Annotated in this window: 50 protein-coding genes (1 of these 50 cut by a window edge); 22 read left to right on the top strand and 28 right to left on the bottom strand. The window is 71.9% G+C overall.

Annotated elements, in window-relative coordinates; all coding sequences use genetic code 11:
* From E4T13_RS18520 to E4T13_RS18545, 6 genes are all read right to left on the bottom strand, one after another.
* Positions 1–1,274: the 5' portion of a HAMP domain-containing sensor histidine kinase gene (locus E4T13_RS18520; protein ID WP_240791188.1), read on the bottom strand. The gene continues 10 nt to the left of window position 1, outside the view; 1,274 of the gene's 1,284 nt are visible here — the first part of the coding sequence; the start codon lies at positions 1,272–1,274; the stop codon falls past the left edge of the window.
* 201 nt (positions 1,275–1,475) lie between these two features.
* Positions 1,476–2,111, bottom strand: a complete 636-nt coding sequence (locus E4T13_RS18525) for a hypothetical protein (RefSeq protein ID WP_137179753.1) — start codon at positions 2,109–2,111, stop codon at positions 1,476–1,478.
* Entirely contained in the window at positions 2,083–3,108 is a 1,026-nt protein-coding gene (locus E4T13_RS18530; protein WP_137179754.1) for a hypothetical protein, read from the bottom strand. The genes E4T13_RS18525 and E4T13_RS18530 overlap by 29 nt, the downstream gene beginning before the upstream one ends.
* Positions 3,101–3,637 carry a hypothetical protein gene (locus E4T13_RS18535; RefSeq protein ID WP_137179755.1) on the bottom strand — a complete coding sequence of 179 codons (537 nt, stop codon included), beginning with the start codon at positions 3,635–3,637 and terminating at the stop codon, positions 3,101–3,103. Before E4T13_RS18535 ends, E4T13_RS18530 begins: the two co-directional genes overlap by 8 nt.
* A gap of 70 nt (positions 3,638–3,707) precedes the next feature.
* Positions 3,708–4,385 carry a response regulator transcription factor gene (locus E4T13_RS18540; protein ID WP_137179756.1) on the bottom strand — a complete coding sequence of 226 codons (678 nt, stop codon included), beginning with the start codon at positions 4,383–4,385 and terminating at the stop codon, positions 3,708–3,710.
* Positions 4,386–4,452: 67 nt separating this feature from the next.
* Positions 4,453–5,532, bottom strand: coding sequence for a trypsin-like peptidase domain-containing protein (locus E4T13_RS18545; RefSeq protein ID WP_137179757.1), 1,080 nt, complete (start codon positions 5,530–5,532; stop codon positions 4,453–4,455).
* Between the two features lie 54 nt (positions 5,533–5,586).
* On the opposite strand from E4T13_RS18545, the gene E4T13_RS18550 reads away from it, so the two are divergent.
* The 7 genes from E4T13_RS18550 (at position 5,587) to E4T13_RS18580 (ending at position 13,256) form a co-directional block, all read left to right on the top strand.
* Complete coding sequence (locus E4T13_RS18550; RefSeq protein WP_137179758.1) at positions 5,587–6,741, top strand: YbfB/YjiJ family MFS transporter; 1,155 nt, start codon at positions 5,587–5,589, stop codon at positions 6,739–6,741.
* A gap of 249 nt (positions 6,742–6,990) precedes the next feature.
* Positions 6,991–8,172 carry a CaiB/BaiF CoA-transferase family protein gene (locus E4T13_RS18555; protein ID WP_137179759.1) on the top strand — a complete coding sequence of 394 codons (1,182 nt, stop codon included), beginning with the start codon at positions 6,991–6,993 and terminating at the stop codon, positions 8,170–8,172.
* Positions 8,172–9,086 (top strand): hydroxymethylglutaryl-CoA lyase, encoded by a 915-nt coding sequence (locus E4T13_RS18560; RefSeq protein WP_206030218.1) that lies wholly within the window; start codon positions 8,172–8,174, stop codon positions 9,084–9,086. The genes E4T13_RS18555 and E4T13_RS18560 overlap by 1 nt, the downstream gene beginning before the upstream one ends.
* A gap of 66 nt (positions 9,087–9,152) precedes the next feature.
* Complete coding sequence (locus E4T13_RS18565; protein ID WP_170985070.1) at positions 9,153–10,082, top strand: PHB depolymerase family esterase; 930 nt, start codon at positions 9,153–9,155, stop codon at positions 10,080–10,082.
* Complete coding sequence (locus tag E4T13_RS18570) at positions 10,079–11,671, top strand: hypothetical protein (protein ID WP_137179762.1); 1,593 nt, start codon at positions 10,079–10,081, stop codon at positions 11,669–11,671. The genes E4T13_RS18565 and E4T13_RS18570 overlap by 4 nt, the downstream gene beginning before the upstream one ends.
* A gap of 51 nt (positions 11,672–11,722) precedes the next feature.
* Positions 11,723–12,220: a CHAP domain-containing protein gene (locus E4T13_RS18575; RefSeq protein ID WP_137179763.1), complete on the top strand. Its 498-nt coding sequence runs from the start codon at positions 11,723–11,725 to the stop codon at positions 12,218–12,220.
* A 61-nt stretch (positions 12,221–12,281) separates the two neighbouring features.
* Complete coding sequence (locus E4T13_RS18580) at positions 12,282–13,256, top strand: tripartite tricarboxylate transporter substrate binding protein (protein ID WP_240791189.1); 975 nt, start codon at positions 12,282–12,284, stop codon at positions 13,254–13,256.
* Positions 13,257–13,298: 42 nt separating this feature from the next.
* Here the strand turns inward: E4T13_RS18580 and E4T13_RS18585 are convergent, their stop codons facing one another.
* The 4 genes from E4T13_RS18585 to E4T13_RS18600 all read right to left on the bottom strand — a co-directional run bounded on the left by E4T13_RS18585 (position 13,299) and on the right by E4T13_RS18600 (position 17,519).
* The gene (locus E4T13_RS18585) at positions 13,299–14,291 is read right to left on the bottom strand and encodes a tripartite tricarboxylate transporter substrate binding protein (protein WP_137179764.1); all 993 of its coding nucleotides are present in this window, start codon (positions 14,289–14,291) and stop codon (positions 13,299–13,301) included.
* Positions 14,288–15,883, bottom strand: a complete 1,596-nt coding sequence (locus E4T13_RS18590) for an AMP-binding protein (RefSeq protein ID WP_137179765.1) — start codon at positions 15,881–15,883, stop codon at positions 14,288–14,290. The genes E4T13_RS18585 and E4T13_RS18590 overlap by 4 nt, the downstream gene beginning before the upstream one ends.
* A 93-nt stretch (positions 15,884–15,976) precedes the next feature.
* Positions 15,977–16,741: an IclR family transcriptional regulator gene (locus E4T13_RS18595; RefSeq protein ID WP_170985071.1), complete on the bottom strand. Its 765-nt coding sequence runs from the start codon at positions 16,739–16,741 to the stop codon at positions 15,977–15,979.
* Between the two features lies 1 nt (position 16,742).
* Entirely contained in the window at positions 16,743–17,519 is a 777-nt protein-coding gene (locus tag E4T13_RS18600) for an enoyl-CoA hydratase/isomerase family protein (protein WP_137179767.1), read from the bottom strand.
* A gap of 104 nt (positions 17,520–17,623) precedes the next feature.
* On the opposite strand from E4T13_RS18600, the gene putA reads away from it, so the two are divergent.
* From putA to E4T13_RS18615, 3 genes are all read left to right on the top strand, one after another.
* Positions 17,624–21,235: a trifunctional transcriptional regulator/proline dehydrogenase/L-glutamate gamma-semialdehyde dehydrogenase gene (gene putA / locus E4T13_RS18605; protein ID WP_137179768.1), complete on the top strand. Its 3,612-nt coding sequence runs from the start codon at positions 17,624–17,626 to the stop codon at positions 21,233–21,235.
* A gap of 61 nt (positions 21,236–21,296) precedes the next feature.
* The gene (locus E4T13_RS18610) at positions 21,297–22,838 is read left to right on the top strand and encodes an ABC transporter substrate-binding protein (protein ID WP_137179769.1); all 1,542 of its coding nucleotides are present in this window, start codon (positions 21,297–21,299) and stop codon (positions 22,836–22,838) included.
* A complete protein-coding gene (locus E4T13_RS18615; RefSeq protein ID WP_137179770.1) occupies positions 22,835–23,776 on the top strand; it encodes a nucleoside hydrolase in 942 nt (313 codons plus the stop codon). The genes E4T13_RS18610 and E4T13_RS18615 overlap by 4 nt, the downstream gene beginning before the upstream one ends.
* Positions 23,777–23,783: 7 nt before the next feature.
* Here the strand turns inward: E4T13_RS18615 and E4T13_RS18620 are convergent, their stop codons facing one another.
* From E4T13_RS18620 to modA, 6 genes are read right to left on the bottom strand one after another with little or no spacing between them, the layout of a single operon-like run.
* Entirely contained in the window at positions 23,784–25,787 is a 2,004-nt protein-coding gene (locus E4T13_RS18620; protein WP_137179771.1) for a molybdopterin biosynthesis protein, read from the bottom strand.
* Entirely contained in the window at positions 25,787–26,854 is a 1,068-nt protein-coding gene (locus tag E4T13_RS18625) for a molybdopterin-binding protein (protein ID WP_137179772.1), read from the bottom strand. Before E4T13_RS18625 ends, E4T13_RS18620 begins: the two co-directional genes overlap by 1 nt.
* Before the next feature lie 10 nt (positions 26,855–26,864).
* Positions 26,865–27,200, bottom strand: a complete 336-nt coding sequence (locus tag E4T13_RS18630) for a winged helix-turn-helix domain-containing protein (protein WP_240791190.1) — start codon at positions 27,198–27,200, stop codon at positions 26,865–26,867.
* Between the two features lie 35 nt (positions 27,201–27,235).
* Positions 27,236–28,366, bottom strand: a complete 1,131-nt coding sequence (gene modC / locus E4T13_RS18635) for a molybdenum ABC transporter ATP-binding protein (protein WP_137179774.1) — start codon at positions 28,364–28,366, stop codon at positions 27,236–27,238.
* On the bottom strand, positions 28,366–29,055 hold the full coding sequence (modB, locus tag E4T13_RS18640) for a molybdate ABC transporter permease subunit (protein ID WP_137179775.1): 690 nt from the start codon (positions 29,053–29,055) through the stop codon (positions 28,366–28,368). The genes modC and modB overlap by 1 nt, the downstream gene beginning before the upstream one ends.
* Positions 29,055–29,831 (bottom strand): molybdate ABC transporter substrate-binding protein, encoded by a 777-nt coding sequence (gene modA, locus E4T13_RS18645; protein WP_137179776.1) that lies wholly within the window; start codon positions 29,829–29,831, stop codon positions 29,055–29,057. The genes modB and modA overlap by 1 nt, the downstream gene beginning before the upstream one ends.
* A gap of 146 nt (positions 29,832–29,977) precedes the next feature.
* Between modA and E4T13_RS18650 the strand changes: the two genes are divergently transcribed.
* Positions 29,978–31,048, top strand: coding sequence for a mandelate racemase/muconate lactonizing enzyme family protein (locus tag E4T13_RS18650; protein WP_137179777.1), 1,071 nt, complete (start codon positions 29,978–29,980; stop codon positions 31,046–31,048).
* Here the strand turns inward: E4T13_RS18650 and E4T13_RS18655 are convergent, their stop codons facing one another.
* From E4T13_RS18655 to E4T13_RS30810, 4 genes are all read right to left on the bottom strand, one after another.
* Complete coding sequence (locus E4T13_RS18655) at positions 31,049–31,831, bottom strand: SDR family NAD(P)-dependent oxidoreductase (protein ID WP_137179778.1); 783 nt, start codon at positions 31,829–31,831, stop codon at positions 31,049–31,051. It lies immediately after the preceding gene.
* Entirely contained in the window at positions 31,828–32,502 is a 675-nt protein-coding gene (locus E4T13_RS18660; protein WP_137179779.1) for a cyclase family protein, read from the bottom strand. Before E4T13_RS18660 ends, E4T13_RS18655 begins: the two co-directional genes overlap by 4 nt.
* Positions 32,503–32,512: 10 nt before the next feature.
* Positions 32,513–33,505 carry a tripartite tricarboxylate transporter substrate binding protein gene (locus E4T13_RS18665; RefSeq protein WP_137179780.1) on the bottom strand — a complete coding sequence of 331 codons (993 nt, stop codon included), beginning with the start codon at positions 33,503–33,505 and terminating at the stop codon, positions 32,513–32,515.
* A 93-nt stretch (positions 33,506–33,598) separates the two neighbouring features.
* Positions 33,599–34,507: a GntR family transcriptional regulator gene (locus E4T13_RS30810; RefSeq protein WP_256370462.1), complete on the bottom strand. Its 909-nt coding sequence runs from the start codon at positions 34,505–34,507 to the stop codon at positions 33,599–33,601.
* Between E4T13_RS30810 and E4T13_RS18675 the strand changes: the two genes are divergently transcribed.
* The 3 genes from E4T13_RS18675 to E4T13_RS18685 are packed head-to-tail and all read left to right on the top strand — an operon-like array spanning position 34,406 to position 36,789.
* A complete protein-coding gene (locus E4T13_RS18675) occupies positions 34,406–35,185 on the top strand; it encodes a creatininase family protein (RefSeq protein WP_137179782.1) in 780 nt (259 codons plus the stop codon). The genes E4T13_RS30810 and E4T13_RS18675 overlap by 102 nt on opposite strands.
* A gap of 4 nt (positions 35,186–35,189) precedes the next feature.
* Positions 35,190–35,978 carry an HpcH/HpaI aldolase/citrate lyase family protein gene (locus E4T13_RS18680; protein ID WP_137179783.1) on the top strand — a complete coding sequence of 263 codons (789 nt, stop codon included), beginning with the start codon at positions 35,190–35,192 and terminating at the stop codon, positions 35,976–35,978.
* A gap of 13 nt (positions 35,979–35,991) precedes the next feature.
* On the top strand, positions 35,992–36,789 hold the full coding sequence (locus tag E4T13_RS18685; RefSeq protein WP_137179784.1) for an aspartate/glutamate racemase family protein: 798 nt from the start codon (positions 35,992–35,994) through the stop codon (positions 36,787–36,789).
* On the opposite strand, the gene E4T13_RS18690 is transcribed toward E4T13_RS18685, so the two are convergent.
* Positions 36,790–37,563, bottom strand: a complete 774-nt coding sequence (locus E4T13_RS18690; RefSeq protein ID WP_137179785.1) for an HpcH/HpaI aldolase/citrate lyase family protein — start codon at positions 37,561–37,563, stop codon at positions 36,790–36,792.
* Positions 37,564–37,578: 15 nt separating this feature from the next.
* Here E4T13_RS18690 and E4T13_RS18695 point away from each other — a divergent pair, with 15 nt between their 5' ends.
* Positions 37,579–38,553, top strand: coding sequence for a hydroxyacid dehydrogenase (locus tag E4T13_RS18695; RefSeq protein WP_137179786.1), 975 nt, complete (start codon positions 37,579–37,581; stop codon positions 38,551–38,553).
* Positions 38,554–38,560: 7 nt separating this feature from the next.
* On the opposite strand, the gene E4T13_RS18700 is transcribed toward E4T13_RS18695, so the two are convergent.
* The 6 genes from E4T13_RS18700 to E4T13_RS18725 form a co-directional block, all read right to left on the bottom strand.
* A complete protein-coding gene (locus E4T13_RS18700) occupies positions 38,561–39,523 on the bottom strand; it encodes a tripartite tricarboxylate transporter substrate binding protein (protein ID WP_137179787.1) in 963 nt (320 codons plus the stop codon).
* Between the two features lie 134 nt (positions 39,524–39,657).
* Positions 39,658–40,863: a pyridoxal phosphate-dependent aminotransferase gene (locus tag E4T13_RS18705; protein WP_137179788.1), complete on the bottom strand. Its 1,206-nt coding sequence runs from the start codon at positions 40,861–40,863 to the stop codon at positions 39,658–39,660.
* 1 nt (position 40,864) lies between these two features.
* Complete coding sequence (locus tag E4T13_RS18710; protein ID WP_137179789.1) at positions 40,865–41,854, bottom strand: tripartite tricarboxylate transporter substrate binding protein; 990 nt, start codon at positions 41,852–41,854, stop codon at positions 40,865–40,867.
* A 22-nt stretch (positions 41,855–41,876) separates the two neighbouring features.
* Positions 41,877–42,857 carry a tripartite tricarboxylate transporter substrate binding protein gene (locus tag E4T13_RS18715; protein ID WP_137179790.1) on the bottom strand — a complete coding sequence of 327 codons (981 nt, stop codon included), beginning with the start codon at positions 42,855–42,857 and terminating at the stop codon, positions 41,877–41,879.
* A gap of 96 nt (positions 42,858–42,953) precedes the next feature.
* The gene (locus tag E4T13_RS18720) at positions 42,954–45,062 is read right to left on the bottom strand and encodes a hydantoinase/oxoprolinase family protein (protein ID WP_137179791.1); all 2,109 of its coding nucleotides are present in this window, start codon (positions 45,060–45,062) and stop codon (positions 42,954–42,956) included.
* Between the two features lie 3 nt (positions 45,063–45,065).
* Positions 45,066–46,706: a hydantoinase B/oxoprolinase family protein gene (locus E4T13_RS18725; RefSeq protein WP_206030219.1), complete on the bottom strand. Its 1,641-nt coding sequence runs from the start codon at positions 46,704–46,706 to the stop codon at positions 45,066–45,068.
* A 112-nt stretch (positions 46,707–46,818) separates the two neighbouring features.
* Between E4T13_RS18725 and E4T13_RS18730 the strand changes: the two genes are divergently transcribed.
* The 7 genes from E4T13_RS18730 to E4T13_RS18760 all read left to right on the top strand — a co-directional run bounded on the left by E4T13_RS18730 (position 46,819) and on the right by E4T13_RS18760 (position 54,446).
* Positions 46,819–47,715, top strand: coding sequence for a LysR substrate-binding domain-containing protein (locus tag E4T13_RS18730; RefSeq protein ID WP_137179793.1), 897 nt, complete (start codon positions 46,819–46,821; stop codon positions 47,713–47,715).
* On the top strand, positions 47,712–48,947 hold the full coding sequence (locus E4T13_RS18735) for an FAD-binding oxidoreductase (protein ID WP_137179794.1): 1,236 nt from the start codon (positions 47,712–47,714) through the stop codon (positions 48,945–48,947). Before E4T13_RS18730 ends, E4T13_RS18735 begins: the two co-directional genes overlap by 4 nt.
* A gap of 27 nt (positions 48,948–48,974) precedes the next feature.
* Positions 48,975–49,652: a response regulator transcription factor gene (locus tag E4T13_RS18740; RefSeq protein WP_137179795.1), complete on the top strand. Its 678-nt coding sequence runs from the start codon at positions 48,975–48,977 to the stop codon at positions 49,650–49,652.
* Positions 49,649–51,004 carry a HAMP domain-containing sensor histidine kinase gene (locus E4T13_RS18745; RefSeq protein WP_137179796.1) on the top strand — a complete coding sequence of 452 codons (1,356 nt, stop codon included), beginning with the start codon at positions 49,649–49,651 and terminating at the stop codon, positions 51,002–51,004. Before E4T13_RS18740 ends, E4T13_RS18745 begins: the two co-directional genes overlap by 4 nt.
* Positions 51,005–51,106: 102 nt before the next feature.
* Positions 51,107–52,567 (top strand): trypsin-like peptidase domain-containing protein, encoded by a 1,461-nt coding sequence (locus E4T13_RS18750; protein WP_137179797.1) that lies wholly within the window; start codon positions 51,107–51,109, stop codon positions 52,565–52,567.
* A 127-nt stretch (positions 52,568–52,694) separates the two neighbouring features.
* Positions 52,695–53,558 carry a sugar phosphate isomerase/epimerase gene (locus tag E4T13_RS18755; protein ID WP_137179798.1) on the top strand — a complete coding sequence of 288 codons (864 nt, stop codon included), beginning with the start codon at positions 52,695–52,697 and terminating at the stop codon, positions 53,556–53,558.
* Positions 53,559–53,645: 87 nt separating this feature from the next.
* Complete coding sequence (locus tag E4T13_RS18760; protein WP_137179799.1) at positions 53,646–54,446, top strand: shikimate dehydrogenase; 801 nt, start codon at positions 53,646–53,648, stop codon at positions 54,444–54,446.
* A gap of 1 nt (position 54,447) precedes the next feature.
* On the opposite strand, the gene E4T13_RS18765 is transcribed toward E4T13_RS18760, so the two are convergent.
* Positions 54,448–56,184, bottom strand: a complete 1,737-nt coding sequence (locus tag E4T13_RS18765) for an FAD-dependent oxidoreductase (protein WP_240791191.1) — start codon at positions 56,182–56,184, stop codon at positions 54,448–54,450.

The raw sequence follows: 56,184 nt of genomic DNA on the forward strand, positions 1-56,184 counted from the left end.
GGAAGGCGCAGCGCGACCGTCAGGCCCGGCGCCGCCGCGCCCGGATGGGTGTCGCGCAGAAGGACCTCGCCGCGGTGCAGTGCCGCGACCGCGCGCACCAGCGACAGGCCGAGGCCGGAGCCCGGCGTGGTCCGCGCGGCATCCGCGCGGAAGAAGCGCTCGCCGGCACGGAGCCGGTCCGCTTCCGGCATCCCAGGTCCGTCATCGGCCACCTCGATCTCGGCGAAATCATCGCCCAGGCGGGCGGAGAGTGTCACGGTGCCGCCCTCGGGCGTGAATTTCAGCGCATTGTCCAGCAGGTTGACCACGGCCTGGGCCAGCAGGTCGCGATCGCCGACGAGCGGCAGGGCGTCGGGCAGGTCCACCGCCAGATGCTGCTCCCGCGCTTCGGCCGAGGCACCGTAGAGTTCGGCGATGTCTGCCAGAACCGGCGCCAGGTCGGTCTCGGCGAAGGCGGCGCGGCGGGCGCCGGCCTCGACCTCTGCGATACGCAGCACGGCCTGGAACACGCGCGCGATGGCGTCGAGATCGGCGATGCCCTGCTCCACTGCGGCCCGAAGCGAGTCCTCGTCATGCGCGGCGTGCAGCGATTCCTCGAGCTTGGCCCGCGCCCGGGCGATGGGCGTGCGCAGATCGTGCGCGATCGCGTCGGAGACGCCGCGAACGCCTTCCATGAGTTGCGCGATACGGTCCAGCATCGCGTTCATCGTCGCGCCGAGCTTGTCGAACTCGTCGTCGCGCTCGGAGAGCGGCACGCGGGGCGTCAGGTCGCCGCTGCTGATGGCCCGCGCCGTGCGGTAGATCGGGCTGAGGCGGCGCTCCAGCGACCGTCGGAGCAGCCAAGCGCCGAGCACCGCGAAGCCCGCGGAGGCCGAGGCCGCCCAGGCGATGCCTTCCGACAGCAGGCCGCGCAGGCGCAGCTTCTCCGCCACGTCGCGCCCGACCAGCATGCGCGTGCCGCCGCCGACGTCGACGCGGAAAAGCCGCGCTTCGCTCACGGCGCCGTCGCGCTGGAGGGGGATGCGGATCCAGGAGAACTCGCCATTCGCCTCGGGTGGCCAGGTGCTGAGGTTGCCGGCCAGCCGTCGGTCTTCCGGGCCGAGCAGCAGGTACAGCGTCTCGTTCTGCACATCCACCGCCATCCGGTCCTCGATGGCAGCGACGACGGCCGGCATGCCGCCCGCCTCCAGCCGCTCCATCAGCGCCGTGGCGTCGGCGCGGATCGCGGCATCCACCTGCCGGTCGAGTGCGCCGGCCGTGTTCCACCACAGCACCACGGCGGCCGCCGTGGCGGCGGCCGCGAAGACGGCGGTGAAGAACAGTGCGAAGCGCCCGGATGCGCTGCGCAGCAGCCCCAGCAGCGGCGGTTCGAAGGCGGTCGAGGCGATGGCGGGCGGGGGAGAGATGGGACCGATCCCTCGGTTGCGGCCCTGCTTCTTGCCGGGGCCGGCAGGGGCTGGGCAAGGCCCCCGCGGTCAGCCCTCGGCGCGCGACGCGACCTCGAAGGCGGCGACGAAGGCATCCGCCGAGGCGAAGTCAGCGACCCTGCGACGCCACAGTGCCTCCGCTTCCCGCAGGCAGGCCCGGCGCAGCACCGGCGATTCCTTCGACATCAGCAGCGCGGGCCGCAGCGCGCGCATCGCCCTGAGCCGCACCTCCGGCGGCATGGTCTCCGGCGGGAGATTGACGACGAAGACCTCCTCCAGCGGCTTCGCGTCGTCGCCGAAGGTGCCGGCGAAGGCGACGGCGTCTGAATGGAGCGTCTGGTGCATCCGCAGGAAGTCATGGGTGGTCACCTGTTGCCCGGCCGGCGCCGCCGCCAGGATCAGGGCGCCGGTGACATCGCGCAGGTGGTAGCTGGGCGGGTCGCCATGCAGGAAGTAGCCGAGTCCGGCAAAGCCCGCCCGCACGCGGGCGAGGAAGGTGCGCGCGCGCACGTCCAGGGCCGGGTTGCCGACGCCGTGCTTCTCGAACGAGATCACCACCCCGGAGCGCAGCTCCCGCGCCTTCCGAGGGTGCTCCGCAAGGCCGCTGAGCAGCGCGGCCAGGCGATCGGCGGTCGCGTCGGAAAACCCGTCTGCCTCAAGGACGAGGCTCTGCTGGCTGAACATGCCGCGTCTCCTTCCCCTTGCCGAGATGCCGCGACAGCCGCGCGATGATGTAGCGCACCTCGGACGCCGCGCGCTGCTCCGCGTCCCTGCCCGGCGCAAGCCACATCACGTCGTTCAGCAGAAATTCGGCGTGCAGCAGAACCTCTTCCACGATGCCGGGGCGATTGTCCCAGACCGCATCGCGGACGGCGCGCTGCCAGTCCGGCGCCGCGTGGAAGATCCAGCGCTCCTCCAGCAGCGGATGGCGCGTGCGGCCGGCATCCGCCAGGTCACGGGCGGAGCCGAGCCGGCCGAAGCCGTGGCCGAGCAGCTCCCTGGTCAAGGCGGCATGGGCCACATGCAGGTCGGCGGCGCCGCACGCGCCCTTTCCTTCCGTCCGAAGCGCCAGCAGCAGGAGAGCAGCCGGAACGGGATCGGCATATTCCAGCGCGGTGCTGCCGAGGAACAGCGTCTCCTGCAGCGCGCGGGCGCCGAGCTGCGCGCTCACCTGCCCGTAGAAGCGGCCGTAGAGCTCGGGCTCTGGCGCGTGCGTCAGCTCCAGCAGCCAGGCGCCATGCAGCAGGCCCGGCCGCTCGCGGCGGGCCTGGAACAGCCGCGCGCAGCCTTCCAGGATCTGCTCGACCGTGAGATCGCCCGCGCCGGGCCGCCGCAGATGCGCGTCGATCTCCGCGAACGGCGCGGGGACCGGTTGCGGGGTGCCGAGGAAGGCGTCGAGGCGCGCCTGGTCGAGAGGGAAGGGAACGGCGCGGCGGACCGCATCGAACTGCTCGGCGCACAGAGCGGTGTAGTGGCCGCAAGCGAAGAACTGCAGGTAGTGATGGATCTCATGCGCCAGCCGGCCGAAGAAGGCCTGGCCGCCCGGTGGCGAGGTGCCCTGGGTCCATCCCTGCACGCAGGCCTCCCACTTCCTGCGGTCCTCATTCACGTAGATCACGCCGGAGGCGCGCTCGAACAGCGCGGCGCTGTGCGAAAACGCGCCATCCGGCGCTTCAGGCATGCGCGATCCAGCGCCCGTCCGGCAGCCGCTCCACGAGCTTGATGGGGCCGGCGCGGGCCGGCGCGGCGGTCAGCGCCTCCAGCCGCGCGACCACGACCGGCTGCGGCTGTTCCAGCGCGGCGGCTAGCCCGGCCTCGTCCCGCGGCCCCTTCACGCGGCGAAGTTCGGCCAGCAGCACGGCCTGGTCCGCGGTCAGCGGCACGCCCTTGCGCCAGAGGACCAGAAGCTGCCGCGCCACCGAGATGGCAAGGCCGACCCACGGCCCGCCGGCGGACTTGCCGGCGAGATAGGCCAGCACGCCGTCCTTGATGATCGTCAGCAGATCGAGCTCGTCGTCGCGTATGGCCCAGCGGCCGATCCGGACTTCCTGCGCATGCGCCGCGCCGGTCGGCGGCGCCTGCGCCATGTCGTCGAGCAGGGCGTGCGCCACTTCCTCCGCGGCCCGGCCGCGGGGGCCCGGCGCCTCCGCGCCGAGCGCCTCGCGCAGGCCATCCAGGCACTCCTCCTCCGAGAAGAAGGTCCTCGCCATGCGCCATCCTCCTGCACCGGGCAGGCTATCGAACTGGCACCGGCCGGCGCAACGAGGAAGCGCCGGGTGGTCAGTCCGCGCGGATCATGTATCCCGCATTGCGCACGGTGTGGATCAGCGGCCTGTCGAAGCCCTTGTCCAGCTTGTGGCGCAGCCGCGAGACATGCACGTCGATCACGTTGGTCTGCGGGTCGAAATGGTAGTCCCAGACCTTCTCCAGCAGCATGGTGCGGGTCACCACCTGGCCGGCATGGCGCATCAGGTGCTCCAGCAGGCGGAATTCGCGCGGTTGCACGTCGATCTTCTTCCCGCCGCGCGTGACGGTGCGGGAGAGCAGATCCAGCTCCAGGTCGGCGACCTTCAGCCGCGTGGTCGGCACCTCCGCCGCCGGGCGGCGGCCGAGCGCCTCGACGCGCGCCAGCAGCTCGGCAAAGGCGAAGGGTTTCGTCAGGTAGTCGTCACCCCCCGCCTTGAGCCCCTTCACCCGTTCATCCACCGCGTTCAGGGCGCTGAGAAACAGCACCGGCGTGCGGTTGCCCTGGCCGCGCAGCGTCTCCACCAGGCGCACGCCGTCCACGCCGCCGGGCAGCATGCGGTCCAGCACCAGCACGTCGAACTGCTCGGAGGCGGCCATGAACAGGCCGTCGCGCCCGTTCGGCGCGTGCTCCACCGTGTGCCCGGCCTCCATCAGGCCTTTCCGCACGAAGCGCGCGACCTCCGCGTCGTCTTCCACCAGCAGGATTCGCATACTCGGTCGTTCCGATCGCTGTATGGGCAACCTAGTGCCGGGGGCGCGGTGATTCCTAGTCCCGCGCTCAGGACGCCGCGGGCCGGCGGCCGATCTGCACCGGGACCTCGGTCGGGCGGCCGTCGCGCAGGATCGAGAGCTGCACGGTCTGGCCGGGCGGCAGGGCCGCGACGTTGCGGACCAGTGCGCGGGACGTCTCGATGCGCTCGCCATTGATGGCGACCACCTGATCGCCCTGGCGCAGCCCGGCGCGGGCCGCGGGGCTGCCGCGCTCGATGCCGGTGATCAGCACCCCCCGCCCCGTGGGACGGCGGCGGCCGGGTTCCTCGCCGGCGATGTCCTGCACGGCGACCCCGAGCCAGCCGCGCTCCACCCGCCCGCCGCTGCGAAGCTGCTCGACGATCGGGCGGGCCAGGTCGGACGGCACGGCGAAGCCGATGCCGGCACTTGCGCCGGAGGGTGAGTAGATCGCGGTGTTGATGCCGATCACCTCGCCGGCCAGGTTGAACAGGGGGCCGCCGGAATTGCCGGGATTGATCGGCGCATCGGTCTGCAGGAAGTCGTCATAGGGACCGGCGCCGATGTCGCGCCCGCGGGCGGAGAGGATGCCGGAGGTCACGGTGCCGCCGAGGCCGAAGGGATTGCCGGCCGCCAGCACCCATTGCCCCACCCGCATCGCCCCGGAACTGCCCCAGCCCACGGATGGCAGCGGCGCCCGCGCATCCACCCGCAACAGGGCGAGATCGGTCAGTTCGTCGGAGCCCACCACGCGCGCGATGTATTCCTGCCCGTCCTGCAGCGACACCACGACGCGGGAGGCATTGCCGATGACGTGGTTGGCGGTGACGAGCAGGCCCGCCGGGTCCAGGATGAAGCCCGATCCCGCGCCCTGGCTCTGTTGCCTTCCGCCGCGGCGGTCGCGGAAATAGCGTTCGAAGGGCGTTCCGCGGAGTTCCGGCGGCACCTCCGCCCGCTGTTCGGAGGTGACGGCGATGTTGACGACGGCGGGCAGCACGCGCTCGGCCAGGTCCGCGAAATCCGGCAGCGCGGCGCCGCGCTGGGCGCGGGCGGGCGGCGAGCCGCCGCAACCGGCGATGGGGACCAGGGCCAGCGCCGCCAGGGAGCGGCGGCCGATCGGGTGGGACATGGGTCCTCGACGGGGCAGGGGCGGTCGGTCCGCCGGGAAACGGGGCGCCGCAGCATGGAGAAGCGAGGCTGCCGATTCAACCGCATGCCCGGCGTCATGAAGGTGGCCTGGGCGGCGGCGGGCGCAATCCTTGCCGGGGTGGGGCTGGCGCGTTTCGCCTACGTGCCGCTGTTCCCGGCCATGGTCGCCGCTGGCTGGGTGGATGGCGGGGAGGCCGGGCTGCTTGGGGCCGGCAACTTCGCCGGCTACCTCCTCGGCGTGCTGGCCGGGCGACGGCTGGCGGCGCGCATCGGCGTGCCGCGCGCGCTCGACGCCGGCATGGCCCTGGCCGTCGCGGCCTTCGCGGCCTGCGCCTGGCAGGGCGGGCTGTTCTGGCTGTTCGCCTGGCGGGCGCTGGCCGGCACGGCGGGCGGCGTGCTGATGGCGCTCGCCGGCCCCTCGGCGCAGGCGAGCGTGCCGCCCGAGCGGCGCGGCGTGGCGAGCGGGATCGTGATGACCGGCGTCGGGCTTGGCGTGGTGTCCGGGGGGCTCGCCATGCCGCTGCTGCTGCGCGGCGGCGTGGAGGCGGCCTGGGCGGGGCTGGCGCTTGCCGCCGCACTTGTCTGGTGGGCGGCGCGGCGGCATTGGCCCGACCCGCCCGCGCTGCCGGCGGAGGAGACGCGTTCCACCGTGCCGCGGGCGGGGGGGCTGCTGCTGGCCTATGCGCTGTCCGGCGCGGGGATGGTCGCGCCGATGGTCTATCTCTCCGACCTGGCCGTGCGCGGCCGTGGGATGCCGATCGAGGCAGGCGCGGCGGTGTGGATCGGTTTCGGGATCGGGGCGCTGCTCGGCACGCTGCTGGGCGGGCGACTGGCGGCGCGGCTGGGCGGGCAGCGCGCCCTGCTGGCCTGGATGGCGGTGCAGGTGGTTGCGCTCGGCGCCGCGCTCGTGCCGGCCTGGCCGGTGCTGGCGCTGGCCGGCCCGCTCAGCGGCTTCGCCGGCGTGGGCGCAACGGCGGTGACGCTGCTCGCGGCACGGGAGGTCGCGGGCGCGCAGGCCGGCGTGCTCTGGGTCCGTGCGACGGCCGCCTATGCGGTGGCGCAGGTTGGTTTCGCCTTCGGCCTCGCGGCGCTGTTCGCCGCGACCGGGGACAGCCATGCGGCGGTGTTCGGCGTGGGGCTGGCCCTGAGCATCGCGGCCTTTGCCGTGGCGCTGCGCGGGTGGCGATGAAAAAAATGGGCGGAGCCCGGAGGGGCGCCGCCCAAGTAGGGATACCGGCCAGATGGGGGGTAGGACGGCCGGCTCCCGGGAGGGAGAGACGGGGTGCATAGCTCGGCGACCCCAAGCCCTTATCGCGCGGGAAGCTTTCGCGATCCTTGCCAAGGCAGAATTTTCTGGCGGATGCCGGTGCCGGCGCGTCGGCATGACGCGCGCGGCGGTGGCGCCTATCCTGCGCGCATGCGTGCCGGAGGAGATCGGATGACGGGGCAGGGCCTGCCGCTTGCGGGTTTTCGGGTGCTGGAACTGGGCCACTACATCGCGGGGCCCTTCGCCGCGCGGATGCTCGCCGACATGGGCGCCGAGGTGATCAAGGTGGAGCCGCCCGAAGGCGACCCGCATCGCGGCTGGGGTAGCCAGGTCAACGGCCACGCCGTGTGGTTCAGCATCCATGGGCGCAACAAGCTCTGCGTCTCGCTCGACCTGAAGTCGGCGGAGGGGCGCGAGAAGGTGAAGGCGCTCGCCGCCCGCGCCGACGCGCTGATCGAGAACTTCCGGCCCGGCTACCTGGAACGCATCGGGCTCGGCCCCGATGTGCTGCAGGCGATCAACCCCAGGCTCACCATCGCCCGCGTCTCCGGCTACGGCCAGGACGGGCCCTATCGCGACAAGCCCGCCTTCGGCTCGATCGGGGAGGCGATGGGCGGCATCCGCCACCTGACGGCGACGCCGGGCGTGACGGACCACCCGCCGCCGCGCTGCGGCGTCTCCATCGCCGACGACATCGCGGGCATCTATGCCGCGATGGCCGTGCTCGGCGCCGCCTGGGCGACGAAGGCCAACCCGGAGGCGAAGGGGCGCATCATCGACGTGGACCTGGTCGGCTCCGTCTTCTCGCTGATGGAGGGGATGCTGCCGGAATACGGGCTGTTCGGCTGGGTGCGGCAACCCCAGGGCGCGGCGCTGCCCACTGCGGCGCCGACCAACACCTATCTCTGCGCGGACGGGAAGTGGCTCTGCATCGGCGGCAATTCGGACGCGATCTACCGCCGGCTGATGAAGGTGATCGGGCGCGAGGATTTGGGCGCGGATGAACGCCTGCAGACCAATATCGGCCGCTGCGCCAACGTGAAGGAGATCGACGCGGCGATCGAGGCCTGGACGAAGACGCTGCCGGCCGCGGAGGCGGAACGCATCCTGGATGCGGCCGACATCCCGGTCTCCCGCCTCTATGACATGAAGGACTGCGCCGAGGACCCGCATTTCCGCGCGCGGCAGACGGTGATGGAGGTGCGCGACCCGCTGCTCGACCGCACGCTGCTGCACCCCGCGCCGCCCTTCCGCTTCGACGGCGTCAGCCCGCCGGAGATGGTGCGCTGGACCGCGCCCGCCATCGGCGCGCACAACGACCATGTTTTTCGTGAGTTGCTGGGAGGGAAATGATGGCCCGCGTTTCCATCAGCGAGGTCGCGCCGCGCGACGGGCTGCAATCCATCGGCCCCTTCGTGCCGACCGAGACCAAGATCGCGCTCGTCCGCGCGTTGCATGCGGCCGGCGTACGGCGGATGGAAGTCGGCTCCTTCGTCAGCCCCAAGGCCGTGCCGCAGATGGCCGACACCGCCGAGGTGTTCCGGGCCGCACTCGCGCTGGACGGGCTGGAATGCACCGCGCTCGTGCCCAACCGGAAGGGCTTCGAAGCGGCGCTCGCGGCCGGCGCGCATCGCGTCGGGCTGTTCATGTCGGTGACCGAAAGCCACAACAAGGCGAATGTGAACCGCAGCTGCGCCGAGAGCTTCGCCGACCTCTCCGGCATCGTGCGCGACGCCCTCGCGGCGGGCCGGAAGGTGCGCTTCAACCTTTCCTGCTGCTTCCACTGCCCCTTCGAGGGCGTGGTGCCGGAACGCGACGCGCTGGACTGGGTGGAGCGCGTGGTGGCGCTCGATCCCTGGATCGAGGTCGCGATCTGCGACACCACCGGCAACGCCGCGCCCGACCAGGTTTCCCGAGTGGTCGGCCATGCCGTGAGGAGTTGGCCGGCGCCGGACGGCTCGAACCGCATCGCCTTCCACGGCCACGACACCTACGGCATGGGCGTGGCGAATGTCGCCGCGGCCTGGAACGCCGGCTGCGACGTGATCGACAGCGCGGCGGGCGGGCTCGGCGGCTGCCCCTTCGCGCCGGGCGCAACGGGCAATGTCGCAACCGAGGATGTCGCCTGGCTGTTCCGCCGCATGGGCGTGGAGACGGGGCTCGACTGGGCAAAGCTGCTCGCGGCCGCCGATCTCGCGGCCGGCGTCCCCGGCGGGCTGCCGGGCGGTCGCATGCGGGCGGTATCGGCCGCGCGCCGCGCGGCCTGACAGGCGGAGGGATTGCCTGGCCGCCGATTCTGGCGGCGGCGGTTCGTTGCGTGCCAGTATCGCCGTGTGCGTGCCGCCCTGCTGACCCTTCCGCTCCTCCTCCTGCTCGCGGCCTGCGGCGGCGAGCGGCTGAGCCTGCCTTCCGGCCGTGGCGCGGTGCTCGACCGCGCCACGCAGCCGGGGCCCGCGCCGGTCATCGTGGTGCTGCATGGCGCGGCGCTTTCCGGCGCTATCACCCGCGACATGCTGGACCTGTCGGAGATGGCGCGCGGCGAAGGCTTCGCGGTCGTCTATCCGGATTCCGCAGGCACCTTCTGGAACGACGGGGCGCTGCGCGCGCGCATGTCGGGGCTGCTCTCCGCCGGCGACGACATCGGCTTCCTGGATGCGCTGCTCGACCTGCTGGTGGCGGAGGGCATCGCCGATGCCGCGCACATCCACTTGGCCGGCATCTCCAACGGCGGGATGATGGCGATGCGCTACGCCTGCGAGCGTGCGGAGCGGCTTGCCTCCGTGGCGATGTTCAAGGCGACCCTGCCGCTCGCGCCGCCCTGCCATCCGGGGCGGCCCCTGCCCGTGCTGCTGGCCGCCGGCACGGATGACCCCATCGTCGGCTGGGACGGCAGCATCGGCTACGGCCCGCTCTTCGCGACGGAGCGCCGGCACACGGTGCCGGAGACCTTCGCCTTCTGGCAGCGTGCGAATGGCTGCACCGGCGTCGCGCCCAGCGTCGAACTGCCGCGTCAGGGCGAGCCTGACGCGCCGCATGTGCTTCTGCATGAGGCGACCGGCTGCGCCCCCGGCGCGACCACGCTGCTCTATGAGATGCGCGGCGCCGGGCACCGGCTGCCGGGGCAGGGAGAATCGTGGCTGATGCGCGTATTCGGCCGCACCACGATGGATGTGGAGGCCAGCGCGCTGATGCTCGCCTTCGCGCGCAATCCGGATCGCGTGCCGCAGCCAAAGGCCGCCATCCGCCACGCGAGGGCCCGATGATGCGTCTGCCTATCCTGGTCGCGACGGCCATGCTGCTCTCACTGACCGCGCTGGCGCAGCCACGCACGCCACCCGGCCGTGCGGCGGCGCAGGCCCAGGTCGCACGCTGCGATGCGATCGCCGCGCAGGCCGGACAGGCGCATCTGCATGAGGTCCGCGAGAGCTTCGCCGCCTTCCTGCCCGCGGCGCGCGACGTGCTGCGCGCTCATTCCGTCGAGGCGCGCATCACCGATGGCGGCCGCGTCGCGCGGGTGGAGCTGCACCTGCACGCGATCCGCGACATGGAATTGCCGACCGACGTGCCGCGGATGCACTATCGCGACGAGCTGGACGGCGCGCGCATCCTGCAGGATCCGCGGTCGCGCATCCGCGCGCTGTGGGAGATCGACGAGGTCACCGTCGCCGCCTCCTCCCGCGCCTACGACGTGCGCTATGCCGACCTCACCGCGCCGGATCCCTATCCCTGGCTCGAAGGCGAGCCGCTGCCGGTGCTGAAGGACTACGAGGTCCTGGCGATCTACACCGACCGCTACACCGGCTTCGCCGGGCTTGCGCTGGCGCCGCGCCATCCCCGCGGCGCGGCGCATCGCATCTACGCCATCGCGGGGACGCACACGCTCGACCATCCGGACCTGCGCGGCTGGGGTTCCGGCCTGACGCTCGGGCGCGGGCAGTTCATCTCCAACGCCGCCCTGCACATGGCGGCCGACGCCGCCGCCTATGCGCGCGACATGCAGGGTGGGGGCGAGGTGTTCATCACCGGGCAGAGCCAGGGCGGGCTGACCGCGCAGGGGCTGGCCTACATGGTGCAGGCGATGCTCGACGAAGGCGGCGGACGGCATCACCTGGTGCACATGGTCTCCTGGGGCGCGATCGGCGCCAAGGAGGTCATGGAACGCATGATCGCCCATTGGCGCGCCGGCGAGGCGCGGCGTTTCGGCGCCGGGCTGGAACGCCACTGGGCAATCTCGGACCCGCACCAGCCGCGCGCGGCGGAGGCCTGGGCGCAGGTGACGCGGCGCTGGGCACGCATTCCCGAAGGAGCGGAGGGCGCCCATCTCGACGAGACGGCGGCGCGGATGCGCGCGGTGGGCTTCTTCTTCGACGTGGACCTGTTCTCCCGCCTCGGCACCTTCTTCGGCACGACCTTCGCCTTCCCGACCGCGCTGGTGCTGCCGGATGCCTGCGACGAGATCCAGGCGGAGTTCATCATGGGCCGCCGCAGCGGCGCCTTCGGCATGCAGCTCGAAGCGCATTTCCTGCGCGGCTACCACCGCGCGGTGGGGCGCGGCGCGCTGGCCGTGGCACGGCCGGCCGATCCACCGAAATGGCCGGTGCTGACCGGCATGATCCCGGCGCTGGAGGCGATCGGAGAGGTCTGGATGGAGACGGTGTATTTCCGCACCGTCGCGTCGTCCTCGGCGAACTGGACGCGCTGCCGCGCCGCGCATGCCTGGCGGACGCTGCGCAACGCGCATTGCCGGGAGGATTGGTGGCCCGGATGCGGCCAGAGCGCCGATCCGGCCGAGCCGAACTGGTGCCTGGCGACGGAAGCCTGGCCCGGCAGCGTGCTGCGGGAGATCCGCTGAGCCTCGCTTTCGGCGTGGCGCGGCGTCTCGATACGCCCTAGAATCAGCACCATGTGGCGCGCTCTTGTCATGCTGGTTCTGCTCGGCTTGGCCGCCTGCGGCAGCACGCGCGCCCCGGTTCCGGGCGGCGGCGGCGCCGTCGCGGAGCCGGTCTCCTGCGTGCCCTACGCCCGCGCGCGCTCCGGCATCCAGCTCTCCGGCGACGCCTGGACCTGGTGGGACGCCGCCGCCGGCCGCTACGAGCGCTCCCAGGCGCCGCAGCCGGGTAGCGTGCTGGTGATCAACCGCACCGCACGCATGCGGTCCGGCCATGTCGCGGTGGTGACGCGGGTGGTGAGCAGCCGGGAGATCCTCGTGGACCATGCCAACTGGGCGTCCGGCGCGGCGAAGGGCCGCATCGCTCGGGACCAGCGCGTGGTGGACATCTCGTCCGCGAATGACTGGTCGGTGGTGCGGGTATGGTATCCGCGAATCAACAACCTCGGCGCGTCGGGCTACCCGGTGCGCGGCTTCGTGCATCCGCGCATGAGCTTCGCCAGCGCCGACTGATCTTGCCCCGCGGCGCCAGCCGGGCTTGGTTGCGGATCAATCGCACCAGGGAGGAACCCCGATGACCATCACCCGTCGCGGCATGCTCGGCGCCGCCACCCTTGTTGCAGCGCCGGGCGCGCTGCGCGCCCAGCCCGCCTGGCCGGATCGCCCGGTGCGGGTGATCGTGGCCTTCCCCGGCGGCTCCACGCCCGACATGGCGGCGCGTGCCGTGGCGCCGCATCTGGCGCAGGTCTTCGGCCAGCCCTTCGTCGTGGATAACCGCGCCGGCGGCGGCGGCAATATCGGCACGGAAGCCATCGCGCGCGCCACGGACGGGCACACGCTCGGCGTCACCATCGGCGGCCCGGGCAGCACGGCGAAGGTGCTGAACCCGAACCTGTCCTACGACCCGGCGACCGACCTGACGCCGATCTCGCTGCTGGCGCGGCTGCCCTTCGTGCTGGCGGTGCATCCCTCGGTGCCAGCGAACACGGTGGCCGAGCTGATCGCCTATGCGAAGGCCAATCCGGGCAAGCTGAACTACGGCTCGACCGGGCCGGGCACGCTCTCCCACCTCGCCACGGAGGACATGGCGCGGCTGTCGGGCTTCCAGGCGGAGCATGTATCCTATCGCGGCGTTGCGCAGGCGGTGCTGGACCTGGTCGCGGGGCGGCTGCAGCTGTTCCTGGCGGCGCCCGCGGGCGTGCTGGCGCAGGTGCAGGACGGCAGGCTGCGTGCGCTTGCGGTGACGGGGCCGGATCGCATGGCGCAGCTTCCGAACGTGCCGACGCTGCGCGAGGCCGGCGTGCAGATGGAGCCGGTGGTGGCCTGGATCGGCATGTTCGGCCCCGCCGGCTTCCCGGCCGACCGTGCCGCACGGATCGCTCGGGAATGCAATGTCGCGCTGAACCAGCCCGAACAGCGGCGCACGTTGGAAGCGGCGGGCTTCCAGCCGGTGGGCTCGACGCCGGCGGAATTCGCCGCGTTGCAGAAGGCCGAGATCGAGCGCTGGGGCGGGCTGATCCGCCGCCTGGGCATCCGCCCGGAAAGCTGACGCGGTCGGGGCGCGGCGCCGCCGCCGCGCCCCGTGCCCGCGCTATTGCAGCGTTAACCGCGCTTCCTTGATCACCGTCGCCCAGCGCGTCACCTGGCTGGCGAGTTGTTCGGCGGTGGCCGAGGCTGGGCCAGGCATCGGCACCACGCCCTGCGTGAGCAGCCGGTCGCGGATCTCCGGCTGCGCCACGGCCGCCTGCATCGCCGCGTTCAGCTTGCCGATGGCCGGCGCCGGCGTGCCGGCGGGGGCGAGGATGCTGTAGATCGAGGAGACGGCGAAGGCGCCAAAGCCGGCCTCGGCCGTGGTCGGCACCTGCGGCACCGCATTGCTGCGCGTGGGCGTCGCGATGGCCAGCACCTTCAGTGCGCTGCCGTTCTGCATGACGTTGGGCAGCGTGGCGAACATGATATCCACCTGCCCGGCCAGCACGTCGGCCAGCGCCGGCGCGCCGCCGCGATAAGGCACATGCAGCATGCGCAGCCCCGCCTGCTGCGCGAAGAGTTCCGCCGCGAGATGTTCGGTGGAGCCGTTGCCGGAGGAGGCGTAGCTGAGTGCGCCCGGCCGGCTGCGCACCAGCGCGACCAGCCCGGCCAGGCTGTCCACCTGTACCTTGTTCGCGACCGCGATCACGATGGGCACCGCGCCGACCGTGCCGACCGGCGTGAAGTCGCGTTGCAGGTCTAGGTTCAGATTGTTGCCGGGCATGCCCGCGAGGATCGCGTAGCTGGTGATCGGCGCCATCAGCAGCGTGCTGCCATCGGGCGTGGCACGCGCGACGAATTGTGCGCCGATCGCACCGGAGGCGCCGGTGCGGTTCTCCACCACCACCGACTGGCCGAGACGCCCGGCCATGCCCTGGCCGACGAGCCGCCCGACGAAATCCACGGCGCCGCCCGCCGAGAACGGCACGACCAGCCGAACCGGCTGGTTCGGCAGCTCCTGCGCCCGCGCGGCGCGTGCACCGAAGCCGATCGCAGCCGCGGCGAGCAGCGCAGGCCGCCTTCCGATCCTGGCACTCCGCAGGGTGTTGGTCATCGCCGTGCCTCCGCTGTCGAGGGTTTGCGGCCGGGATCGAGCCCGGACGCCTCAAGGTCCCAGCAGTCGTCCGTGTCGCGCGACAATTCCATCTTGCGCACGCGCTGCGTCGGCGTGCGCGGGAAGTCCTCGACGAAGGCGACGAAGCGCGGAAGCTGGAAGCGCGGCATGCGCGGGGCGCACCAGGCCAGCAGCGTCGCGGCATCCAGCGCGGCGCCCGCGGCGCGGCGCACGAAGATCTTGATCTCGTCCTCGCCGAGCGCGCTCGGCACGCCGATCATCGCGACCTCCTCGACCTCCGGATGGTCGAGCAGCACGCGCTCGACCTCCCAGGCGGAGATGTTGATGCCGCGGCGGCGCACGGAATCCTTGGCGCGGCCGAGGAAGAAGTAGTCGCCATCGGCATCGCGCCGCGCCAGGTCGCCGCTGCGGAACCAGTCACCACGCATCGTGGCGGCAGACGCTTCGGGATTGCGGAAATAGCCGAGGAAGCCGAGCTTCGGGTCCTTCGCGCGGAAGCAGAGCTCGCCCGTCTCGCCATCCGGCACGGCGTTGCCTTCGGCATCAGCCACCATCGCCTCGTACCAGCAGATCGGGCGGCCGACGGAGCCGACCTTGCCTGTCATGTTGAGCGTGGTGAAGGTGATCAGTTCCGACAGGCCATAGCCTTCGCGGATCTGCACGCCGAAGCGCTGCGAAAAGGGAGTCCAGACCTCGGCCGGGCAGCCGCCGCCCCAGGCAATGCGCACGCCATGGTCACGGTCCGCGGGGCCTTCGGGCTGGCGCAGCACCATCGGCACCACGCTGCCGAGATAATGCACGCGGCTCGCACCGAGCTCCTTCGCCTGCTGCCAGAAGCGCGAGGCGCTGAAGCGGTCCACCATGCCTAGGGTGAGGCGGCCGAACACGGCGGCGATCAGCACCGCGACGCCAGCGCCGTGATGCATCGCCTCCCAGAACAGGAATGTCTCGCCGGGCTGCGCGCCGGTGAGGTGCAGCAGCGCCACCGGGCCGGCACGCAGCGTGCGGTCGGATTTCAGCACGCCCTTCGGTGCGCCGGTGGTGCCGGAACTCGGCGTGATCGCGATGATGTCGTCGGCGCGCGGCGCGACCGGCGGCGGCGCCGCGTCGGGGTGGTCGAGCAGCGTCTGCAACGTCGCGCCGCCTAAGCCTCCGCGCCAGAACACGTGGCGCAGCGGGCGCGCGGCCAGAACGGGCGCGAGCGCGTCCGCATGGGTGGCGTCGGCGATCAGCGCATCCACCGCGAAGGCGTCGAAGGGATAGGCGAGGGAGGGACCCTGCAGCGCGGTGTTCACGGGCACACGCACCAGCCCGATCTTGGCGAGGGCGAAGATGCAGAGGATGTGGTCGGGATGGCCGGGCAGCATCAGCGCAACGCGGTCGCCCGGCTTCAGGCCAGCGGCGAGCAAGGCGTTCGCGATCCGGTTGACCGCGGCGTCCATGGCGCCGAAGCGCAGCGCCTGCCCGCCGAAGCGGCAGAAGATCCGATCCGGCGCGCTGATCGCCTGGGCGTCGAGTTCTTCCCGCAATGTGCGGTCGCCGGGCGGCGCGAGAGCCACGTCGGGGGCCATCGATGCTCCTGGCCAAAATTATTGAAAAGCAATACTAAATATCGCGAAGAAGCATGACCGTCGCCGCTCCCGCCTGTCAACGGCAAAGCGAATTCAATGGCAGGCGCGTGCGGCGGCGATGACGGCCGGGACCAGGGTGGCCACGGCCTGCTCGGGATCGAAGCGGCTGCGCAGCGCGGAGAGGTTCACCGCGCCCAGGGCGCGGCCTTGCGTGTCGAGGACAGGCGCGGAGATCGACAGGCTGTCCTGGTCGAAGGCCTTCGTCGTCATCGCATAGCCCTGCGCCCGCACGCGATCGAGCAGATGCTGGAACGCCGCGATATCCTGCGCGCCGGCGCGCTGCCGCGCGAGCGCACTTGCGGCGGCGAAGGCGCGCGTCACCACTTCCGGCCGCGCATGCGCGAGCAGCATCTGGCCCGAGGAGGCGGAGATCGCCTCGAAGCGCATGCCCGGCGTGAGCGTGACGGCGGTGAGATGCGGGCTCGGCCAGTTCTCGACAATGACGATCTCGGTTTCCAGCAGTTCCGCCCAGGAGACGCATTCGCGCGTGGCGAGGTTGAGGTCGCGCAGCGCGGGCCGGGCACGCTGCAGCACCGATCGGCCGCCGACATAGCCGCGATAGAGGCCGAGCACCTTGGCGCCGAGGGTGAAGCGCTTCGTCGCAGGATCGCGGTGCAGGTAGCCGAGGCGATGCAGCGTGTAGACGAAGCGCTGCGCCGCGCTGCGTCCGATGCCGGCGCGCGCCATGATCTCCGCCAGCGTCAGCTCCTGGCGCGCTTCCTCGAACAGGCCGAGCACCGCCATGGCCTTCTCGACCGAAGCGACATAGAGCCGCGGGTCCGTCGCCTCCGGCGGCATGTCAGCGGCCTGTGAAGACCGGCTTGCGCTTCTCCGCGAAGGCGCGGACACCTTCGCGGTAGTCCTCGCTCGCATCGGCACGATGGGACAGCGCCATGACCTCGGCCGCCACCGATGCGATCCGGGCTTCCAACGCGGCGCCGCAGGCGAGCTTCGCGGCGGCGACGGAGATCGGCGCGGCATCCAGCATCGGCTCCACCAGAAGCCGCGCCGCCGCCATCGCGTCCGGGGCCAGCGTGTCGGCCAGCCCGCAGGACACCGCCTGCTCCGCGCCGATCATCGCGCCGGTGTAGAGCATGCGCCGCGCCATGGCGGAGCCCGCGATAGCGACGAGAAGCTGCGTGCTTGCGGCAGGATAGACCAAGCCGAGCTTCGCCGGCGGCACGGCGAAACGGGCGGTCGCGTCCACGACGCGGAAGTCGCACCGCAGCGCCAGGGTGCAGCCACCCCCGATACAGGGACCGGCGACCGCAGCGACCACCGGCACGCGACTGGCGGAAACGGCGGCGTAGGCAGCCATGATCGCATCGAAGTAAGCCTGGCGCGCAGGCGGATCATCGCGCAGCGCGGCGAAGGCGGCAATGTCGTCGCCGGCACAGAAGGCGCCGCCCGCGCCGGTGAGGATGATGGCGCGGAGCGCGTCGTCCGCGTGCAGGCTGCGGAACATGTCGCGGAGAGCCTGCCACGCTTCGCCGTGCAGCGCATTGCGTCGCGCCGGCCGGTTGAGGGTGACGATGGCAAGCCGCTGCTCGGGCCTTTCCAGGAGAATGTCGGGCATGTCTCACTCAGAGTATTGCATATCAATTCATACTATCAAGATCAGAAGCGCCTACACCGCAGGGCGGTGGCTGCTAGGCTGCCCCGCATGGCGAGGTCACGTCGATGAACGCGGAGTCCCCATTCGCCGCCTTTGCTGCGGACCGACCGCCGCGCGACGCGCTGCGGCGGGCCGTGACAGCCGCCTATCGACGCGCGGAGACGGACTGCCTGCCTCCGCTCATCGCGGCTGCCCGTCTTGCGCCGGCCGAACAGGCCTCCGCGCAGGCGCTCGCGCGGCGCCTGGTGACCGCGCTGCGTGCGAGGCCGCGCAAGGGCGGCGTCGAGGCGCTGGTGCAGGAATTCTCGCTCTCAAGCGAGGAGGGCGTGGCGCTGATGTGCCTGGCCGAGGCGCTGCTGCGCATTCCCGATACGCCGACGCGCGATGCGCTGATCCGCGACAAGATCGGCGGCGGCGACTGGCATGCGCATCTCGGCCAGTCGCCCTCTCTGTTCGTGAATGCCGCGACCTGGGGGCTGGTGATCACCGGGCGCCTGACCGCGACGGACAACGACACCGGGCTGGGTGCCGCGCTGACGCGGCTGATCGCGCGCGCCGGCGAGCCGGTGATCCGCCGCGGCGTGGACCTGGCGATGCGCATGATGGGCGAGCAGTTCGTCACGGGCCAGACGATCGAGGAGGCGCTGTCGCGCAGCCGCGCGATGGAGGCGAAGGGCTTCCGCTATTCCTACGACATGCTCGGCGAGGCCGCGATGACGGCAGCCGACGCGGCGCGCTACCTCGCGGCCTATGAGCACGCGATCCACGCCATCGGCCGCGCCGCGTCTGGGCGGGGGATCGAGGACGGACCCGGCATCTCGATCAAGCTGTCCGCGCTGCATCCGCGCTATGCGCGTGCGCAGCGCGGCCGCGTGATGGCGGAGTTACTGCCGCGCCTGATCCACCTCGCGACGATGGCGCATGGCTACGACATCGGGCTGAACATCGATGCCGAGGAAGCCGACCGGCTGGAACTCTCGCTCGACCTGCTGGAGGCGCTGTGCCACGTGCCGGCACTGGCCGGATGGAATGGCGTGGGCTTCGTGATCCAGGCGTATCAGCGCCGCGCGCCCCTCGTGGTGGATTGCGTCGTGGACCTGGCGCGCCGCAACGGACGACGCATGATGGTGCGCCTGGTGAAGGGCGCCTACTGGGACAGCGAGATCAAGCGCGCGCAGCAGGATGGCCTGCCGGACTTCCCTGTCTTCACGCGCAAGATCCACACCGACGTGTCCTACCTGGCCTGCGCGCGGCGGATGCTGGCCGCGCCGGACGCCATCTTCCCGCAATTCGCCACGCACAATGCGATGACGGTCGCGGCCATCCACGCCATGGCCGGGCCGGGCACGCAGTACGAGTTCCAGTGCCTGCACGGTATGGGCGAGCCGCTGTATGAGGAGGTGGTCGGGCCAGGCAAGCTGGGCCGCGCCTGCCGGATCTACGCGCCGGTCGGCACGCATGAGACGCTGCTGGCCTATCTGGTGCGACGCCTGCTGGAGAACGGCGCGAATTCCTCCTTCGTCAACCGCATCAACGATCCGGACATACCGGTAGAGATGCTGCTGCAGGACCCGGTCGAGGCCGCCGCCGCCTTGCACCCGCCGGGCCTGCCGCATCCGCGCATCGCAGCGCCGCGCGACCTGTTCGGCGACGCACGTCGCAACTCCGCCGGCGTCGACCTGACGGATGAGGACCGGCTCGCGGCTCTGGCAACAACGCTGGTTCAGCATGCAGGCGACGCGCTGCGCGCCGTGCCGTTGCTGGGTGACGGCGCGAGGGACGGGGACGCGCGGGAGATCCGCAATCCCGCGGATCGGCGCGACCTGGTCGGCCATGTGGTGGAAGCCGAAGAGGCGACTGTGGACGCCGCGCTGGCGCAGGCGGCGCAGGCCGCGCCTGGCTGGGCGGCCACGCCGCCGCCGGCGCGCGCGGCTTTGCTGGAGCGCGCGGCGGATCTCATGGAGGCGCGCTGCGATGCCTTGCTCGGCCCGATCGTGCGGGAGGCCGGCAAGACGCTGCCGAACGCCGTGGGCGAGGTGCGGGAAGCGGTGGACTTCCTGCGCTACTACGCCGCGGCCGCGCGCGGATTCGGCGCCGCCACGCATCGCCCGCTGGGGCCGGTCGCCTGCATCTCGCCCTGGAATTTCCCGCTGGCGATATTCACCGGGCAGGTCGCCGCAGCGCTTGCCGCGGGCAATACCGTGCTGGCCAAACCCGCCGAGGAAGTGCCCATCATCGCTATGCTCGCCGTCACGCTGCTGCGCGAAGCCGGCATCCCGCCCGGGGCGCTGCAGCTGCTCCCCGGTGACGGCAAGGTCGGCGCGCGCCTGGTAGCAGATGCGCGTGTGCAGGGCGTGATGTTCACCGGCTCCACCGAGGTAGCGCGCCTGATCGCCGCGCAGCTTGCCGAGCGCCTTGGCGCGCATGGCGGCCCCGTGCCGCTGGTGGCGGAGACCGGCGGGCAGAATGCGCTGGTGGCGGATTCCTCGGCGCTGGCGGAGCAGGTGGTGGCGGATGCGCTCTCCTCCGCCTTCGACAGCGCGGGCCAGCGCTGCTCCGCGCTGCGCCTGCTCTGCCTGCAGGAGGAGGTGGCGGACCGCGTCACGACGATGCTGAAGGGTGCGATGGCGGAACTCGCCATAGGCAATCCGGATCGCCTTGCTACCGATGTCGGACCGGTGATCACCGCCGAAGCGGCGGAGGGCATCCTGGCGCATGTCGCGGCGATGCGCGCCAAGGGACGCCCTGTGCACGCGCTGCCACTGCCCGAGCCCTGCCGCCACGGCAGCTTCGTCGCGCCGACGCTGATCGAGATCGGGAGCGTGGCCGAGTTGCAGCGCGAGGTGTTCGGACCGGTGCTGCATGTGCTGCGCTACCGCCGCGATGCGCTGGAGCCACTGATGGCGGCCATTGCTGCCACCGGCTACGGCCTGACCTTCGGCGCGCATTCGCGCATCGATGAGACGGTGGAGCGCCTGACCGCGCTGTCCACCGCCGGCAATGTCTATGTGAACCGCAACATCATCGGCGCCGTTGTCGGCGTGCAGCCCTTCGGCGGCCACGGGCTTTCGGGCACCGGGCCGAAGGCGGGCGGGCCGCTCTATCTTCGGCGGTTGCTGGCAGCCTGCCCGCCCGAGCCCGATCTGCCGCGCGGCCCTCTCCCGCAGCCGCTCGAGGCGCTGCTGACCTGGCTGCGCGCGCAAGGCCGGACCGAGCTCGCGGCACGCTGCGATGCACAGGCCGCGCCAGCGCGCATCGGCATCAAGGTCGAACTGCCCGGCCCGGTCGGTGAACGGAACCTCTACGCGCTACAGCCGCGCGGCGCGGTGTTCTGCGATGCAGCGACAGCGGATGCCCTGGTGCAGCAGGTCGCGGCGTGCCTCGCGACCGGCAACCGCGTGCTGGTCGCACAGCCACCGCGCGACATGCCGCCGGCGATCGCGGCATGCATCGGCGTAGGAGACATTCCACGGGCGGATGCGGTGCTGACGGACGCAGACGGCGCTGCGCTGACCGGCCTCCTGCGACGCGTGGCCGGCGCCGAGGGGCCGATCCGCCCCGTGCTGCGACTTAGCGCCACTGGCGGTGCCGTGCCGCTGGACATGCTGGTGCTGGAGCGCTCCGTCTCCACCAACACGGCGGCGGCTGGCGGCAATGCGAGCCTGATGAGCCTCTAGCGTCTAGGCTGGCGGCGCAGCCCGGCCTAGCCTGCCTGACGCAAAGAGGGAGGAGGGCGCGATGCGCAGGATCGGTGTTGCGGCGGGACTTGCCGCACTTCTGTTTGCGGGCACGACTGCGGCGCAGGAATTGCGCGTGGGACTCGCTTCGAACATCACGTCCCTCGATCCGCATTTCCATGTCATCGGATCGAACAGCGCGCTGGCGCGCAACATCTTCGACGGGCTGGTGAACCAGGACGACAGCCAGCGGCTGGTGCCCGGCCTCGCGGAATCCTGGCGCGCGGTGGATGACACCACCTGGGAATTCCGGCTGCGCGACGGCGCGCGCTTCCATGACGGCACGCCGGTGACGGCGGAGGATGTCGCGGCGAGCCTGAGGCGCATCCCGAAGATCCGCAACAGCCCCTCCTCCTTCCTGCCCTTCGTGCGGCCGATCACGGGCATCCAGGTGGTCGATGCGCGCACCATCCGCTTCACGACAGCGGTGCCGTTCCCCTTGCTGCCCAACGGCGTCAGCCGCATCGCCATCCTGCCGCGCGCGGCGGAGGAGGCGGAGACATCGGACCTCAATGCCGGCCGCGGGCTGGTCGGCACCGGCCCCTACCGCTTCGTCCGCTACCTGCCCGGCGACCGGGTGGAGCTTGCCGCGACCGATCCGGCGAACCCCTGGCAGCGCGTCTCCTTCCGCTTCGTCACCAACAACACCGCGCGCGTGTCTGCGATCCTCGCAGGCGACCTGGACCTGATCGAGCAGGTGCCCACGGCGGACGAGGCGCGGCTGCGGCGCGATGCGCGCATTGCCATCGCCTCGGTCGCGTCCAATCGCGTGATGTACCTGCATCCCGACCAGGACCGGGAGCGCACGCCCTTCGCCACCGCGCGCGACGGCAGCGCCATCCCGAACCCCCTGCGCGATGCGCGGGTGCGGCGTGCGCTGTCACTCGCCGTCGATCGCGCGGCGCTGGTCGCCCGCGTCATGGATGGCGCCGGCACGCCGGCGGGGCAATTCGTGCCGGAGGGGTATTTCGGGCATGTGCCGGCGCTGACCGCACCCGCGGCCGATCCCGCCGCGGCGCGCCGCCTGTTGGCGGAGGCGGGGTTGCCGGACGGCTTCGCACTGACGCTGCATGCCTCCAACGACCGCTATCCGAATGACGAGAAAGTCGCGCAGGCGCTGGCGCAGATGTGGACGCGCGCGGGCATGCCGACGCAGGTGGTGGTGCAGCCCGGCAGCGTCTTCTTCACGCGGGCCTCGGCGCGCGACTACACGCTGATCATGGGCGGTGCCGCGGCGGAGACGGGCGAGGCCTCTTCCGTGCTGCGGCCTCTGCTCGCCACCTTCGATCCGTCGCGCGGCGACGGTTCCGGCAATCGCGGACGCTACTCCAATCCGGAGTTCGACCGGCTGCTTCGCCAGGCGCTGTCCACAGTGGGCGATGCGCGGCGGGAGGCGCTGCTGCGCCAGGCGACCGAGGTGGCGATCGCAGACATGGGCGTCATCCCGCTGTTCTTCCTGCAGAACAGCTGGGCGTCCCGCGGTGGCATCACCTATCGTCCGCGCTCGGATGGATGGACGCTCGCGGTGAACGCCGCGCGATGAACCGCCAGCGCATCCTGATCGACGGCGATCCCGGCGTGGACGATGCGATCGCGCTGCTGCTGGCGCTCGCCTCGCCGGAACTGGATGTCGTGGCGGTCACCACCGTGGCCGGCAATGTCCCCTGGGAGCGGACCTTCGACAATGGCAGGCGCGTGGTCGCGCTGGCCGGGCGGAAGGAGGTGCCGGTGTTCCGCGGTTGCACCGGGCCGCTGTTGGGGCCGGTGCTGCGCGGCAAATACAGCGGCGCCGGTGGGCTCGGCGGTTCGCTGCTGCCGGAGAGTGATGCGCCGGTGCAAACGGCGCATGCGGTGGATGTCATCACCGCGACGCTGACCGAAGCGGCGGCGGCAGGCGCGCCGATCACGGTCTGCACCATGGGGCCGCTGACCAACCTGGCTGTGGCGTTGGCGCGCGATCCGGGCATCGCGCGCGGCATGTCGCGTATCGTCGCAATGGCCGGTGCCTTCCTTGCCGGCGGCAACCGCACGCCGAGCGCGGAATTCAATGTGCTGGCCGATCCGCATGCGGCCGAGATCGTGCTGCGCGCCGGCGTGCCGGTGGTGCTGGCGCCGCTGGACGTGACCTTCCAGGCGCTCGCGACGCCGGCGCGCGTAACGGCGCTGCGTGCGCGGGGCGGACGCGTGACGGCGCTGGCGGCGGAGCTGATCACCTTCTATGATCGCAACGACCCCGCCCGCTACGGCGAGCCGGGCGGGCCGCTGCACGATCCCTGCGTCATCGCCTATCTGCTGCGTCCGGATCTGTTCGGCGGCCGGCCTGCGCATGTCGCCATCGAGTTGCAGGGCAGCCTGAGCTACGGCCAGACGGTCGGCGACTTCCACGGCGTCACGGGCAAGGCACCCAACGCGACGGTGCTGCAACAGCTCGACGCACCCGGATTCTTCGACCTGCTTTGGGGCAGGCTGGCGGCGCTGTGAGGCCGGCTCAGTCCGCGGCCTCCACCTGTGCGAAGCCGATGGCGGCCAGCTTCGCGCGCGTGGCGGGGGCGCGCAGCGTGTCCAGGAAGGCGATGACCGCCGGACGCGCGAGGCGCGATTCCGGCACGAAGAAATCGTAGATCTCGTCGGCAAGCGGCAGGAAGCCGAGGCCGTAGGCGCGCGCCACGGTCGCGATCGCCACGCCCCAATCGGCGCGCCCCTGCGCCACCGCGGCCGCGACGGCATTGTGCGATTTCGGCTGGTTTGCGTAGCCTGCCGGCCGTGCGCCTTCGAGCAATCCGTCGAGCAGGATTCGCGTGCCCGACCCCGCATTGCGGTTCACCAGCAGGCAATCCGGATTGCATGCGGCACGCCGCACCGCTGCCCTGCCATCCAGGCCTTCGAAGCGCGGGTCGCCGGGGCGGAACACCACGCCCTGCAGGCGGCGCCATCCGGGCACCAGGCGTAAACCCGGCGCGAGGAAAGGCGTGTTGTACGCGCCCGTCTTCGGATCGAGCAGATGCGCGGGCGCCAGGTCGCATTCGCCGCGCTTCGCCGCGGCCAGCCCGCCCAGGCTGCCCACTGCCAGGCTGCGCGCGCGGATGCCCTGGCCGGCCAGCGCCTCCAGCACCACGTCCAGCCCGACGCAGTGGCTGCCGATGATGACGAGGTCGGGCGGCCGTGCCGAACCGCCGATCAGTCGCACCGTCACGCCCGCGCCAGCCTCCGTCCCCTGGTCCAGCGCGGGGATCGCGAAGAAGCCATCGGCCTGGGAGAAGGCGGTGACGCTGCCCGATCCCTTGCCGAGTGGCCAGGCGATCAGCCCGTCGCCGTCCGCTGCTTCCGCCAGCGAGACCATGACGTATTCCGTGCGGCCGAGCTCGCTCGGCAGCCGCACGGCAAGCCGCGCGGGCTGCACGGCTTCCTCGCGCGGTGGCAGGCCCGCCATCGCGCGCAGCAGCGGCACGGCGAATTCGTGGAAGGTGAAGACTGCGCTGGTGGGGAAGCCCGGCAGCACGATCACCGGCTTGCCTCCGGCCGATGCCACGCACAGCGGCTTGCCCGGCTTCAGCGCGACGCCGTGGAACAGGATGCCCGGCTCGCCCAGGCGCGAGAGGATGCGGTGCGAGACGTCGCCAGCGCCCTTGCTGGTGCCGCCGGACATCACGACCATGTCGGCGCACGCCAGCGCATCGTGCACGGCGTTCTGCAGCGCCGCCTCGTCGTCCCGCAGGATGCCCAACGGCAGCGGCTCGCCGCCATTCTCGGCGATGGCCGCGGCGAGGATCGCGGCGTTACTGTCGGCGATGCCGCCGGGCGGCAGCGTCGTGCCGGGCGGCACCAGCTCGTCGCCCGTGGAGATCACCGCGACGCGGGGCCGGCGCACCACCGGCAGCTCCGCATGGCCGGCCGCGGCGAGCATGCCGATCTCGCGGCTGGTGACGAGCGTGCCGGCGCGCAGCAGCGTCTCGCCGCGTGCAATGTCGCTGCCGGCGAAGCCGATGAAGCCGCCGGGCGCGGCGGCGCGCTTCAGCAGGATTGCGGGCGCGGCGGCATCGCTCTCGTCGAATTCGGTGTGCTCGATCATCACCACCGCATCGGCGCCGCGGGGGATCATGCCGCCGGTGGCGATGGCGGTGGCCGTGCCCGGCGCGACGGCGATGGTGGGCGCGACTCCGCAGGCCAGAACCTCCGCATTCAGCAGCACGCGGCGTGGCGTGGTGTCGCCGGCACCTTCGCTGTCGGCTGAGCGCAAGGCGAAACCGTCCACGGCGGAGCGGTCGAAGGGCGGCGCGTCGCAGGCCGCGGCGATGGGCGCGGCAACCACGCGGCCAAGCGCGAAGGCCAGCGGCACGGTCTCGGCCGGCAGACGGGCGAAGCGGAAGGCGGCGCGCAGGCGCTGCATCGCCTCGTCCGCCGTCACGACAGTCAGGAACTGCTCTTGCCGCGCCGCGCGGCGGATGCGGTCGAGCAGGTCCGGGCGGGGCGGTGGCGGCGGGGAATCCGGCATCACAGGTCTTCGCAGGCTATCGCGCTGCCGGCCTCGTAGCCTTCCGAATCCGGCGGCACCACCAGGAGCGCCTCGGCGCGGGCGAGCACCCCGAGTGGCAGCGCGCCGACGGCCAGCGGTTCCGCCAGGCCCGGCTCGGGGAAGCGCAGCGGCACGAATTCGGCAAGGCCGATGCTGGAGGCGACCTTGCGGGCCAGGCGAGCCTGGCGCGGCGGCGGCGGCACCGCGCCCGCGAGCAGTCGCAGCAACGGGCGGCCGAGCAGCCACCAGGCTGCCAGCGCATCCTCGGCACGTCCCGGCAGCAGCAGCACGGGCGTGGCGCCGATTCGGCCGATGCCGGCCGCGAGGCCCGGGCGCGCCGCAACTCCGTGCGCCAGCAAGGTGCCGGCGGCGGCGAGCGCGCGCGGCGCGGGGTCGTCCGACGATTCGCCGATGCCGCCGATCATGAGGATGGCGTCCTCCGTCCCGTCGCGCAGCGTGTCCGCGCCTGCACGGCGGGACATGACATCCGCCCCTTCGGCGACGGCAAGCGCGGCGAGCATGACGCCCAGCCCGGTCTCTGAGTCGAGGACGGCGATCCTGGGCGCGCGCAGCGCGACCTGCGCGATGCCGCAGGCGAGGAGCCCCGGAAGGTGCAGCGCCCGCAGCGCTTCGCCACTTCGCAGCAACAGGTCGGACGGGGCGAGGTCCTCGCCCGCGCGACGGATGTTCTCACCGGGTGCGACCGCCTGCAGCGCCTGCGGCAGGGGGTCCTGGTCGAGGTCGAATGGCCCGAGCAAGGCATCGGTGCCCGGCGGCAGCGGATCGCCGGCACGCAGCTGCGCCGGCGCGCCAGGAAGCGGCATCGGGGCATAGGGGCTTGCGCCGAGCGTCGCCTCGGCCGCCACTGCCCACCCCTCGCGCAGCGCGATGGCCTGCGCCGGGATCGGCCTCGCCGAGCGGAGGTCGCCCGCGAGCACGCGCCCGACCGCGTCAGCAAGCGGCAGGTGCTGCGGCGCGACGGGGACGACGCCCGCCAGCAATGCCGCGCGCATCGCCTCGGGCGGCGTCAGGCGCGTCAGGGGCACGGCGACGACGTCACCCGGCTGCCCGGGTGCGCTGGAGCAGCGCCGCCAGCCGTGTTCCCGCCGCGCGCTGCGCGGCGCGCTCGATGGCGCGGTAATCGGCAACGAGGTCGCGGCCCGCGTCGGTCAGCATCGCGCCGCCGCCGCGATAACCGCCGGGGCTGGCATCCACCACGGGCGTTCCCACAAGCTTGTTCAGCGCATCCACCAGGTCCCAGGCACGCTTGTAGCTCATGCCGAGCGCACGTCCGGCGGCGGAGATGGAGCCTTCGCGATCGATCGCTTCCAGCAGCCGGATCTTGCCCGGTCCGATGCGGCCGGAAGGCAGGTCGATGCGCAGGCTCAACACCCCGGAATCGGGCCGGGAAGCTGGTGCCGGTCGGGTCATGCGGGCGAGTCTAGCATGGTGTCCGGCGCCGGCGAGGGTCCGGCGGCAATGACGCGGTGGTCGAAGGTGACGGCCTTCACCAGCGCCCAGAGCTCCAGTCCCGGAACCAGGCCGAGCCTCGCCACGCTGTCGCGGGTGACGCGGGCGAGCAGCGTCGATTCGCCGACCGCGAGGCGGAGGAAGACCTCGGGCCCATCGCCGGTCGGCAGGATCTGCGCGAGGACGGCGCGCAGGATGTTGCGGGTGGACAGGCCGCGCGGCTCCTCGATCGCCACGCTGATGTCGCGCGCGCGCACCCGGACGCGCAGCCGCGTGCCGGGTGGGCCGGCTTCCAGCGTGGCGAGCAGCACGCCGCCCGCGAAGCCCAGCCGCGTCAGTCCAGCCTCGCTGCCCAGCACCGTGCAGGGCAGCAGCACGCCGGCATCGCGCCGTGCGGCCAAGGGCAGGTCGGTGCGGGCGGTGAGCTCCTCCACCGTGCCGGCGGCGAGAACGCGGCCGGCGTCGAGCAGCACCAGGTGGTCGGCCAGCGCGTCCACCTCCTCCAGCGCATGGGTGACGTACAGGATCGGGATGCGCGCGGCGTCGCGCAGGCGCGCGAGGAAGGGCAGCACCTCGCCTCGGCGTGCCGCATCCAGCGCTGCCAGCGGCTCGTCCATCAGCAGCAGGCGCGGGCGCGACAGCAGTGCGCGGCCGAGCGCCACGCGCTGGCGCTCGCCGCCGGAGAGTCGGCCGGGGCGACGCTCCAGCAGAGGGCCGATGCCGAGCAGCGCGACCACCTCCTCGAAGGCTGGGCCGGTGGCGTCGCGCGGTGCGCGTCGCAACCCGTAGCGCAGGTTCGACGCGACGCTGAGATGCGGAAACAGGCGCGCATCCTGGAACACCACGCCGCAGCGCCGCCGCTCCGGCACCACGGACACGCCTGCATGCGTGTCAAGCAGCGTGGTCCCGGCCACGACAACGCGCCCTTCCTGCGGCTGCAGCAGGCCCGCGACTGCGGAGAGCACGGTGGTCTTGCCGCAGCCGGAGGGGCCGAACAGCGCGGTGACGCCCGAGTCCGGGGCGCGAAAGGCGATATCGAGGGCGAAGCCGTGCCGCCCGAAGCGGTGGCGCAGCGCGACCTCTGGCATCAGGCGCGGCCGAGCAGCCGGTGCATGCGCCGCGCGATCAGCTCCGCCAGCAGCAGCCCGCCGATCGCGAGGGTGAAGGAGATGGCGGCCAGCCGGGCCGCCACGGCTTCGCCGCCCGGCGTTTGCGTCGCGGTGTAGATCGCCAGCGGCAGGGTCTGCGTCTCGCCGGGGATGTTGGAGGCGAAGGTGATCACGGCGCCGAACTCGCCGAGCCCCGCGGCGAAGGCGGTGACGGCGCCGGCCAGGATGCCCGGCGACATCAGCGGCAGGGTGACGGTGAGGAAGCGGTCGAGCGGGCCGGCGCCGAGCGTGCGCGCCGCCGCCTCCAGCCCCGGCTCCACGCCTTCCAGGCCGAGCCGCACGGACCGCACGATCAGCGGGAAGGACATCACCGCCGTGGCGAGCGCGGCGCCTTCGGTGGTGAAGACCAGGCGGATGCCGAACCAGTCGTTGAGCGGCGCGCCGATCGGGCCGCGCACGCCGAACAGCATCAGGAGACCCCAACCCACCACGACGGGCGGCACGACCAGCGGCAGATGCACCAGCGCATCCAGCAGCAGCCGGCCGGGGAAGCGTCCGCGCGCCAGCAGCAGCGCGATGCCGATGGCCGGCAGCAGCGAGACCGCGACGGAGCGGGTGGCGACCTCCAGGCTCAGCCGGACGGCCTGCCACTCCTCCGCGCCGAGCATCACTGCGTGAGCTGGAAGCCGAAGCGCTGCCAGGTGGGTGCTGCCTCCGCGCCGGTCAGGAAGCGCAGGAAGTCGCGCGCCTTGGCATTGCCTGCCGCGCGGCGGGTCACCGCGAAGGGATAGCTGATCGGCGGATGGCTGCCGGCCGGAAAGGTCGCGACCACGCGCACGCCTCGGCTGGCGGCCGCATCCGTGGAATAGACGATGCCGAAAGGCGCCTCGCCGCGTTCCACCAGCAGCAGGGCGGAGCGGACATTGTCGGCGCGCGCCAGGCGCGGCTCCAGCCCGCCCCATTGCCCCATCCATTCCAGCGCCGCCCGCGCGTAGCGGCCTGCCGGCACATGCGCGGGATCGCCCACGGCGAGTCGCCCGTTCGCGCCGAGCAGTGCGGCAAGATCGGTGTCGCGTGTCAGCGTGACGGTGCGCCGCGGCGCATCGGCCGGTGCCACCAGCACCAGCGCATTGGCCAGCGGGCTGACGCGCGTGTCGTTCACGATCAGGTTGCGCTGCTGGACATAGTCCATCCAGGGCTCATCGGCGGACATGAAGAGATCCGCCGGCGCACCCTGCTCGATCTGGCGCGCCAGCGCGGAGGACGCGGCGAAGGACAGGCGCGGTGCCGGATGGCCGGCGCCCTGCCACTGCTGTGCCAGCGCGCGCATCGCATCCGTCAGGCTGGCGGCGGCGAAGACGGTGAGCGTCTCCTGCGATCGCGCCGGCGGCGCAGCCGCCAGGGCCAAAGTGACAACGCCGGCACTGAAGCAGCGACGCAACATTTGCGGTCTCCTTGCAGGGCGTGATATCCAATTGGATATAGCCGTGCCGGCCGGCCGTGTCCACGCATCGCGAAGCGCGTCCGTCATGTTGCCAGCCCCGGCGCGACCTGCGATCACGCCGGCGCAGCAGCAGGGCGAGCAGCGCGATGCGGATCCGCAGCGTCAGGGCCGAAGTCGAGACACTCACGCCGCCCGCCGGGGCCAGCGGCTATGCCGGGCTGGAAGCGCCGTCCTTCGTGCGCTGCACCGTGATCACCGAGGACGGGCTGTCGGGCCAGGGCGTGACCGGACGCTTCCTGGGGCACGAAGTGGCTGCGCTCGTCTCGAACGGCTTCGACGCGGCGCTGCGCGGCGCGGATGCGCGGCGGATCGAGGCGATCCGCGCGCTGCTCATCACGCGCTTCGATCCGCGCGGCGCCGCCGGGGCGTTCTCCGCGGCGCTGTCCGCGCTGGACATGGCGCTGTGGGACCTGCGGGCACGCGCGCTGGATGAGCCGCTGTGGCGCCTGCTCGGCGGCGCGCGCGATGCGGTGCCCTGCTACGCCACGGTCGGGCTCCCGGGCTACGCGACGGAGAAGCTGGTGGAGGTCTGCCGTTCGGCTGTGGCTCAGGGCTTCCGTGGCGTGAAGATGCTGGTGGCCGCCGGTGGCCGCGGCGTGGCGGATGATGCGGCGCGGGTGCGCGCCGTGCGCGATGCGATCGGTCCGGCGCCGCTGCTGGTGCTGGACGCGAATTGCGGCATGACGGTCGCCGAGGCCAGGCGTCTCGCGCAGCTTGTCGCGGAATGCGACATCGCCTGGTTCGAGGAGCCGGTGCGCGACAACGACATCGAGGCGCTGGCGGAGCTGCGTCGGGCGGCACCGATGCCGATCGGCGCGGGGCAGATGATGGGCTCCGTCGCCTGGTTCCGCCGCGCGCTGGCCGCTGGCGCGTTGGACGTGCTGCAGCCCAACGCGGCGTTCTGCGGCGGCATCTCCGGCATGCTGCGCATCATGGCGCTCGCCGAAGCCCATGGCGTGCCTGTGGCGCATGCCGGCGGCTGGGACATCGCGAATGCCGCGGTGCTGGGCGGGCATGCGCATGGAGGCCTGCTGGAGATGCACGGCGCCCAGCTCGCGCTGCGCGCGCGGCTGGAGGAGGACCTGGTGCCGGAGGGCGGCAGCATGGCGCTGCCGGACCGCCCGGGCATCGGCTTCCGCTTCCGCACGCCTGCCTGATCAGGCGCCTTCGGCCGGGTCGTACATCACGCCGGCCGCTGCGAAGCCGCCATCCACGTTCAGGACATGGCCTGCGACGAAGCCGCTGTCTTCGCTGCAGAGGAACGCAACGGCGCCGGCGATGTCGGCCGGCGTCGCGTAGCGCTTCACCGCCATGCGGTCGAGGAAGGCGGCGCGCTGGCGCGGGCCATGCGCGGTGCGCGCGATCTGCGTCGGGCCCGGCGCCACGCCGTTGACGAGGATGCCGAGCGGCGCCAGCTCCACAGCCAGCACCTTGGTCAGCGTCTCGATTCCGCCCTTGCTTGCGCCATAGGCGGCGCGCCCTGTGCCGCCGAACTGCCCGGAGACGGAGGACACCGTGACGATGCGCCCGCCGCGCTCCGCCTCCGTCCCGCGGGCCATGGCACGCGCCGCGGCCTGGGCGCTGACGAAGCAGCCGACGAGGTTGGTGCGCAGCACCCGCTCGAACGCCTCGAGCTGCATGTCCAACACCGAGGAGCGGTCTGTGATGCCGGCGTTGCAGACGGCGATGCGCAACCTTCCGAAGCGCGCTTCCGCCTCCGCCACGGCCGCCGCCGCTTCGGCCGGCGCGGCGACGTCCATCCGGAAGGGTAGCGCCTGCCCGCCGACGGCGCGTATGCCGTCGGCGACGCGCGTCGCGGCGTCGAGGTTGATGTCGGCGACGAGCACCGGCGCGCCGTCCCGCGCCAGGCGCTCCGCCACGCCGGCGCCAATGCCCGATCCGCCACCGGTGACGAGCGCCGTGCGGCCAGCGAGCCTCATGGTGCGTCTTCCATCACAATCACGCGCGCCGGCGCGCCATCCGAATCCGGCAGCCGGATCGGCAGCCCGACGACGGTGTTCCGCGCCTGGCGCAGCGCGCCCATGTTGCAGAGATACTCGAACATGATCACGCCGCGGGCGAGCAGGTGATAGTGCGTCACGTGCTCCGGCAGCGGCGGGCGCGGCTCGCCGGTCAGGAAGTTGCGGATGCAGTGATCCTGCGGGAAGTCGAAGCCCACGGCCTTGATGCCGCGCTCGCGCAGCCAGATCGCGCCTTCCGCGGTCATCCAGGGCGCATTGAGCCAGAATTCCGGCGTGTCGAGGCTGGCGCGTTCATCCCAGCGCGTGCGGATCAGGGCGAAGTCGCCCTGGCGCAGATGCGCGCCCGCGGCGGCAAGACGCTCCGCGGGAATGGCGCTGTTCGCCGGCACGTCGGAAACGTCCAGCACGGCTCCGGGGCCGACCGTCATGTCCAGGCTGATCGCGTCGGTGGTGAAGCCTTCGGGATCGACATGGCGCGGACTGTCCATGTGGGTGAAGGCATGCACGTTCCAGCCTGCCCAGGTGGCCTGGCCCGCGCCGGTGTCGTGGCTCTTCGCCAGCCTGCGCTCGACGGCCCAGCGGAAATGGCCCGTGCGGACGGGCGTGGAGAGATCCACCAGGCGCGTCATGCGCTGCTCCCTACTGATCGCGCCAGGGGCGCAGGTTCCAGAGGTCCCGCAGCAGCTGGGACTCGCGGAACACGATGTCGCGCGTCTCCCGCGGCGTGCGGTAGCGCAGCGGGATGAACAGCTTCTCCGCCTCCGCGATCCACAGGGGGTCGCGCATCGTCGCGGCAATGGTGGCGGCCAGGCGGTCCTGCATCTCGCGCGGCGTCGCGGCCGGCACGACTAGGCTGCGCACCACGCCGGTGTCGATGGCGAAGCCGAGTTCGCGGAAGGTCGCGACGTCCGGCGTCATCGGGAAACGCTCGCGGCCCGCGCTGGCAAGCGGCCGTACCTGCCCTTCGCGGATCAGGGCGACGCTCTCGCCCATGTTCATGGACGCGACCTGGATGTGGTTGCCAAGCAGCGCCGTCACGGTCGGCGCCTGGCCGGCGAAGGGGATGTGATTGAGCCGGATGCCGGCGGAGCGTTCCAGCGCGATCATCAGCAGATGGTCGTCGGAGCCGATGCCGGCGGTGCCGACCGCGATCTGGCCCGGCCTCGCCTTCGCCTGCGCGATGAGGTCGGCGAGCGTGCGGATGGTTCCGCCGGGCGAGACGAACAGGCCGCCGGGATCTTCCACGATCGTGCCGAGATAGGCGAAGTCGGTGAGCTTGTAGCGCGGCTGCCGCTCGATGGTGATGGTCTGCAGGCTGGGCGTGATCACCGTGCCCATCGTGTAGCCATCCGGCGCGGCCTGCGCGGCGGCGGTGTAGCCGATCTCGGCACCTGCGCCCGGGCGGTTCACCACGATGAATCGTGCACCCGGCAGGTGGCGCTCGAAGTGGCTGGTCATCGCGCGGATGTTGACGTCGGTGCCGCCGCCGGGTGGGAAGGGCACGATGATCTGGATCGGCCGCTCACCGGGCCAGCCGCCCTGCGCCAGCGCCGGGCGTGCCAGTCCCGCCGTGCCTGAGACGAAGGCAGCCTTGATGCCGAGTGCGCAGAATCCGCGACGAGACTCCTGCATGACGCCTTCCTCCGGTTGTTGTCGCTGCGGCTGCTTGCCGCCGCGGATACCGGGGAGGCTAGGCAGCCCCGCACGCGACGGCAAGCGATGCACTCATCCGCCGGCGAGGCGGCGCAGCAGCGCGACGCGCGAATTCTGCACATGTGTTGTCATCGCCGCGCGCGCTGCGGCGGCATCGCCGAGGGCGAGCGCATCCAGGATGGCCAGATGCTCGGCGCAGACCGGCTCCAGCCGTTCCGGCACGCGGCGCGTCGCGAACAGCACGGTGCGGCGGCGCAGGTCGGCGATGGTCGCGGCGAGGGTGTTGTTGCCGCAGGCGGCACCGATGGCGCGATGCAGCGCATGATCCAGCGCGGCACGCTCGGGATCCAGCGGGTCGCCTCCGGCAAGCAGGCGCTGCACCCGCTTGCGCAGTGCCTCGATCTCCGATGCGGGCACCGTGCCGGCGGCCGCGGCGGCCGCTTCCGGTTCCAGCAGGCGCCGCACCTGCAGCACTTCCAGCATCTCCTCGACATCGAGCCGGCGCACGGCGAGCGTGCCGTCGCTGCGCCGCGCGAGCCAGCCTTCGCCCTCCAGACGCCGCAGCGCCTCCCGCAGCGGGGTGCGGGACACGCCGAGATCGCCGGCGAGACGCCGCTCCGCCACCGCGGTGTCCGGTGGCAGCAGGCGGCTTTCGAGCATCTTGAGCAGCCGCGCATAGACGTGTTCGGCGACGCCTTTCGGGCTGACTTCGGCCGGGGCGGGGCGGGGAATCGGCTTATCCTCTCGTTGCGGCGTTGCTGTGGTTCGCCTGGACGGCGGAGGCAATGGACAGTCTCGGCGTGCCAGTGGTATGCCACAGCCCGCGGCGCCTTCGCGACCGGGGCGAAGCCGCGCCGGCGGGAATATGAAGGCTGCTGCATGCGCATCGACCGTGTCCCCTTCGCCGACGTCGCCGCCTATCTCGACCAGAAGGACACGATCCTCGTGCCGCTCGGCGCGCAGGAATGCTACGGCCCGCACCTGGCCATGGGCACGGAGCTGCGCATGTGCGAGCAGTACGCGACCGAGCTCGGCGCGCGTGCGGGGTTCGCGGTGGCGCCGATCGTGCCCTTCAACTACTCGCACATGTTCCTCGACTATCCCGGCACCTGCTCGGCCGAGATGGCGACGATCGAGGACTACGTCGCGCAGGTCTGCGACGGGCTGGCGCAGCAGGGCTTCCGGCACTTCCTGTTCATCAACATCCATGCCGGCAGCCTCGGCCCGCTGGAAAGCGTCTGCCGCTTCCTGCGCGCCGAGCACGGCGCGGCCGGCGCGGTGCTCGACATCTTCTCCGTCATGCGCGACGTGGGCGGCGTGGAATGGACGGCGAAGCAGGCGCCGACCGGGCATGGCGGGGAGATGGTGACCTCCGTCGCGCTGCACATCTCGCCGGAACTGGTGTTCATGGACCGCGCCAAGGCGCCGGGCGCGCTGAAGGATTTCGCCGAGGGCATGCGCACGGTCGCATCGGGCAAGGTGGGGATCGGCAAATCCTCGATCATGCTGTTCTCGAACATGTCGGACTACTCGCCCTCCGGCATCCAGGGCGACCCGACCGCGGCGAGCGCGGAGAAGGGCAAGGTGGTGTGGGAGAATGCGCTGGCCTTTGGCGTGGACGCCGCGGAGAAGTTCTCCCGCGTGACGCTGGGGGCCTGAGGCGATGCGGCCGAATCCGCTCAAGGCGCTGTGGGCCGAAGGCAAGCCGGCCTTCGGCACCTGGTGCACGCTGGTGAACCATCCCCGCTTCATGAAGCTGCTGGCCGCATGCGGCCTGGACTTCGTGATCCTGGAGATGGAGCATACGGACTTCACGATTCGCGACGTGTCGACGCTGGCGCTGATGGCGCGCGAAGCGGGCATCGCGCCGATCGTGCGTCCCCCCGGCCTCCTGTCGCCGCACGACCTGACGCGCGCGCTGGACGCGGGCGCGCAGGGACTGCTGCTGCCCAACGTCGCCGATGCCGAGACGCTGGAACGCGTGGTGAAGGCCACGAAGTACCATCCGCGCGGCGAGCGCATCCTCAACCTGCGGGGGCCGCACACCGATTACCTCCGCCTGGCAAATCCCGCCGAGCAGATCGCGCGCATCAATGCCGGCAGCATCACCGTCGCGATGATCGAGACGCAGCGCGGCCTGGACGCACTGCCGGAGATCTGCGCGGTGGACGGGTTGGACGCGGTGATGATCGGGCCGGACGATCTCAGCCAGGACCTCGGTGTGCCGGGCCTGCTGAACGACCCGAAGATGCAGGCCGCGACCGAGCGCGTGATCGCCGTCTGCGACGAGAAGAACATCCCCTGGGGATTCTCCTGCCAGGATCTGCAGGCGGCGGAGAAGTGGCTGGCGCGCGGCATCCGCTGGATGCCCTTCGCCAACGACGCCGCCGTGCTGTTCAACAGCTTCAGCGCGGCCGCGACCGGGCTGAAGACGCTCTCGCAGCGCAACTGAGGAGACGCGACCGATGAAGGCTGTTGCCGACTACCGCCCCTATGGCTGGCGCGCGAAGATCGGGCTGATCGTGCCCTCCACCAACACGATCAACGAGCCGGAATTCTGGCGCCTGGCGCCGAAGGGCGTGACCATCCACACCGGTCGCGCGACGCTGCTCGGCAAGGCCACCGAAGAAAGCTATTTCCGCATGGCGGAGGCGGTGAAGGTCGCCGCGGACGACCTCGCGACGGCCGAGGTGGACGTCGTCGCCTATGGCTGCACCTCCGGCAGCATCGTCTGTTCCCTGCAGGACATCGTGGCGGACCTGCAGCAGCGCACCAAGGTGCCGGCCGTCGCGACCGCGGGCGCGGTGGTGGCCGCGCTGCGCGCGCTGGGTTCGAAATGCGTCGCCGTCGCCACGCCCTATGTGGACTTCGTGAACGAGAGCGAGCGGCGCTTCCTGCAGGAATACGGCTTCGAGGTGGCGTCGCTGCACGGGTTGCGCCTGGGCGAGACGCAGGAGGAACGCCGCGGCATCGGCCGCGTGCCGCCCGAGCACATCTACCGCATGGCGATGGCCTGCAACCGGCCCGAAGCGGACACCATCTTCGTCTCCTGCACCAACCTCGCGACCATCGACGTGATCGCGCAGATCGAGGCGGATACCGGCAAGCCGGTCGTCACCAGCAACCAGGCCTGCTTCTGGGCCTGCCTGCGGCTGCTGGGCCTGCCCGACAGGATCGAGGGGCACGGCCGGCTGCTGGGCGACTGCACGGCGCCGATCACCATGGACAGCTTCGCCCTGCCGCGGCAGGCGAAGGCCGCCTGATCAGAGGCTGCGCAGGAGGCGCGCCCTGTCCGTCGCCGCCGACTGCAGCAGCGTCGCGTCATGCGCGGCGGAGATCCAGCGCATGCCCAGCGCCTTGGCGCGGGCGAAATGCGCCTCTTCCGTGATGCCGCCCATGCCCGCCACCTTGCCGGCCGCGCCGCAGGCTTCGGCCAGGGCGCGCGCGGCATCCCACACGGCGGGATCGTCCTTCGCACCGGTTAGGCCGAGATCGACCGTGAGGTCCGAGGCGCCGAGGAACAGCACGTCCACGCCCGGCACCGCCGCGATGGATTCCGCGTTCACCACGCCGCGTTGCGTCTCGATGATGGCGACCACCAGCGTCTCGGCCGCCAGCGCTGCCACGGCATCCGCCTGGCCGATCGGGGCGCGGCGGAAATGCGGGAAGACCGGCGGCAGCGGGCGGCGGCCGGCGGGCGCGAAGCGGGCGGCGCGGACGATGGCTTCCGCCTGGGCCGCATCCTCCACCCGCGGGATCACCACGCCGAGCGCGCCGGCCGAGAGCGCCTGGCCGATCGGTCCCGGCGCGGCATCGGGCAGGCGCACCAGCGGCGCGATGCCGGCATCCAGCGCGGCGAGCAGCAATTCGCCGATCGCATCCGCGCCGATCAGGTTGTGTTCCGCGTCGAGCACGAGCGCGTCGAATCCCGCACGCGCGAAGATCCGCGCGACGTCGCCGCTGCGCGCCAGTTGCAGCGTGGCGACAAGCGCCGTATCGCCTGCCGCCAGGCGTGACCTGAGACCGTTCAGCTTCATGGGACAAGCAGAGTGATGCCCGAGTGCTTCATCGTCCAGCCCATCCACCCCGCCGGGCTCGATCGCCTGCGAGAAGGCGGGGTCACGCCACGCATCGCCAGCGCGCACGACATGGCGACGGTTGCGAAGGAGATCGCCGGCTGCGTCGCGGTGGTGACCCGCAATGCCGGGCTGGACGCCGCGGCGATGGATGCGGCGCCGGACCTGAAGGTGATCGCCAATCACGGGGTCGGTACCAACAAGCTCGACCTGAAGCACGCGGCGGCGCTGGACATCCCGACCGTCTTCACGCCGACGGCGAATGCCCGCAGTGTGGCCGAGCACGCCATCGCGCTGATGCTGGCGCTGGCGCGGCGCGTCATCGCGGCCGATGCGGCGGTGCGCGGCTGCGACTGGCAGCTGCGCTACGACGCGCGGATGACCGAGCTGCACGGCAAGACGATGGGGCTGGCCGGCTTCGGCACGATCGGGCGGATGACGGGCGCCATCGCGCGGCATGGCTTCGGCATGAACCTGCTGGTGTTCTCGCCCGCCACCCCGGATGCGGCGCTGGCGGAGGCCGGTGCGGTGCGCGCGCCGACGCTGGAGGCGCTGCTGGCCGAGTCCGACGTGGTCTCCCTCCATCGGCCGCTGCGGCCGGATACGCGCAACATGATCGACGCCGCAGCACTGGTGCGGATGAAGCCCACCGCCTTCCTGGTGAACACCGCGCGCGGCGAGCTGGTGGACACCGCGGCGCTGGCGGCGGCGCTGCACGAAGGCCGCATCGCCGGCGCCGCCCAGGATGTGTTCAAGGTGGAGCCGGCCCCGGCCGACGAGCCGCTGCTCCGCGCCCCGAATTCCGTGCTTGCGCCGCATATCGGCGGCGTGACGGAGGAGGCGATGCGCGAGACCGCGCTGCAATGCGCCGACCAGATCCTCGACGTGCTGGCGGGCCGTCGCCCGCCGCACCTGGTTCAGCCGGAGATCTGGGAACGCCGCCGGCGCTGACGCCGCCTCACTGCGACCAGGGCTGCCGCTGCCACATATCCCGGAACAGGCGGTCCTCGGCGCGGATATGCTCGGCGAAGCGCTGTGCCGGCATGTAGTTCAGCGGCTGGAAGGTGCGGCGGCAGAGCGCCTGGAATTCCGCATCGGCCGCCATGCGATCCAGCGCCGCGGCATAGCGCGCCGCGATCTCCGCCGGCAGGTTGGGCGGTGCGCTGAGGCCGCGCACCGTCGTGGAGACGACGTCGATGCCCTGTTCGCGGAAGGTCGGCACATCCGGCGCCAGCGGGTTGCGCTGCGCCGACATGACGCCCAGCACCTTCCAGGGCTGGCCGCTGGTCATCATGATTCCCTCGCCGAGATTGGCGGTGCCCACCACGACATCGCGCTTCACCAGCGCCAGTACCGCGGCGGTGCCGGCATTGTAGGACACCAGCTCGAACTTCGCGCCGGTGGCCTGTTCCAGCATCTTCGCGCTGACCCAGGCCGAGCCGCCGACGCCCTGGATGCTGACCGTGACGAGCCCCGGCTCCCGCTTCGCGCGTGCGATCAGTTCCGCGGCGTTGTTGATGCCGCTGTCCGGATGCACCGCGAACACCGCGGGATCCTCGATGACGCCGGCGAGCGGGGTGAAGGTGTTGATGCCGAAGCGCACGCTGCGCTCGATCGGGATGATCACCACGCCCGGCGTGTTGGTGATGCCGATGGTGTAGCCATCCGGCGCGGCCTCCGCTAGCGCGGTGTAGCCGACGGCGCCGCCGGCGCCGGGACGGTTCAACACCACCACGGGCTGGCCGAAATCCTTGGTGAGATATTGCGCGATGTTGCGCCCGGTCATGTCGGTGCCGGCGCCGGCACCGAAGGGGACGATGAGCGTGATCTGGCGTTCCGGCCAGGCGGCGCGCGCAAGCCTCGGTGCGGCGAGGACGGCCAGTCCTGCGCCGAGAGCGGTGCGTCGGGAAAGCAGCGTCATGGGCCTGTTCCTTGCTGTTCTGCGAGAAAAGGTCGTGCTGCCGGCGTGTCGTCCCAGGTGTCTTGTTCTGATGGTGCCGTTCGTGCCGCCATCATGACGTCGGCACCATGCCGACGGCAAGCGCGGCGTTCGCCTCAGGCGAGGCTTTCGCAGAAGCGGCGGATGCGGGCGCAGGCATCTCCGAGCTGCGCGTCGGATGCGGCGAAGCTGACGCGGAAATGGCCTGGGAACATGAAGGCGCTGCCGTGCACCGTGGCGACGCCTGCTTCCGACAGCAGCGCGAAGACGAAGTCCCAGTCGCTCTCGATGCGCGCGCCGGCCGGCGTCGTCTTCCCGAGGCAGGCGGTCATGTCGGGAAAGGCGTAGAAGGCACCCTCCGGCTTGTGGCAGCGCAGGCCGGGCGTCGCATCCAGCATGCCGACGACCAGGTCGCGACGCCGCTCATAGGCCTGGCGCATCGCCTCCGTCTCGTCCTGTGGGCCTTCCAGCGCGGCCAGCGCGGCGGCCTGCGCGATGGAGCAGGTGTTCGACGTGCTCTGCCCCTGCAGCTTGTCCATCGCCTTGATCAGCGCGCGCGGCGCGCCGGCGAAGCCGATGCGCCAGCCCGTCATCGCATAGGCCTTGGAACAGCCGTTCATCGTGACGGTGCGGTCCTTCAACCGCGGCTCCACCTGCGCGAAGGTGGCGAAGCGACGACCGTCGAAGATCAGCTTCTCGTAGATGTCGTCGGTCAGGATCATCACTTGAGGATGGCGCAGCAGCACCTCCGCCAGCGCCTTGAGTTCCGCTTCATCATAGGTGGCGCCGGTGGGGTTGGAGGGCGTGTTGACGATCAGCCACTTCGTCCTCGGCGTGATCGCTGCTTCCAGCTGCTCCGGCCGCAGCTTGAAGTTCTGGTTCGGCCCGCAGGGCAGCAGGACCGGCGTGCCATCCGCCAGGCTGACGATGTCGGGGTAGGAGACCCAGCACGGCGTCGGGATGATCGCCTCGTCGCCGGGATCCAGCGTGGCGACCAGCGCATCGTAGATCACCTGCTTGCCGCCGGTGCCGACGATGATCTCATCCGGCGCGTAGTCCAGGCCGTTGTCCCGCTTGAACTTGGCCACGACGGCCTTGCGCAGAGCCAGTGTCCCTGCGATGTCGGTGTAGCGAGTCTCGCCGCGCTCGATGGCGGCGATGGCGGCGTCCTTGATGTGGCGCGGCGTCTCGAAATCGGGCTCGCCGGAGGAGATGGCGAGCACGTCCTTGCCTTCCGCCTTCAGCGCCTGCGCGCGCTGACGCATCGCGGTGGTCTGGGAAGGCTGGATGCGGTTCAGCCGCGCGGCGATGGCGATGCTCATCTCAGCGCGCCGGGGCGAGCTTCGCGCGCGCGACGACGTCGCGGAACTTCTGCAACTCCGCGGCGACGAAGGCGGCGGTGGATTCCGGCGTGCTGTCCGTGACGGCGTCGATGCCGGCCGCGGCCAGGCGCTCGCGCATCGCCGGATCGGACATGCCCTTGTTGGCCGCGGCGTTCAGCCGCTGCACGATCGGCTGCGGCAGCCCCTTCGGCCCCAGCATCACGTTCCAGGTGGTGGCGGTGAAGCCGGGCAGGCCAGACTCCGCTGCGGTCGGGATGTCCGGGAACAGCGGGTGGCGTGTCGGCGTGCCGACGGCGATGGCGCGGAACAGGCCGTCGCGGATGCCTGGCGCGAAGGAGCCCAGCGGTTCCCAGGCATACTGGATCTCGGATTTCACCAGCGCCTCCGCCAGCGGTGCGCCGCCGCGATAGGGCACGTGTTCCGACTGCAGGCCGCCGGCTGCGAGGTTCATCATCTCCCCGGCAAGATGCCCCACGCTGCCCGATCCCGAACTGCCCCAGCTTGCCGCGCCCGGCCGCGCCCGGATGCCCGCGATCAGCGAAGACAGGTCGCGATACGGCGAATCCTTCGGCACAGCGAGCGCGATCGGCGCGCGGCCGAGGATGGCGATGGCCGTGAAATCGGCAATCGCGTCATAGGGCGTGGTGTCCGGTTGCAACGCCGGCAGCGTCCCATGCGTGGAGGGCGTGCCGAGCAGCAGGGAATAGCCGTCCGGCGGCTGGCGGCGCACGTATTCGCTGCCGATGGCCCCGCCGGCGCCGCCGCGGTTCTCCACGATCATGCGCGCGCTGGCACCAAGCTGCGCCGGCATCCGCTCCGCCAGCATGCGCGCGAGCAGGTCGGCGGAGCCGCCGGCGGGGAAGGGCACCGTGAAGACGATGGGCCGGCTCGGCCAGTCGCCCTGCGCCAGGGCAGGACGGAAGGGCAGCGCAGCCAAGGCGGCAAGCGCAAGGCGGCGGGTCGTCGTCATGCGGGCTCTCCCGGGCAAGCGATCAGCTTGCCTTGATGTTCTGGCTGCGGATGATCTCGCCCCACTTGTCGAGCTCCCGCGTCCAGTAGGCGTCGAATTCCGCGGGGCTGCTGCCGATCACCTCGATGCCGGCGCCATTGATGCGCCGCCGCGTCTCGGGGTCGTTCAGCGCCTTCAGCAGCGCATCGGAGATGCGGGCCGCGATCGGCGCGGGCGTGCCGGCGGGCACCAGCAGCCCGACATCGGTGGAGCTGTCGAAGCCCGGTACACCTGCTTCGGCGAGAGTCGGCAGGTCGGTCGCGAATTCCGAGCGTGTTGCCGTGCCGACGCCCAGCACCTTCAGCGCGCCGGTCTGCCGGTGCGGCAGGGCGGTGACCAGATCGACGAACGACATCTGCACCTCGCCGGCCAGCAGCCCCTGCGCCGAGGGACCGCCGCCGCGATAGGGCACATGCACCATGCGGATGCCGGCCTTCGCCATCAGCAGCTCCGCCGCGAGATGGCTGCTGGCGCCGACGCCGGCGGAGGAGAAGCTGAGCTGCCCGGGCCGCGCACGCACATAGGCGATGAATTCCGCGACGCTGCCGACCGGCACGGAGGGATGCACGGACAGCGACTGCGCGCTGCGCGCCACCAGGCTGAGCCCCATGAAGGCGCCGCGGTTGTCGTAGGGCAGCGAGGCCATCAGATGCGGCGCCATCGCATAGGTGCTGTTGGTCGCCAGCAGGATCGTGTAGCCGTCCGGCCGGCTGCGCGCGACATAGGCATGGCCGATGGTGCCCGCGGCGCCGCTGCGGTTCTCCACGATCACGGTCTGGCCGAGCACCGATCCCATGGTCTGCGCCAAGATGCGGCCGAGCACGTCGGTGGATCCGCCTGCCGCCCAGGGCACCACCATCGTCACGGGGCGCGAGGGAAAGGCCTCCTGCGCCGCGGCGATGCGCGGCAGGGCGGCGAGGCCGAGGCCGGCGCCGAGAAGGGAACGTCGCGTCGCAATGGTCATGCTGCACCTCGCTGTGGCCGCGCTCTGCGGCGGGTTGTTGGACCGATTGCCGTGGCTGCGCTTCGTCCTGGCGCGGCGCCTTTCCCGATTGAGCCTTCAGGGCAGTTCGATGACAAGGTTTCTGTAATTGTCCACCGTCACCGTCGCGCCGGGGCCGATGACGCAGGTGGATTCCCGCTCTTCCACCAGCGCGGGACCCGCGAAGCTCGCGCCGGGCGCCAGCGCGTAGCGGTCATACACGGTGCAGGGCAGCCAGCCCGCGCCTTCGAACAGCACTTCGCGCTTGCCGCGCGCTGCGCGGGCGGCATCGGTGTGGCTTTCCATCGCGCGGGCTGAAGCGCCTTCCAGGCTGATGTCGCGGCCGGGCGCCACGCAGGCGACGCGCCAGGTCAGCGCCTCGATCGGCAGGCCTTCCATCGCGCGGCCGAAGCGCTCGCGATAGCTGGCGAAGAAGGCTTCCCGGATCGCAGGCAGGTCGTCGGTGCCCAGCGCCATCGCGGGCAGTGGCACCGGGATCTCGAAGCCCTGGCCGACATGGCGCATGTCGGCGGCCGGCACGGTGCGGATCGCGTCGGGCGCGGCGCCGGCCTGCAGCAGCAGCGCGCGGCCTTCCTCCGCCATCTCCGCCAGCAGGCGGTTCACATGCGCCCAATCCAGCCGCTCCAGCCGCGCGACATGGCTGCGCACCAGGTCGGTGGCCGGCGGCGCGACGAGGAAGCCGAGCGCGGAGGCGACGCCGGCACCGAGCGGCACCAGCATGCGCTTCATCTTCAGCAGCCGCGCGAGATCATAGGCATGCACCGGCCCCGCGCCGCCGAAAGCGACCAGCGTGTAGCGCCGGGGATCGCGTCCCTTCTCCGCCAGGTGCATGCGCGTCGCGCCCGCCATCGTCTCGTCCACGATGCGGCGGATGCCGAGCGCGGCGTCGTCATGCGCGACCCCCAGGCGGCTTGCGATGCCCGTTTCGATCGCGCGCCGCACCGCGCCGGGATCGAGCGCCATCTCGCCGCCGAGGAAGTAGCCGGGATCGAGCCGGCCGAGCACCAGGTCGGAATCGGTGACGGTCGGCTCCGTGCCGCCGCGGCCGTAGCAGATCGGGCCGGGCTTCGCGCCGGCGCTGCGCGGCCCGACCTTCATGAGCCCCGATCCGGCATCGACGCGCGCGATGGAGCCGCCGCCCGCGCCGATCTCGATCATGTCCACGACCGAGACCTTCAGCGGCAGGCCGGAGCCCTTCTGGAAGCGGCGGACGCGCCCGGCCTCGAAGTCGAACTTGCGGTCCGGCGCGGCATTTTCCACCAGGCACATCTTCGCAGTGGTGCCGCCCATGTCGAAGGACACCACGCGATCCAACCCGGCCAGGCGTGCGAGGAAGCTGGCCGCCATCGCGCCCGCGGCGGGGCCGGATTCGATCAGGCGGATCGGGAATTCCTTCGCCTCCGCCAGCGCGGCGATGCCGCCACCGGACAGCATCACATGCAACTGGCCTGCGAAGCCGAGCGCGGCCAGCGAGGCTTCCAGCTTCTCCAGGTAGCGCCGCATCAGCGGCTGCACATAGGCGTTGGCGCAGGCAGTGCTGGTGCGCTCGAATTCGCGGATCTCCGGCGCGACGCGGCAGGAGAGCGAAAGCGGCAGGTCCGGAAAGGACGCGCGCAGGATCTCGGCGGCGCGCCGCTCGTGCCGGTCGTCGCGATAGGCATGCAGGAAGGCGATGGCGATGGCTTCCACGCCTTCCTGCTCGACCAGCCTGCGGCCGGCCTCCCGCACCGTATTCTCGTCCAGCGGCAGCAGCACCGTGCCATCCACGTCCAGCCGCTCCGGCACCTCGATGCGGCGATGGCGCGGCACCAGGGTCGGCGGGGCCTCGATGAACAGGTCATAGAGGTCGTAGCGCGTCTCGCGGCCGATCTCGATCACGTCGCGGAAGCCCGCGGTGGTGAGCAACCCGACGCAGGCGCCGGTGCGCTCGATGATGGTGTTGGTCACCAGCGTGGTGCCGTGGACGATGCTGTGCAGGTCGCCCGGCGCCAGGCCGGTCTCCTGCAGCAGCCGCTCCACGCCTTCGACGATGGCGCGGCTGGGATCGTCCGGCGTGGTGAGCCGCTTGCCGGTGGCGACCAGGTTGCGCGCGGGATCGTGCAGCACGAAGTCGGTGAAAGTACCGCCGACATCCACCCCGATGCGCGCGGTGCGGGCGCTTGCCATGGCTCAGCCCCTCCCGTAGTCGCGCGCCGCGCCTTTGGGCGTGACGTAGCCGTCGCGCAGATCGGCTTCCAGCGCCGCGGGGTCGCGTTCCTTCGGATCGCCGAAGCCGCCGCCGCCGGCATAGAGCAGCGTCACCTTGCGCCCGGCCGCGACCGTCGTGCGCGATTTCGGATGCGGACGCGTGCCGTCGTCGATGGCAATCACCGCCGCGCCGCCATGCCTGCCGCCGAGCAGCCCTTCCGCCGGATGGTCGCGCCGGTCCGACAGCAGGGAGAGGCGCACGGGTGCATCGGTGCGCACCTCGATCTCGACCTCCTGCCCGAGCCCGCCGCGGAAGCGGCCGGCGCCGCCGGAATCCGGCCGCAGCTGCTTCCGCCAGACCAGCAGCGGCGCGACGCTCTCGTAGGCCTCGATGGAGCCGGCGCCGACATTGGTGGGGAAGGCCGTGGTGGGTAGCCCGTCGCGATGCGGGGAGGCGCCCATGCCGCCGGAAGCGAACAGCACCTGGGAGAAGCGGTCGCCATTGCGATCCAGGCCGCTGAACAGCGCGCGCATGGTCGGCGCGCCGCCGCATTCGGCGATCACCTTGTCCGGCAGCACATCCGCCAGCGCCTTGTAGATGACGCCGGCCAGCAGATGGCCGGTGAGCTGGCGGGCGCTGCACGGCGCGGGGAAGCGCGGGTTCAGGATACTGCCATCCGGCGCCGACACGGTGATGGCGCGGTACGATCCCTCGTTGCGCGGCGTGAAGGGATCCAGCGCGCATTTCACGGGATAGACGGCGTAGGCATGAGTGTAGTTCAGCACGCAGTTGATGCCGCGATCCACCTGCGGCGAGGTGCCCGCGAAGTCGATATGCATGGTGTCAGCGCGGACATCCACGCGACAGGCGATGCGGGTGACCTGCTCGTCGAAGCCGTCGGCCTCGATCACCGCGGAATAGCTGCCATCCGGCACCTCCGCGATCGCGCGGCGCAGCGCGCGATCCGCGCGGTCCTGCAAGGCGGCGGAGAGGCCTTGCAGATCCTCGAGCCCCGTATCGTCCAGGAATTCCTGCAGGCGACGGACGGCGACCTCGTTGGCCACCACCTGCGCTTCCAGGTCGCCCATCACCGGGCCGGGCACGCGGACATTGGCGGTGATGATCTCCACCAGCTCCTCGTTGCGCGTGCCGCCGCGGAACAGGCGCGCGGGCAAGATGCGGATGCCTTCCTCGAACAGCTCGCGGCAATCCGCCGACCACAGCGCGCCGCCGACATCCGGCGAATGCGCGATGGAGCCGGCGAAGCCAACGAGCCTGCCGCGGTGGAAGATCGGCGAGACCGCGGTGAAGTCCGGCAGGTGGCCGGTGGCCAGCCAGGGATCGTTGGTGATCACGCAGTCGCCGGGCTGCCAGGTCTCGGCCGGGAATCGCTTGAGGAAGGTCTTGGTGGTCTGCGGCAGGATGCAGGAGAAGCTGGCGATGCCGCCGGTGTTTTCCGCCACGCTGTCGCCGTTGCGGTCCATCAGCACCGTCGCGTAGTCGTTGGATTCGCGCACGATGGTCGAGAAGGCGGTGCGCAGCAGGCCCGCCGCCGCCTCGTCGGCGATCGAGATCATGCGGCTCCAATACACCTCGAGGGTGATCGGGTCGAAATCGTCCAACGCGATGCGCTCCCGGCTTTGGGTCGGTTCCGTGACACGGATGCTAGGCAGCGGCTGCCCCATGCGTCCAATATCGATTCCGACTGATCCGATAGGAATGGCGAATGATCCGATGGAGCTGAGGCAGCTACGCTACTTCGTCGCCGTGGCGGAGGAACTGCACTTCACCCGGGCCGCGCGCCGGCTCGGCCTGTCCCAGCCGCCGCTCAGCCAGCAGATCCGCCAGATGGAGGAGGAACTGGCGACGCCGCTGTTCGACCGCAGCCGCAAGCGCGTGGCGCTGACCGAGGCGGGTCGGATGATGCTGGACGAAGCGCGCGCCACGCTGGCCCAGGCGGAACGCACGGCGCTGGTCGCGCGGCGGGCGGGACGCGGCGAGGTGGGCGAGCTGCGCGTCGGCCTGTTCGCCTCCGCGCCGCTGCTGCCGGCCTTCGCCCGCACGATCATCGCCTTTCGCGGGACGTTGCCGGATGTCCGGCTGACCCTGCAGGAGGCGCCGACGCTGGCGCAGCTCGATGCGCTGCAGCGGCGGGCGCTGGATGCGGGCTTCCTGCGTTGCCCCTCCGCCGATCATCTGCCGCCGGGTCTCGACACGGTGGAACTGGCGCGCGAGCCTCTGGTGGTTGTGATGCGGCGCGACCATCGGCTGGCGCGACGCGCGGCAACGTTGCCGGTGGCGGCGCTGGCGGAGGAACCGATGATCTTCTTCGCGCGCTCCGTCGGCACCACGCTGCACGAGCAGTTGGCCGCGCTGTGCCGCCGCGCCGGCTTCGCGCCGCGCATCGTGCAGGAAGCGCGCGAGAACTCCACGCTGATGGGCCTGGTGGCGGCGGGGCTCGGCCTGGCGGTGCTGCCGCATTCCCTCTCGCAGATCCGCGTCGGCGGCGTGGTCGTGCGGGTGCTCGACAGCGCGGAGGCGACGACGGTCACTTGGCTCGCCGTGCCGCGCGAAGGACGCACGCAGCTTGCCGGTGCCTTGCTGCGCTGCGCGCGGGCCGCCGCGGCATGAGCACGATCGTCATCGGCGCCGGTGTCGCCGGCCTGTCCGCCGCCTTCCACCTGCTGCGCGCGGGGCGCCAGGTGGAGCTGCTCGACCCGCATGCGCCGGGCGAGGGCGGCGCGTCATGGGGCAATTCGGGCATCCTCAGCGCCGCGCTGGTCGCGCCGCTGACCCAGCCCGGCGTGCTGCGACAATTGCCGCGCTGGCTGCTCGATCCGCTGGGGCCGGTGGCGATCCGGCCGTCCTACCTGCCCGTCGCGCTGCCCTGGCTCGCGCGCTGGATGCGGGCGGGCGGCGCCGGCCGGGCCGAGCATGTCTCCGACGCCATCCAGGCGCTGCATCGCGACACCTTCTCCATTTGGCGCGAGATGGTGGGCGAGGCGCATTTCGGTGCGCTGGTGCGGCAGGCCGGCCAGGTCGTCGGTTTCGAGACACCGCCGGAAGCGGGCGCCGGCGCCCTGGAAGCAAGGCTGCGCCAGCGGCACGGCATCACGGCTGAACCGCTGGACCGCGCGGCGCTGGAGCGGATCTATCCGGGCATCGCGCCCAGCGTGCTGCGCGGCGTGCTGTTGCCTGGCCAGGGCCACATGCTCGATCCCGGCGCGCTGGTCCGACACCTGGCGGAGCACGTGGCAGCGGGGGGCGGGACGTTCGCACGCCTGCGCGTCCGCGGGATTCAGCCGGAGGCGGGCGGCTGGCGCGTCGAGACCGAAGGCGGGGCGCGCCACGCCACGGACATCGTGCTGGCCGCCGGCGCCTGGTCGCGCGCGTTGCTCGCGCCGCTCGGCATCCGCCTGCCGCTGATCGCGGAGCGCGGCTACCACGCCGAACTGCCGCCGCTGCCGCACTCCGCCTTGCCGATCCCGATCTCCTTCCGCAGCCGCGGTCTTGCGCTGACGCCCATGGGCCATGCCCTGCGCGCCTCCGGTACGGTGGAGATCGCGGCACCCGATGCGCCGCCGGCGATGCGCCGCGCCGGCAACCTGGCGGCGCAGGCGCGCGCGCTGTTTCCCGGCATCCCTGAGGGCGAGCCGACCGAATGGATGGGCCCGCGCCCGAGCCTGCCGGATGGGCTGCCGGCGATCGGTGAGGCCGGGCCGCCGGGCCTTTGGCTGTGTTGCGGCCACGGGCATTTCGGCATGACCAGCGCGCCAGCCAGCGGCCGGCTGCTGGCCGCGCTGATGCAGGGCGCGCCGCCGCCGGCCGATCCTGCCCCCTACGCGCCCGGCCGTTTCGGCTGAGCGCCGCATCGGGTCTATGCTGGCATCATGCGAATCCTGGTCATCGAGGACGATTCGGCGACCGCCGACTACATCGCCAAGGGCCTGCGCGAAGCCGGCCACCTGGTGCAGGTGGCGCGCACCGGCAAGGACGGCATGATGCTGGCCGCCAGCGAGAGCTGGGACGTGATCGTCACGGACCGCATGCTGCCCGGCCCCGATGGCCTGACCATCCTGCGCGCGCTGCGCGCCTCCGGCATTGCCACGCCCGTGCTGGTGCTGACGGCGCTGGCGGAGGTGGAGCGCCGCGTCGAAGGGCTGGATGCCGGCGCCGATGACTACCTCGCCAAGCCCTTCGCCTTCAGCGAGCTGCGCGCGCGCATCGACGCGCTGGGCCGTCGCCCCGCGGCATCGCAGGATCCGGTGGCGCTGCGCGTCGGCGACATCGAGATGGACCTGCTGCGCCGCGCGGTGCGCCGCGCCGGCCAGCCGATCGAGCTGATGCCCACGGAGATGCGGCTGCTGGAATACATGATGCGCCGGCCGGGCCAGGTGCTGACCAAGACCATGCTGCTGGAAGGCGTGTGGGACCTGAACTTCGATCCCTCCACCAACCTGGTCGAGGTGCATGTCAGCCGCCTGCGCCGCAAGCTGGCGCTGGAAGGCCTGCCGCCACCGATCCAGACGATCCGCGGCGCCGGCTACATCCTCGGCGAGCGCGGGTGAGCTTCCTGCCGCGCCTGCTGCGCAGCTTCGCGCTGCGTACCGCGCTGCTGACGGCCGCGGGTGTGCTGGGCATCTCGGCGCTCGGCCTCGGCTTCGGCTGGTTGCGCAGTTCCGCGGTGCTGCAGGACGCGCTGGATACCGAGATCCGCCAGCAGGCCGACGAGCTGCTGCGGGAATGGCGCTTCGGCGGCCCGGCCGCGCTGATGCTGGCCGTGGAGCTGCGCACGCGGGAACGCGCGCCGGGCGTGCTGCTGGTGCAGCTCCGCGCGCCGAGCGGAAGCGTCTTCGCCGGCGCCGCGCCGCTGGCGGTGGCGCCGCCGGGCCTGCAGGGCTTCGCCACCATCGCATCCACCGACAGCGAAGGGCCGCTGCGCGCGCTGGGCATCGGCCTGCCGGACGGCTTCCGGCTGATCGTCGCGGCGCGCATGCGGCTGGTGCTGGACACCGCGCAGACCCTCGCCTCCACCCTTCTCGCGGCCGGCGCGCTGGCGGTCCTGCTCGCGCTGGCCTTCGGCCTGTTCACGGCCTGGCGGCTGGAACGCCGGCTGCGCGCGGTCTCCGGCGCGGCCGAGGCGGTGATGCAGGGCGACCTCGCGCGCCGCCTGCCGCTGTCGGGCGCTTCCGACGAGTTCGACCGGCTCGCCGCCACCGTCAATGCGCTGCTGAGCCGGCTGGAGACGGTGATCGAGGGCATGAAGCAGGTGACGGTGGATGTGGCGCATGACCTGCGCGGCCCGCTCTCCCGCCTGCGGCAACGGCTGGAGATTGCGCAGGCGCGGCCGCGCGACGCGGCGGCCGATGCCGCCTTGCTCGACGCCGCGCTGGAGGAGCTGGACGGCATCCTGGCCACCTTCACCGCGCTGCTGCGCATCGCGCAGCTGGAAGCCGGGCCGCCGCTGCCCGGCGGCCAGGCGCCGGTGGTGGATCTCAGCGCCACGGTCGCCACGCTGGCGGAAGCTTATGAGGTGGCGGCCGAGGAAGCGGGCCGCGTCCTCGCCGCGGAGATCGCGCCCGGGCAGCGCGTGCATGGCGACCAGGCGCTGCTGCGGCAGATGCTGTCGAACCTGCTGGACAACGCGCTGGCGCATGGCGGCAGCCACCTCGCCGTGACCCTCCGACCCGGCCCGATACTGGAGGTGACGGATGACGGGCCGGGCATACCGGAAGCGGAACGCCCGCGCGTGCTGCGCCGCTTCTACCGCCTGGACCGCAGCCGCGGCACGCCCGGCAGCGGGCTCGGCCTCGCGTTGGTGGCGGCCGTCGCGCGGCGGCACGGCGCGGAGCCTGTGCTGTCCGATGCGAAGCCGGGGCTGCGCGTGACGGTCGATCTCTCCGCCGCCCGCGCAAGCTGAAAAAGCTTTCAGGCTCGTGTCGGGGACTTTGCAGCCGGCTCTCGCCATTCTCCCCGGTGACGCGTGGCGCAGGGGCGCCGCGCACCAGACAGGAGAGTGAGCATGGACCGTCCCGCTACCGGACCGTCGTTCGGCGCCGGCTTCAATCGCGCCCGTGCGGCGCTGTTCGGCGTGCTGATGGGCACCACGGCGCTGACCGGCCTCGCCTTCTACGCGACGCCCGCGCCCGCCGAGGCGCCGGCAGTCGCCGCGCAGGCGACGCTGCCGAACGGCGCGCCCGCCGCCGGCTTCGCCGCACTGGTGAAGCAGGTGCGGCCCGCCGTGGTGACCGTCACCGTCAGCGGGATGCCCGCGCGCGGCCCGATGGGCCAGCCGATGCCCGGCCGCAGCAGCCAGGCCGTGGGCTCCGGCTTCATCGTGGAGGCGGATGGCTTCATCGTCACCAACAACCACGTCGTGGATGGCGCGCAGCGCGTGACCGTGACGCTGGACGATGGCCGCCGCCTGCCGGCCAACATCGTCGGCCGCGACCCCCGCACCGATGTCGCGCTGCTGAAGGTGGAGGCCGGCGCGCCGCTGCCCTTCGTGCGCATGGGCGATTCCGCGAAGGCGGAGCCCGGCGACTGGGTCGTCGCGATGGGCAATCCCTTCGGCCTCGGCGGCACCGTGACCACGGGCGTTGTCTCGGCGGTCGGCCGCGACATCGGCGCCGGTCCCTATGACGACTTCATCCAGGTGGATGCGCCGATCAACCAGGGCAATTCGGGCGGCCCGCTGTTCTCGCAGGACGGCCGCGTCATCGGCATGAATACGGCGATCTTCAGCCCGAGCGGCGGGTCGGTGGGCATCGGCTTCGCCGTGCCGTCGAACCTGATGCAGCGCATCGTCGCCGACCTGAAGGCAACCGGCCGCGTGGAGCGCGGCTTCGTCGGGGTGGCGACGCAGGGCGTGGACGCCGCGATGGCGAAGGCGCTGCGCATGCCGGAGGCCGAGGATCGCGGCAACACCCGCGGCGCGCTCGTCTCCAACGTGGAGAAGGACAGCCCTGCGGCGAAGGCCGGGCTGCGTGCCGGCGACGTGGTGACCGAGGTGGATGGCCGCGCCGTGACCAGCCCGCGCGACCTGGCGCGCGCCATTGCCGACCAGCGCCCGGGCAGCAAGTCCGCGCTTAAGGTGTGGCGCGATGGCGAGATGCGCACGGTCTCGGTCGAGATCGGCACGCAGCCGGGCGCGCAGGTTGCCTCCCGCCAGGGCGGCGCCGAGGCGGAGCAGCCGCGCATCGGCGTGGCGCTCGCGCCGATCACGCCGGAATCGCGCCGCGCGCTGAACCTCGCCGAGGACGCCAAGGGCGCGGTCGTGGCGCAGGTGATGCCGGACTCGCCGGCGGCGAAGGCCGGGCTGCGCGCGGGCGACGTGATCGTCGGCGTGGGCACCACCGAGACCGCGGATGCGGAGGCCACGGTGAAGGCCATCCGCGAGGCGGCCTCGAACGATGCGGTGGCTCTGCAGGTTCTGCGCAACGGCACGCGCAGCTTCGTGGCCGTGCCGCTCAAGCAGGCCTGATCCCGGACGCGCCGGGGGACAGGGAGGCCGGCGCGAACCGTGACGGGTCGGGCGGGAGGGTGGCGGCGCCACCCTCCCGCTTGCCGTTCCCAACTGCCAGGATGCGCTTTCCGAGCGGGAGGGCGCGATGCGGATCGGGATAGACTCCTACTGCTACCATCGCCAGTTCGGCGACTGGTATCCGGGCCTGCAGCAGGACCCCGGCTGGCGCATGACGGTCTGGGACTTCCTGGAGCGCGCCGCGTCGCATGGCGTGGCGGGCGTGTCGCTCGAGGCGTGCTACCTGCCGCTCGATGCGGCGAGTCTGGCGCGCATCCGCGACCGGTTGGTTGCGCTGGGGCTTGAGGCGGTCTGGGCCTGGGGGCATCCGGACGGGCTGCGCTCCGGCACCGATCCCGAGGCTGCGGCGGACCTGCTGCGCCATATCGGCATCGCGCGCGCGGTCGGCGCGAAGGTGATGCGCATCTGCGCCGGCAGTCGCCGCACGCGTCCGGCTACCTGGGCCGAGCATCGCGCGCAGCTGCTGCCCATGCTGACGCCGCTGGTGGCGGAGGCCGAGCGGCAGGGCGTGGTGCTGGCGATCGAGAACCACATCGACCTTCTGGCGGCGGAACTGGCGGAGATCGTCACCAGCATCGGCTCGCCGCATCTCGGCGTCTGCCTGGACACCGCCAACAATCTGCGGATGTTCGAGGATCCGGTGAAGGTCGCCGCGCTGCTCGCGCCCTTCACCCGCGCCACGCATGTGAAGAACATCACGGCGCGGCGCGGGCAGGACCCCCGGACCTTCGCCTTCTGGCCGAGCGTGCCGCTGGATGGAGGGCTGGTCGATTTGGACGCCGTGCTGCGCCTGCTGCGCGATGCCGGCTATGGCGGGCTGCTGGCGCTGGAGATCGACTATCTCGATCCCGACCAAGGCGAGGATGAGGAACCTGCCATCGAACGCAGCCTGGCGTGGCTGCGGCGCTCGGTTGGGGCGCTGACGGACTGACGGCGGCTTGTCCCGATGGCGGCTGCAATGTGGAATGGCGGCGACCACGGGGGAAGGGCAGGCCATGCGCCAGCGGGACACACGGCGATGATCGCGCTGGATGGCGAGACGCGGCTTCACGTGATCATCGGCGACCCCATTGCGCAGGTGAAGTCGCCGGGCGGCGTGACGCGCAGCTTCGTCGCACGTGGCCGCAATGCCGCGATGCTGCCGGTCCATGTGCCCGCCTCGGATTTCGATGCCTTCGTCCGCGGCGCCGGCACGGCGCGCAACCTGGATGGGCTGACGATCACGGTGCCGCACAAATTCGCGGCCGCCCGGCATTGCGCCACGCTGACCGATCGGGCGCGGCTGCTGGGCGCCGTCAACGTGATGCGGCGCAACCCGGATCGGTCCTGGCATGGCGACATGCTGGATGGCGCGGGCATGGTGGCCGCGATTCGCGCGGCAGGTGGCGATCCTGCCGGGCGCGATGCGCTGCTGGTCGGCGCCGGCGGCGCCGGCACGGCGATTGCCCAGGCGCTGCTGCAGGCCGGTGTCGTGTCCCTCGCCTTGCATGATTCCGACGCGACGCGGGTGGAGGCGCTGCTGGCGCGGCTGCGGCCCGTTGCAGGCGGCGCCAGGCTGCGCGCGCTGCCGGCCGCTGAGCCGGCGGGCTGCACGCTGGTGGTGAATGCGACGCCTTCGGGGATGCGGCCCGAGGACCCGATTCCGGTGCCGGCCTCCTGCCTGCGCGCCGACATGTTCGTCGCCGACGTCATCACCGCGCCCGAGGTCACGCCGCTGATCGCCGCGGCGCGGGCCCTGGGCTGCGGGACCTCCACCGGCCTCGACATGTTCGCCGCGCAAGTGGAGCTGATCGCGGAATTCCTGCTTGGCGGCGCGTGACCTATTCCCGTGCCGCCGCGTGGCGCGCGGCGATGTAGGCGAAGGTCAGCGCGGGGCCGATGGTGATGCCCGGCGCAGGATAGACGCCGCCCATGACCGACTGCATGTCGTTGCCGCAGGCATAGAGGCCGCCGATCGGGCGGTCCTCCGGCCCCAGCACCTGCGCATCCGTATCGGTCAGCAGCCCCGTCGCCGCTCCGATGTCGCCCGGCAGCAGGCGCAGCGCATAGAAGGGTGGCGTGCCGATCGTGCCGAGGTTCGGGTTCGGCAGGCCCCGCGTGGCGTCGCCATTGGCGCGGTGATAGGGCGTGCTGCCGCGGGCGAAATCGAGATCCTCGCCGCTTGCGGCAAAGGCGTTCATGCGCGCCACCGTTTCCCCTAGCCCGGCCGCATCGATGCCGAGCTTCGCAGCCAGCGCGGCCAGCGTCGGTGCTTCCGTCAGGTAGCCATCGGAAAGCCAGGCGGCGAGGCCGCGCCCGCCGGGCCGGACCATGCCCATCCCGTAGCGCCGCAGACCGTCGCTGTCGGTGACCAGGAAGCAGGGAATGCTCGGCACCGTCGCGTGGGCGGCGTACATCGCGCGCACGAAGAGGTGGTAGGACGTCGCCTCGTTCACGAAGCGCCGGCCCGCGGCATTCACCGCGATGACGCCGGGCTTGCCGCGGTCCAGCACGAAATGCGGGAACACCGCCATGCTGCCATCGGCGCGCCGGCGCACCGAGACCGGCGCCCAGAACGCATTGTCCGCGGCGCCGGTGCCGTAGCGCGCGCCGAGCGCGAGGGCGAGGTCATGCATCTCTCCGGTCAGGCCCGGCGCGGCCGGGCTGAAGGCAGCGACCGGCGCCGGCAACATCGACGCGCGGCGCTCAGGATGGCGATTGAAGCCACCGGTCGCCAGGATCACGCCGCGCCGCGCCAGCACGCGCCAGCGCCGGCCCCGCCGGGACAGCACCACGCCCTCCACGCCGCGCTCCCCGTGCAGCAACTCCTCCACCTTCGTCTCAGTCAGGATCGGTACCTTGCGGGCGTCGAGTGAGGCGAGCAGGCGGCCGACCAGCGCATTGCCCATCAGCATGCGGGTGCCGCGCTTGTGGCGCAGCCGATCCGCGGCGTAGCGGCCGAGCAGGCGCGCCGCGTGGCGGAAGGACGCCCAGGACCTAGTCATGTTCAGCAAATGCGGGATGTCGTCGCGATCCACCATCATCCCGCCGAGCACGGTGAATTCCGGGATGGGCGGGCGGACCAGCGCCAGGCGCGCGCCCAGCACCCTGCCGTCGAAGGGCAGCGGCTCCAGAGCGCGGCCGCGCAGCGAGGCGCCGGGGACTTCCTGGATGTAGTCGGGATGCAGCGGCCGCGCGCGGAAGCGCACCAGTGTCTCCGCCTCCAGCCTCGCGACGGCGCGCGGCCCGTTGGTCAGGAAGGCTTGCCGCATGGCCTCGCTGGAATGGTTGCCCACGGCGTTCCGCAGGAAATCCGCGGCGGCACCCGCATCGTCCTCGGCTGCGCCGACTTCGGCCGCATGGGTCGTGCCGGGGATCCAGGTGGTGCCGGCGGACCACGCGGTGGTGCCGCCGAGCAGCGGCGTGTGCTCCACCAGAAGGGCGTCCAGGCCCTCGAGCGCGGCGAAGAGCGCGGCGGCCATGCCGGCGCCGCCAGCACCGACCACGACCACGTCGCGCGTCTCGGTCTCCATGTCGCCGGGACCCTTCCCCTTCTGCGTCCCGGCCGGGTAGGGCAT

Source organism: Roseomonas sp. AR75 (assembly GCF_005222815.1).
Taxonomy (GTDB): domain Bacteria; phylum Pseudomonadota; class Alphaproteobacteria; order Acetobacterales; family Acetobacteraceae; genus Falsiroseomonas.

Bases quoted from the DNA above. Each gene is read 5' to 3' on its own strand.
- E4T13_RS18525 (WP_137179753.1), bottom strand. From the start codon at position 2,111: ATGTTCAGCCAGCAGAGCCTCGTCCTTGAGGCAGACGGGTTTTCCGAC.
- E4T13_RS18530 (WP_137179754.1), bottom strand. From the start codon at position 3,108: ATGCCTGAAGCGCCGGATGGCGCGTTTTCGCACAGCGCCGCGCTGTTC.
- E4T13_RS18535 (WP_137179755.1), bottom strand. From the start codon at position 3,637: ATGGCGAGGACCTTCTTCTCGGAGGAGGAGTGCCTGGATGGCCTGCGC.
- E4T13_RS18540 (WP_137179756.1), bottom strand. From the start codon at position 4,385: ATGCGAATCCTGCTGGTGGAAGACGACGCGGAGGTCGCGCGCTTCGTG.
- E4T13_RS18545 (WP_137179757.1), bottom strand. From the start codon at position 5,532: ATGTCCCACCCGATCGGCCGCCGCTCCCTGGCGGCGCTGGCCCTGGTC.
- E4T13_RS18550 (WP_137179758.1), top strand. From the start codon at position 5,587: ATGGAGAAGCGAGGCTGCCGATTCAACCGCATGCCCGGCGTCATGAAG.
- E4T13_RS18555 (WP_137179759.1), top strand. From the start codon at position 6,991: ATGACGGGGCAGGGCCTGCCGCTTGCGGGTTTTCGGGTGCTGGAACTG.
- E4T13_RS18560 (WP_206030218.1), top strand. From the start codon at position 8,172: ATGGCCCGCGTTTCCATCAGCGAGGTCGCGCCGCGCGACGGGCTGCAA.
- E4T13_RS18570 (WP_137179762.1), top strand. From the start codon at position 10,079: ATGATGCGTCTGCCTATCCTGGTCGCGACGGCCATGCTGCTCTCACTG.
- E4T13_RS18575 (WP_137179763.1), top strand. From the start codon at position 11,723: ATGTGGCGCGCTCTTGTCATGCTGGTTCTGCTCGGCTTGGCCGCCTGC.
- E4T13_RS18580 (WP_240791189.1), top strand. From the start codon at position 12,282: ATGACCATCACCCGTCGCGGCATGCTCGGCGCCGCCACCCTTGTTGCA.
- E4T13_RS18585 (WP_137179764.1), bottom strand. From the start codon at position 14,291: ATGACCAACACCCTGCGGAGTGCCAGGATCGGAAGGCGGCCTGCGCTG.
- E4T13_RS18590 (WP_137179765.1), bottom strand. From the start codon at position 15,883: ATGGCCCCCGACGTGGCTCTCGCGCCGCCCGGCGACCGCACATTGCGG.
- E4T13_RS18595 (WP_170985071.1), bottom strand. From the start codon at position 16,741: ATGCCGCCGGAGGCGACGGACCCGCGGCTCTATGTCGCTTCGGTCGAG.
- E4T13_RS18600 (WP_137179767.1), bottom strand. From the start codon at position 17,519: ATGCCCGACATTCTCCTGGAAAGGCCCGAGCAGCGGCTTGCCATCGTC.
- putA (WP_137179768.1), top strand. From the start codon at position 17,624: ATGAACGCGGAGTCCCCATTCGCCGCCTTTGCTGCGGACCGACCGCCG.
- E4T13_RS18610 (WP_137179769.1), top strand. From the start codon at position 21,297: ATGCGCAGGATCGGTGTTGCGGCGGGACTTGCCGCACTTCTGTTTGCG.
- E4T13_RS18615 (WP_137179770.1), top strand. From the start codon at position 22,835: ATGAACCGCCAGCGCATCCTGATCGACGGCGATCCCGGCGTGGACGAT.
- E4T13_RS18620 (WP_137179771.1), bottom strand. From the start codon at position 25,787: ATGCCGGATTCCCCGCCGCCACCGCCCCGCCCGGACCTGCTCGACCGC.
- modC (WP_137179774.1), bottom strand. From the start codon at position 28,366: ATGCCAGAGGTCGCGCTGCGCCACCGCTTCGGGCGGCACGGCTTCGCC.
- modB (WP_137179775.1), bottom strand. From the start codon at position 29,055: ATGCTCGGCGCGGAGGAGTGGCAGGCCGTCCGGCTGAGCCTGGAGGTC.
- modA (WP_137179776.1), bottom strand. From the start codon at position 29,831: ATGTTGCGTCGCTGCTTCAGTGCCGGCGTTGTCACTTTGGCCCTGGCG.
- E4T13_RS18650 (WP_137179777.1), top strand. From the start codon at position 29,978: ATGCGGATCCGCAGCGTCAGGGCCGAAGTCGAGACACTCACGCCGCCC.
- E4T13_RS18655 (WP_137179778.1), bottom strand. From the start codon at position 31,831: ATGAGGCTCGCTGGCCGCACGGCGCTCGTCACCGGTGGCGGATCGGGC.
- E4T13_RS18660 (WP_137179779.1), bottom strand. From the start codon at position 32,502: ATGACGCGCCTGGTGGATCTCTCCACGCCCGTCCGCACGGGCCATTTC.
- E4T13_RS18665 (WP_137179780.1), bottom strand. From the start codon at position 33,505: ATGCAGGAGTCTCGTCGCGGATTCTGCGCACTCGGCATCAAGGCTGCC.
- E4T13_RS18675 (WP_137179782.1), top strand. From the start codon at position 34,406: ATGCGCATCGACCGTGTCCCCTTCGCCGACGTCGCCGCCTATCTCGAC.
- E4T13_RS18680 (WP_137179783.1), top strand. From the start codon at position 35,190: ATGCGGCCGAATCCGCTCAAGGCGCTGTGGGCCGAAGGCAAGCCGGCC.
- E4T13_RS18685 (WP_137179784.1), top strand. From the start codon at position 35,992: ATGAAGGCTGTTGCCGACTACCGCCCCTATGGCTGGCGCGCGAAGATC.
- E4T13_RS18690 (WP_137179785.1), bottom strand. From the start codon at position 37,563: ATGAAGCTGAACGGTCTCAGGTCACGCCTGGCGGCAGGCGATACGGCG.
- E4T13_RS18695 (WP_137179786.1), top strand. From the start codon at position 37,579: ATGCCCGAGTGCTTCATCGTCCAGCCCATCCACCCCGCCGGGCTCGAT.
- E4T13_RS18700 (WP_137179787.1), bottom strand. From the start codon at position 39,523: ATGACGCTGCTTTCCCGACGCACCGCTCTCGGCGCAGGACTGGCCGTC.
- E4T13_RS18705 (WP_137179788.1), bottom strand. From the start codon at position 40,863: ATGAGCATCGCCATCGCCGCGCGGCTGAACCGCATCCAGCCTTCCCAG.
- E4T13_RS18710 (WP_137179789.1), bottom strand. From the start codon at position 41,854: ATGACGACGACCCGCCGCCTTGCGCTTGCCGCCTTGGCTGCGCTGCCC.
- E4T13_RS18715 (WP_137179790.1), bottom strand. From the start codon at position 42,857: ATGACCATTGCGACGCGACGTTCCCTTCTCGGCGCCGGCCTCGGCCTC.
- E4T13_RS18720 (WP_137179791.1), bottom strand. From the start codon at position 45,062: ATGGCAAGCGCCCGCACCGCGCGCATCGGGGTGGATGTCGGCGGTACT.
- E4T13_RS18730 (WP_137179793.1), top strand. From the start codon at position 46,819: ATGGAGCTGAGGCAGCTACGCTACTTCGTCGCCGTGGCGGAGGAACTG.
- E4T13_RS18735 (WP_137179794.1), top strand. From the start codon at position 47,712: ATGAGCACGATCGTCATCGGCGCCGGTGTCGCCGGCCTGTCCGCCGCC.
- E4T13_RS18740 (WP_137179795.1), top strand. From the start codon at position 48,975: ATGCGAATCCTGGTCATCGAGGACGATTCGGCGACCGCCGACTACATC.
- E4T13_RS18750 (WP_137179797.1), top strand. From the start codon at position 51,107: ATGGACCGTCCCGCTACCGGACCGTCGTTCGGCGCCGGCTTCAATCGC.
- E4T13_RS18755 (WP_137179798.1), top strand. From the start codon at position 52,695: ATGCGGATCGGGATAGACTCCTACTGCTACCATCGCCAGTTCGGCGAC.
- E4T13_RS18760 (WP_137179799.1), top strand. From the start codon at position 53,646: ATGATCGCGCTGGATGGCGAGACGCGGCTTCACGTGATCATCGGCGAC.
- E4T13_RS18765 (WP_240791191.1), bottom strand. From the start codon at position 56,184: ATGCCCTACCCGGCCGGGACGCAGAAGGGGAAGGGTCCCGGCGACATG.